The 57671-nt window shown below is 67.9% G+C and carries 52 protein-coding genes (2 of these 52 cut by a window edge); 30 read left to right on the top strand and 22 right to left on the bottom strand.

Features of this window, described 5'->3' with window-relative positions; genetic code table 11:
• The 8 genes from rpiA to F804_RS0103815 all read left to right on the top strand — a co-directional run.
• Positions 1 to 22, top strand: the final stretch of a protein-coding gene (gene rpiA / locus F804_RS0103850; protein WP_022706430.1) for a ribose-5-phosphate isomerase RpiA. 734 nt of this gene lie to the left of the window's left edge; only the last 22 of its 756 coding nucleotides appear in the window; its start codon lies off the left edge, out of view; the stop codon is at positions 20 to 22.
• A 1-nt stretch (position 23) separates the two neighbouring features.
• Entirely contained in the window at positions 24 to 1403 is a 1380-nt protein-coding gene (gene gorA, locus F804_RS0103845; protein ID WP_022706429.1) for a glutathione-disulfide reductase, read from the top strand.
• Between the two features lie 94 nt (positions 1404 to 1497).
• Positions 1498 to 2703: an FtsH protease activity modulator HflK gene (hflK, locus tag F804_RS0103840; protein ID WP_022706428.1), complete on the top strand. Its 1206-nt coding sequence runs from the start codon at positions 1498 to 1500 to the stop codon at positions 2701 to 2703.
• Positions 2703 to 3914, top strand: coding sequence for a protease modulator HflC (hflC, locus tag F804_RS15555; protein WP_022706427.1), 1212 nt, complete (start codon positions 2703 to 2705; stop codon positions 3912 to 3914). Before hflK ends, hflC begins: the two co-directional genes overlap by 1 nt.
• Before the next feature lie 382 nt (positions 3915 to 4296).
• The gene (locus F804_RS15550) at positions 4297 to 5655 is read left to right on the top strand and encodes a DegQ family serine endoprotease (protein ID WP_245540313.1); all 1359 of its coding nucleotides are present in this window, start codon (positions 4297 to 4299) and stop codon (positions 5653 to 5655) included.
• 87 nt (positions 5656 to 5742) lie between these two features.
• On the top strand, positions 5743 to 6066 hold the full coding sequence (locus F804_RS0103825; RefSeq protein WP_022706425.1) for a 2Fe-2S iron-sulfur cluster-binding protein: 324 nt from the start codon (positions 5743 to 5745) through the stop codon (positions 6064 to 6066).
• 210 nt (positions 6067 to 6276) lie between these two features.
• Complete coding sequence (gene katG, locus F804_RS0103820) at positions 6277 to 8451, top strand: catalase/peroxidase HPI (RefSeq protein ID WP_022706424.1); 2175 nt, start codon at positions 6277 to 6279, stop codon at positions 8449 to 8451.
• A 141-nt stretch (positions 8452 to 8592) separates the two neighbouring features.
• Positions 8593 to 9000 (top strand): DUF2141 domain-containing protein, encoded by a 408-nt coding sequence (locus F804_RS0103815; protein ID WP_022706423.1) that lies wholly within the window; start codon positions 8593 to 8595, stop codon positions 8998 to 9000.
• Here the strand turns inward: F804_RS0103815 and F804_RS0103810 are convergent.
• The 6 genes from F804_RS0103810 to F804_RS0103785 all read right to left on the bottom strand — a co-directional run bounded on the left by F804_RS0103810 (position 8997) and on the right by F804_RS0103785 (position 15311).
• On the bottom strand, positions 8997 to 9692 hold the full coding sequence (locus F804_RS0103810; protein ID WP_022706422.1) for an anti-sigma factor: 696 nt from the start codon (positions 9690 to 9692) through the stop codon (positions 8997 to 8999). The two genes, F804_RS0103815 and F804_RS0103810, sit on opposite strands and share 4 nt — an antisense overlap.
• On the bottom strand, positions 9689 to 10201 hold the full coding sequence (locus F804_RS0103805) for a sigma-70 family RNA polymerase sigma factor (protein ID WP_028725584.1): 513 nt from the start codon (positions 10199 to 10201) through the stop codon (positions 9689 to 9691). The genes F804_RS0103810 and F804_RS0103805 overlap by 4 nt, the downstream gene beginning before the upstream one ends.
• A gap of 143 nt (positions 10202 to 10344) precedes the next feature.
• The gene (locus tag F804_RS0103800) at positions 10345 to 11145 is read right to left on the bottom strand and encodes a DUF4394 domain-containing protein (protein ID WP_022706420.1); all 801 of its coding nucleotides are present in this window, start codon (positions 11143 to 11145) and stop codon (positions 10345 to 10347) included.
• 107 nt (positions 11146 to 11252) lie between these two features.
• Positions 11253 to 12425 carry a nickel pincer cofactor biosynthesis protein LarC gene (gene larC, locus F804_RS15545; protein WP_022706419.1) on the bottom strand — a complete coding sequence of 391 codons (1173 nt, stop codon included), beginning with the start codon at positions 12423 to 12425 and terminating at the stop codon, positions 11253 to 11255.
• Complete coding sequence (locus tag F804_RS0103790; RefSeq protein WP_022706418.1) at positions 12422 to 13759, bottom strand: nickel pincer cofactor-dependent isomerase, group 22; 1338 nt, start codon at positions 13757 to 13759, stop codon at positions 12422 to 12424. Before F804_RS0103790 ends, larC begins: the two co-directional genes overlap by 4 nt.
• 4 nt (positions 13760 to 13763) lie before the next feature.
• A complete protein-coding gene (locus F804_RS0103785; RefSeq protein WP_022706417.1) occupies positions 13764 to 15311 on the bottom strand; it encodes a UxaA family hydrolase in 1548 nt (515 codons plus the stop codon).
• 108 nt (positions 15312 to 15419) lie between these two features.
• Here F804_RS0103785 and F804_RS0103780 point away from each other — a divergent pair, with 108 nt between their 5' ends.
• On the top strand, positions 15420 to 16199 hold the full coding sequence (locus F804_RS0103780; protein ID WP_022706416.1) for a GntR family transcriptional regulator: 780 nt from the start codon (positions 15420 to 15422) through the stop codon (positions 16197 to 16199).
• Here F804_RS0103780 and F804_RS0103775 read toward each other — a convergent pair whose 3' ends face one another.
• The 3 genes from F804_RS0103775 to larE are packed head-to-tail and all read right to left on the bottom strand — an operon-like array spanning position 16200 to position 18452.
• Complete coding sequence (locus F804_RS0103775; protein ID WP_022706415.1) at positions 16200 to 16970, bottom strand: FadR/GntR family transcriptional regulator; 771 nt, start codon at positions 16968 to 16970, stop codon at positions 16200 to 16202. It abuts the gene before it with no gap.
• Positions 16967 to 17659: a nickel pincer cofactor biosynthesis protein LarB gene (gene larB, locus F804_RS0103770; RefSeq protein ID WP_022706414.1), complete on the bottom strand. Its 693-nt coding sequence runs from the start codon at positions 17657 to 17659 to the stop codon at positions 16967 to 16969. Before larB ends, F804_RS0103775 begins: the two co-directional genes overlap by 4 nt.
• Entirely contained in the window at positions 17652 to 18452 is an 801-nt protein-coding gene (gene larE, locus F804_RS0103765; protein WP_028725577.1) for an ATP-dependent sacrificial sulfur transferase LarE, read from the bottom strand. Before larE ends, larB begins: the two co-directional genes overlap by 8 nt.
• A 275-nt stretch (positions 18453 to 18727) precedes the next feature.
• Between larE and F804_RS0103760 the strand changes: the two genes are divergently transcribed.
• The 11 genes from F804_RS0103760 (at position 18728) to F804_RS15540 (ending at position 32207) form a co-directional block, all read left to right on the top strand.
• Positions 18728 to 19687, top strand: a complete 960-nt coding sequence (locus tag F804_RS0103760) for a TAXI family TRAP transporter solute-binding subunit (protein WP_022706412.1) — start codon at positions 18728 to 18730, stop codon at positions 19685 to 19687.
• Between the two features lie 85 nt (positions 19688 to 19772).
• A complete protein-coding gene (locus F804_RS0103755) occupies positions 19773 to 21641 on the top strand; it encodes a TRAP transporter permease (protein ID WP_022706411.1) in 1869 nt (622 codons plus the stop codon).
• An 18-nt stretch (positions 21642 to 21659) separates the two neighbouring features.
• Positions 21660 to 23354, top strand: coding sequence for a thiamine pyrophosphate-binding protein (locus tag F804_RS0103750; RefSeq protein WP_022706410.1), 1695 nt, complete (start codon positions 21660 to 21662; stop codon positions 23352 to 23354).
• Positions 23355 to 23358: 4 nt separating this feature from the next.
• Positions 23359 to 24771 carry an FAD-binding oxidoreductase gene (locus tag F804_RS0103745; protein ID WP_022706409.1) on the top strand — a complete coding sequence of 471 codons (1413 nt, stop codon included), beginning with the start codon at positions 23359 to 23361 and terminating at the stop codon, positions 24769 to 24771.
• A gap of 47 nt (positions 24772 to 24818) precedes the next feature.
• A complete protein-coding gene (araD, locus tag F804_RS0103740; RefSeq protein WP_245540308.1) occupies positions 24819 to 26546 on the top strand; it encodes an L-arabinonate dehydratase in 1728 nt (575 codons plus the stop codon).
• A gap of 12 nt (positions 26547 to 26558) precedes the next feature.
• A complete protein-coding gene (locus tag F804_RS0103735; RefSeq protein ID WP_022706407.1) occupies positions 26559 to 27476 on the top strand; it encodes a dihydrodipicolinate synthase family protein in 918 nt (305 codons plus the stop codon).
• A complete protein-coding gene (locus tag F804_RS0103730) occupies positions 27473 to 28210 on the top strand; it encodes an SDR family oxidoreductase (protein WP_022706406.1) in 738 nt (245 codons plus the stop codon). The genes F804_RS0103735 and F804_RS0103730 overlap by 4 nt, the downstream gene beginning before the upstream one ends.
• Before the next feature lie 21 nt (positions 28211 to 28231).
• Positions 28232 to 29755: an aldehyde dehydrogenase (NADP(+)) gene (locus F804_RS0103725; RefSeq protein WP_022706405.1), complete on the top strand. Its 1524-nt coding sequence runs from the start codon at positions 28232 to 28234 to the stop codon at positions 29753 to 29755.
• Positions 29756 to 29765: 10 nt separating this feature from the next.
• Positions 29766 to 30476, top strand: a complete 711-nt coding sequence (locus F804_RS0103720; RefSeq protein ID WP_022706404.1) for a ribonuclease activity regulator RraA — start codon at positions 29766 to 29768, stop codon at positions 30474 to 30476.
• 10 nt (positions 30477 to 30486) lie between these two features.
• The gene (locus tag F804_RS0103715) at positions 30487 to 31458 is read left to right on the top strand and encodes a 2-hydroxyacid dehydrogenase (RefSeq protein WP_245540307.1); all 972 of its coding nucleotides are present in this window, start codon (positions 30487 to 30489) and stop codon (positions 31456 to 31458) included.
• Positions 31455 to 32207 (top strand): HpcH/HpaI aldolase family protein, encoded by a 753-nt coding sequence (locus F804_RS15540; RefSeq protein ID WP_022706402.1) that lies wholly within the window; start codon positions 31455 to 31457, stop codon positions 32205 to 32207. Before F804_RS0103715 ends, F804_RS15540 begins: the two co-directional genes overlap by 4 nt.
• 12 nt (positions 32208 to 32219) lie before the next feature.
• Here the strand turns inward: F804_RS15540 and F804_RS0103705 are convergent, their stop codons facing one another.
• The 3 genes from F804_RS0103705 to F804_RS0103695 all read right to left on the bottom strand — a co-directional run bounded on the left by F804_RS0103705 (position 32220) and on the right by F804_RS0103695 (position 35504).
• The gene (locus F804_RS0103705) at positions 32220 to 33122 is read right to left on the bottom strand and encodes a 5-dehydro-4-deoxyglucarate dehydratase (protein ID WP_211214606.1); all 903 of its coding nucleotides are present in this window, start codon (positions 33120 to 33122) and stop codon (positions 32220 to 32222) included.
• A gap of 99 nt (positions 33123 to 33221) precedes the next feature.
• Positions 33222 to 34721: an FAD-dependent tricarballylate dehydrogenase TcuA gene (gene tcuA / locus F804_RS0103700; protein WP_022706400.1), complete on the bottom strand. Its 1500-nt coding sequence runs from the start codon at positions 34719 to 34721 to the stop codon at positions 33222 to 33224.
• Positions 34722 to 34826: 105 nt separating this feature from the next.
• Positions 34827 to 35504 (bottom strand): GntR family transcriptional regulator, encoded by a 678-nt coding sequence (locus F804_RS0103695; protein ID WP_022706399.1) that lies wholly within the window; start codon positions 35502 to 35504, stop codon positions 34827 to 34829.
• A gap of 78 nt (positions 35505 to 35582) precedes the next feature.
• Between F804_RS0103695 and F804_RS0103690 the strand changes: the two genes are divergently transcribed.
• Positions 35583 to 36644: an AbrB family transcriptional regulator gene (locus F804_RS0103690; RefSeq protein ID WP_022706398.1), complete on the top strand. Its 1062-nt coding sequence runs from the start codon at positions 35583 to 35585 to the stop codon at positions 36642 to 36644.
• Here F804_RS0103690 and F804_RS0103685 read toward each other — a convergent pair.
• The 5 genes from F804_RS0103685 to F804_RS0103665 form a co-directional block, all read right to left on the bottom strand.
• Complete coding sequence (locus tag F804_RS0103685) at positions 36616 to 37632, bottom strand: D-2-hydroxyacid dehydrogenase family protein (RefSeq protein WP_022706397.1); 1017 nt, start codon at positions 37630 to 37632, stop codon at positions 36616 to 36618. The genes F804_RS0103690 and F804_RS0103685 overlap by 29 nt on opposite strands.
• A gap of 12 nt (positions 37633 to 37644) precedes the next feature.
• Positions 37645 to 38451 (bottom strand): universal stress protein, encoded by an 807-nt coding sequence (locus F804_RS0103680; RefSeq protein ID WP_245540306.1) that lies wholly within the window; start codon positions 38449 to 38451, stop codon positions 37645 to 37647.
• 10 nt (positions 38452 to 38461) lie between these two features.
• Positions 38462 to 39550 carry a 4-oxalomesaconate tautomerase gene (locus F804_RS0103675; RefSeq protein ID WP_022706395.1) on the bottom strand — a complete coding sequence of 363 codons (1089 nt, stop codon included), beginning with the start codon at positions 39548 to 39550 and terminating at the stop codon, positions 38462 to 38464.
• Between the two features lie 13 nt (positions 39551 to 39563).
• Positions 39564 to 41594, bottom strand: a complete 2031-nt coding sequence (locus F804_RS0103670; protein WP_022706394.1) for a tripartite tricarboxylate transporter permease — start codon at positions 41592 to 41594, stop codon at positions 39564 to 39566.
• Between the two features lie 81 nt (positions 41595 to 41675).
• Complete coding sequence (locus F804_RS0103665) at positions 41676 to 42755, bottom strand: type 2 periplasmic-binding domain-containing protein (protein WP_022706393.1); 1080 nt, start codon at positions 42753 to 42755, stop codon at positions 41676 to 41678.
• A gap of 148 nt (positions 42756 to 42903) precedes the next feature.
• Between F804_RS0103665 and F804_RS0103660 the strand changes: the two genes are divergently transcribed.
• Positions 42904 to 43575 carry a response regulator transcription factor gene (locus tag F804_RS0103660; RefSeq protein ID WP_022706392.1) on the top strand — a complete coding sequence of 224 codons (672 nt, stop codon included), beginning with the start codon at positions 42904 to 42906 and terminating at the stop codon, positions 43573 to 43575.
• Positions 43572 to 44972, top strand: a complete 1401-nt coding sequence (locus F804_RS15535; protein ID WP_022706391.1) for a sensor histidine kinase — start codon at positions 43572 to 43574, stop codon at positions 44970 to 44972. The genes F804_RS0103660 and F804_RS15535 overlap by 4 nt, the downstream gene beginning before the upstream one ends.
• Here F804_RS15535 and F804_RS0103650 read toward each other — a convergent pair.
• The 5 genes from F804_RS0103650 to F804_RS0103630 form a co-directional block, all read right to left on the bottom strand.
• A complete protein-coding gene (locus F804_RS0103650) occupies positions 44905 to 45822 on the bottom strand; it encodes a LysR family transcriptional regulator (protein ID WP_022706390.1) in 918 nt (305 codons plus the stop codon). The two genes, F804_RS15535 and F804_RS0103650, sit on opposite strands and share 68 nt — an antisense overlap.
• A gap of 72 nt (positions 45823 to 45894) precedes the next feature.
• Complete coding sequence (locus F804_RS0103645) at positions 45895 to 47706, bottom strand: assimilatory sulfite reductase (NADPH) flavoprotein subunit (RefSeq protein ID WP_022706389.1); 1812 nt, start codon at positions 47704 to 47706, stop codon at positions 45895 to 45897.
• 46 nt (positions 47707 to 47752) lie between these two features.
• Positions 47753 to 48475 (bottom strand): phosphoadenylyl-sulfate reductase, encoded by a 723-nt coding sequence (locus F804_RS0103640; RefSeq protein ID WP_245540305.1) that lies wholly within the window; start codon positions 48473 to 48475, stop codon positions 47753 to 47755.
• 31 nt (positions 48476 to 48506) lie between these two features.
• A complete protein-coding gene (gene cysI, locus F804_RS0103635) occupies positions 48507 to 50222 on the bottom strand; it encodes an assimilatory sulfite reductase (NADPH) hemoprotein subunit (protein WP_022706387.1) in 1716 nt (571 codons plus the stop codon).
• A 73-nt stretch (positions 50223 to 50295) separates the two neighbouring features.
• Entirely contained in the window at positions 50296 to 50949 is a 654-nt protein-coding gene (locus F804_RS0103630) for a peroxiredoxin (RefSeq protein ID WP_022706386.1), read from the bottom strand.
• A 353-nt stretch (positions 50950 to 51302) separates the two neighbouring features.
• Here F804_RS0103630 and F804_RS0103625 point away from each other — a divergent pair, with 353 nt between their 5' ends.
• From F804_RS0103625 to F804_RS0103595, 7 genes are all read left to right on the top strand, one after another.
• A complete protein-coding gene (locus F804_RS0103625; RefSeq protein ID WP_040595693.1) occupies positions 51303 to 51947 on the top strand; it encodes an aspartate/glutamate racemase family protein in 645 nt (214 codons plus the stop codon).
• Positions 51948 to 52112: 165 nt separating this feature from the next.
• Positions 52113 to 53717 (top strand): ABC transporter substrate-binding protein, encoded by a 1605-nt coding sequence (locus F804_RS0103620; protein WP_022706384.1) that lies wholly within the window; start codon positions 52113 to 52115, stop codon positions 53715 to 53717.
• A 53-nt stretch (positions 53718 to 53770) separates the two neighbouring features.
• Positions 53771 to 54724, top strand: a complete 954-nt coding sequence (locus F804_RS0103615) for an ABC transporter permease (RefSeq protein ID WP_022706383.1) — start codon at positions 53771 to 53773, stop codon at positions 54722 to 54724.
• Positions 54725 to 54727: 3 nt separating this feature from the next.
• Positions 54728 to 55618, top strand: coding sequence for an ABC transporter permease (locus tag F804_RS0103610; RefSeq protein ID WP_022706382.1), 891 nt, complete (start codon positions 54728 to 54730; stop codon positions 55616 to 55618).
• Complete coding sequence (locus tag F804_RS0103605) at positions 55605 to 56633, top strand: ABC transporter ATP-binding protein (protein ID WP_022706381.1); 1029 nt, start codon at positions 55605 to 55607, stop codon at positions 56631 to 56633. The genes F804_RS0103610 and F804_RS0103605 overlap by 14 nt, the downstream gene beginning before the upstream one ends.
• The gene (locus F804_RS0103600; protein WP_022706380.1) at positions 56630 to 57610 is read left to right on the top strand and encodes an ABC transporter ATP-binding protein; all 981 of its coding nucleotides are present in this window, start codon (positions 56630 to 56632) and stop codon (positions 57608 to 57610) included. Before F804_RS0103605 ends, F804_RS0103600 begins: the two co-directional genes overlap by 4 nt.
• A gap of 4 nt (positions 57611 to 57614) precedes the next feature.
• Positions 57615 to 57671, top strand: the 5' end (the start) of a protein-coding gene (locus F804_RS0103595) for an amidase (RefSeq protein WP_022706379.1). 1128 nt of this gene lie beyond the right edge of the window; only the first 57 of its 1185 coding nucleotides appear in the window; the start codon lies at positions 57615 to 57617; the stop codon falls past the right edge of the window.

The raw sequence follows: 57671 nt of genomic DNA, 5'->3' as shown, positions 1-57671 counted from the left end.
GCTGGCCCATGAAGGAGAATGAGATGAGCTTCGACTACGACCTCTTCGTGATCGGTGGCGGTTCGGGCGGGGTCCGCGCCGCGCGGATCGCGGCCGGCGAACATGGCGCGAAGGTCGGTCTGGCCGAGGAAAGCCGCATGGGCGGCACCTGCGTGATCCGGGGCTGCGTGCCCAAGAAGCTGATGATCTTCGCGGCGGGCGCGGGCATGGCCATCGACGAGATGCGCGGCTATGGCTGGACCGGCGCGGATGCGGGCAGCTTCGATTGGGCCGTCTTCCGCGAAAAGCTGGACGCCGAGCTGACGCGGCTGGAGCTGATCTATCGCGCCGGGCTGGAGCGTGCGGGCGTCGAGGTTCACGACCAACGCGCGACCCTTGTCGATCACCACACCGTCGCGCTGGCCGACGGGACGCGCAAGACCGCGCGCCACATCCTGATCGCCGCCGGCGGTCGTCCCGCGCCCATCGGCATCCCGGGCGAGGAGCTGGCCATGGTCAGCGACGACCTGTTCCTGATGGACGAGCTGCCCAAGCGCGTCCTGCTGGTGGGCGGCGGCTTCATCGCCTGCGAATTCGCGACCATCCTGGCGGGGCTGGGCGTCGAGACGGTGCAGGCCTATCGCGGCGACGCGGTGCTGCGGGGCTTCGACCGCGAGGGGCGCGACCTGGCGACGCTGCAGCTGTCGCAGGTGGGCGTCGACCTGCGGCTGGGCATCACGCCGACCGAATTGCGCAAGACCGATGACGGCATCGAGGTCGCCTTCGACGACGGCAGCACCGACCGCTTCGACCGCGTGCTGATGGCGACGGGCCGCAACCCCTATACCGCCGGGCTGGGGCTGGAGAACACCGAGGTCGTGCTGAAGCCCAATGGCGCGATCGAGGTGGACGAATGGTCCCAGACCAGCGTGCCCTCGATCTTCGCGGTGGGCGACGTGACCGACCGCGTGAACCTGACCCCGGTGGCGATCCGCGAGGGGCACAGCTTCGCGGACACGGTGTTCGGGGCGAACCCGCGCAAGGTCGATCATTCCATCGTCGCCAGCGCCGTCTATCTTCGGCCGCATGAATTCGCGACGGTCGGCCTGACCGAGGAAGAGGCCAAGGCCCGCGGGCCGGTCGATGTCTTTGCCACGACCTTCCGGCCCATGCGGTCGATGTTCGCGGGCAGCGATGCGAAGATGATGATGAAGCTGCTGGTCGATCCGCGCGACGACCGGGTGCTGGGCTGCCACATCTTCGGCCCCGAAGCCGGAGAGATGATCCAGTTGGCCGCCATCCCCATCGGGATGGGCGCGACCAAGGCGCAGTTCGACGCGACCATCGCGGTCCACCCGACCGCTGCCGAGGAGCTGGTGACGATGCGCAGCGTGACGCGCCGACACGAAGGGGCAGGTGTCTGACCGCGCCCGATGGCCGCAGGGCTGCGCCTTGACTTTTCGACGCGCAGCCCCAGTTTTCAACTAACGGAAATTCCAAGGAAAGAAGGTTCGACGGATGGCAAATCAGGGCCCCTGGGGCGGAGGCAATGGCGGCCGGAAGGACGGGGATGGCGACAAGCGCCCCGCCGGTCGCCCTTGGGGAGAAGAGCCGCAGGGCGGGCGTCGTCCCGGTCAGGGTAACGACCCGCAGCGCCCCGAGATCGAGGATCTGATGAAGAAGGGCCAGGAACGCCTGCGCGTCCTGATGGGCGGTCGCGGAAATGGCGGGAACGGCGGCAATGGCGGTCCGGGCGGGCGCAAGCCCTCGGGTCCGAATTTCGGGCTGAACCGCTCGACCGTGTCGCTGGTCGCCATCGCGGCGGTGGCGCTCTGGGCCTTTTCCAGCTTCTACCGGGTGCAGACCAACGAGAAATCGGTCGAGTTCCTCTTCGGTCGCGCGGTCGCCGTGGGCTCCGAGGGTCTGAACTTCGCGCCCTGGCCCTTCGTCACCGCCGAGGTGGTGTCCGTCACGAACGAACGCGTGACCGAGATCGGCACCGGTCGCGGCGGCCAGATGGACAGCGGCCTGATGCTGACCCGCGACCAGAACATCGTGGACATGGAATACCAGGTCGTCTGGAACATCCGCGATCCGCAGATGTACTTGTTCAACCTTGCCGATCCCTCGGACACGATCCGCGCCGTCGCGGAATCCGCGATGCGCGACATCATCGCCCGCAGCGAGCTTGCGCCCATTCTGAACCGCGATCGCGGCGCCATCGCGCAGGACCTGCAAGAGGCCGTGCAGCAGACGCTGGACGCCTATCAGTCCGGGATCAACGTCGTCCGCGTCAACCTCGACCGTGCCGACCCGCCCGAAGAGGTGATCGACAGCTTCCGCGCCGTGCAGGCCGCGCAGCAGGAACGCGACCGGTTGGAGAAGGAGGCCGACGCCTATGCCAACCGCGTTCTGGCGCAGGCCCGCGGTGACGCGGCGCAGTCGCTGGAACAGGCCGAGGGGTACCGCGCCGAGGCCGTGAACACCGCATCGGGTGAGGCCGCGCGCTTCAACTCGATCTACGAGGAATACGTGAACGCGCCCGAGGTCACGCGGCGCCGGATGTATCTGGAAACGATGGAGCAGGTCCTGGGCGACGTGAACAAGATCATCCTGGGCGAAGGTCTGAACGAGGGATCGGGCGTGGTGCCCTATCTGCCGCTGGACCAGCTGCGCGGGAACCGCACCACCGGATCTGACCAAGGCAACGGAGGGTCGAACTGATGGCACGCCGTACGCAGACCCTTGCAGCCCTTGCGCTGCCCGCACTGATCGTCGCCGGCGTCCTTGCCGGCAGCGCCCTGTTCATCGTCGACGAGCGCGAGAAGGCACTGGTCCTGCGCCTTGGCCGCGTGGTCGATGTGCAGGAGGCGCCGGGCCTCAACTTCAAGGTGCCCTTCCTCGACAACGTGGTCAAATATGACGGTCGCATCCTGGGGCTGCCCACCAGCCCGCTGGAGGTGACGCCCGCCGACGACCGCCGCCTTGTCGTCGACGCCTTCGCGCGCTGGCGCATCACCGATCCGGTCCGCTTCCGCCAGGCCGTGGGCTCGGGCGGTGTCGATACCGCGCAGCAGCGGCTGGAACCGATTGTCCGGAACGCCATCCGCGAAGTGCTGGGCACCGTGCCCTCGACCACCGTCCTGTCGGACGAGCGCACGGCGCTGATGAACCAGATCCGCGACGAGGCGCGCAACAACTCGGAAGGGCTGGGGGTCGAGTTCATCGATGTGCGCCTGACCCGGACCGACCTGCCCGAGCAGAACCTGACGGCGACCTATGCCCGGATGCGGGCCGAGCGTGAACGCGAGGCCGCGGACGAGATCGCCCGCGGTCAGGAAGCCGCGCAGCGGGTCCGCGCCGCCGCCGACCGGACCGTGGTCGAGCTGACCTCGGAAGCCAGCCGCCGCGCCGAGATCGTCCGAGGCGAGGCCGATGCGCAGCGCAACGCGATCTATGCCGACGCCTATGGCCGCGACCCCGAGTTCTTCGCCTTCACCCGCTCGCTGACGTCCTATGAACGCGCGCTGAAGGGCAGCAACAGCTCGATGGTGATGCAGCCTGACAGCGAGTTCTTCACCTATCTGTCGGGTGACGGGGCCGAGAACGCGCAGCCCGCGTCCACGCCCGTGCCTGCCGGAAACTCGGCCGAGCGTCTGAACGCGCCGAAGCCGGTCGAGCCTGCCGAGGAGGAGGAACTGGTCACCCCCGAGGTCACCGACCGCGAGGGCAACCGCCTGGGCGAGAATGCCGGCGTCAAGCTGACCCCGGTCCCCGAGAGCCTGTCGCCCCCGCCGCAGCAGGCCCCCGAGATCGTGGCCCCCGACGCCGAGCTGGAAAGCCAGCCCGCCCAGGATGCGCCCGCCGAAGGGACCGACGAACCGGCCCCCGAGGAAGAGGCCCTCGATGAAGAGGCCGGGACCCCGGCGAACTGATCCGAACCCGAAGGGGGCGGGGCCTTGCGGTCCCGCCCTTTTTCATTGCCCAATCACGATCAGTTCACATCCCGAGAGCGTGGTTTATTTGCAACGCGCCGAGGGATAGGTTTTCGATGGATCCGGCAGGTCCGGGGGTGCGTCCCCCGGAAAATGTCTCGAAAAACAGAGGACATACAGCATGAAACAGCTTCTTCCTCGGCATCTTCTGACCGCATCGGCGACGGCGCTTCTGCTGGGCCTCGGCCATGCCGGTGCCCAGCAGGTGGTCGAGCCCGCCAACGAGGACACGGCCCCCCAGATCAGCCAGGAGGCGCAGGAGGCGGCAGACGCCAACAAGCCCCTGGGCGTCGACGGTGCCGAAGCCGCGCCCCAGCACGTGATGCCCGGCAGCTTTGCCGACCTTGCCGAGCAGGTCTCGCCCGCGGTCGTGAACATCACCACCACCGCCGTCGTCTCGCAGCCCACGCAGGGCGGCCCGGTCTTCCCCGAGGGCAGCCCGTTTTCCGACCTGTTCCGCGAGTTCGGCTTTCCGGGGATGCCCGGACCCGATGGCAGCCCGCAGCGCCAGATGCCGCAGCGCTCGAACGCGCTGGGGTCGGGCTTCGTCATCTCGGCCGACGGGTTCATCGTCACGAACAACCACGTCATCGACGGCGCCGACGAGATCGAGGTCGAGTTCTATTCGGGCGAGCGGCTGGCAGCCGAGGTCGTGGGGACCGACCCCTCGACCGATATCGCGCTGCTGAAGGTCGAGAGCGAGGACGCGATCCCCTTCGTGGGCTTCGGCGACAGCGACGCCGCCCGCGTGGGCGACTGGGTGCTGGCCCTGGGCAACCCGCTGGGGCAGGGCTTCTCGGCCTCGACCGGGATCGTGTCGGCGCGGAACCGCGAATTGTCGGGCACCTATGACGACTATCTCCAGACCGACGCGGCCATCAACCGCGGCAATTCCGGCGGCCCGCTGTTCAACCTCAAGGGCGAGGTGATCGGCGTGAACACCGCGATCCTGTCGCCCAATGGCGGCTCGATCGGGATCGGCTTCTCGATGGCGTCGAACGTCGTGTCCGAGGTGGTCGACCAGCTGCGCGACTTTGGCGAGACGCGTCGCGGCTGGCTGGGCGTCATGATCCAGGACGTCACCGAGGAGATGGCCGAGGCCCTTGGCCTGGACGAGCCGGGCGGCGCGATGATCACCGACGTCCCCGAGGGGCCCGCGCAGGATGCGGGGCTGAAGGCGGGCGATGTCATCACCCGTTTCGGCGGTGAACCCGTCGAGGATACGCGCGACCTGGTGCGCCGCGTCGCGGATGCCCCGGTGGGTGAACCCGTCGAGGTCACCATCCAGCGCGACGGCGACGAGGAGGTGCTGGACGTCACCATCGGCCGCCGCGAGACCGCGCAGGGCGAGGCGCAGTCGGACGAGCCCGAGGGCGAGACCGAGCTGCTGGGCCTGACCGTGACGCCCCTGACCCCCGAGATGGCGCAGGAGCTGGGCGCGCCCCGCGACGCGTCGGGTCTTGTCATCACCGGAATCGATGCAAGCTCGGCCGCGGCCGAGAAGGGGCTGGCCGCGGGCGATGTCATCACCGAGGTGAACCAGCAGCCCGTCGGCAGCATCGCCGACCTCGAGGCCCGCGTGCAGGACGCCCGCGATGCCGGTCGCCGTTCGGTCCTGATGCTGATTCGCCGCGAAGGCGCGCCGCTGTTCGTGGCCCTGCCCATCGCCGAGGAAGAGTGACCCGCAGGGGGCGGCCCGGTTCCGGGCTGCCCCTTTTCAAACGGGTCGGCGTTGCTTAACTGGGCCGGACAACAAGGGAACCAGCTGATGGCCAAGATTACCTACGTCGAACATACCGGCACCCGCCACGAGGTCGAGGTCCGTCCCGGCATGACCGTGATGGAAGGCGCGCGCGACAACGGCGTGCCCGGCATCGACGCCGATTGCGGCGGGGCCTGCGCCTGTTCGACCTGCCACGTCTATGTCGCGCCGGAATGGCTGGACCGTCTGCCGCCGCGCGACCCGATGGAAGAGGACATGCTGGACTTCGCCTACGAGCCCGACCCGACGCGGTCGCGGCTGACCTGCCAGATCAAGGTCACCGAGGAGCTGGACGGCCTGGTCGTCCAGATGCCCGAACGCCAGATCTGAGAACGGGGCCGCATTTCGCGGCCCTTTTTCATGCCCGCCGGACTGCGTCGTCATAAGGTGAACTTTGCATGACGATCAGGCGATCCAAATTCACCTGATGGGCAGGATACGCTAGAAATGGCGCATGACGATTCGCCGGACCCTTCGTGTTCCGGCGCGGCAAGGGCGGCACGCGTGCCGTCGCACCTGACCAGAGAGACGGAGACCGACATGGACGGCAACCCGATGAACACCGGCAAATGCCCGGTGATGCATGGCAGCCATACCTCGACCGCCAGCCAGAACACCGACTGGTGGCCGAGCGCGCTGAACTTCGACATCCTTCACCAGCATGACGCGAAGACCACGCCCTATGGCGCGGATTTCGATTACCGCGCCGAACTGAAGAAGCTGGATGTCGAGGCGCTGAAGGCCGATGTCCGCAAGCTGATGGTCGAGAGCCAGGAGTGGTGGCCGGCCGACTGGGGCAGCTATGTCGGGATGTTCGCCCGCGTCGCGTGGCACGCGGCGGGTTCCTATCGCCTGGCCGACGGTCGCGGTGGCGGCGGGACCGGCAACCAGCGCTTTGCGCCGCTGAACAGCTGGCCCGACAACGTCAACACCGACAAGGGCCGCCGCCTGCTGTGGCCGATCAAGAAAAAATACGGCAACAAGATCAGCTGGGCCGACCTGATGATCCTGTCCGGCACCATCGCCTATGAGGTCGCCGGCCTGAAGACCTTCGGCTTCGCCTTCGGCCGTGAGGACATCTGGCACCCCGAGAAGGACACCTACTGGGGTGCCGAGCGCGAGTGGCTGGCCGAATCCGACAACCGCTACGAGGATGTCGCCAAGCCCGAGACGATGGACAACCCGCTGGCAGCCGTCCAGATGGGCCTGATCTACGTCAACCCCGAAGGCGTGAACGGCAAGCCCGATCCGATGGCGACGGCGGCCCAGGTCCGCGAGACCTTTGCCCGCATGGCCATGAACGACGAGGAGACCGCTGCCCTGGCCGCCGGCGGTCACACGATCGGCAAGTGCCACGGCAACGGCAAGGCCGAGGATCTGTCCCCCGAGCCCGAGGCCGCCGATCCCGAATTCCAGGGCGTCGGCTGGATGAAGACCAATGGCCGCGGCATCGGTCGCGACACCATGGTCAGCGGCATCGAGGGTGCATGGACCACGAACCCGACCAAGTGGGACATGGGCTATTTCGACATGCTGTTCGGCCATGAATGGGAACTGCGCAAGTCGCCCGCAGGTGCATGGCAGTGGGAGCCCGTCGACATCAAGGAAGAGGACATGCCCGCCGATGTCGAGGATCCCTCGATCCGGCGCATGCCGATCATGACCGATGCGGACATGGCGATGAAGGTCGATCCGGCCTATCGCGCCATCTGCGAGAAGTTCATGGCCGATCCCGCCTATTTCGACGACTGCTTCGCCCGCGCCTGGTTCAAGCTGACCCACCGCGACATGGGTCCGAAGGCACGCTATTTCGGTCCGGACGTCCCGTCCGAGGATCTGATCTGGCAGGATCCGGTTCCCGCAGGCAACACCGGCTATGACGTCGAGGCCGTGAAGGCGAAGATCGCCGCCACCGACCTGACCCTGGCCGAGCTGGTCACCACCGCATGGGACAGCGCCCGCACCTTCCGCGGGTCGGACATGCGCGGCGGTGCCAACGGTGCCCGCATCCGCCTGGCCCCGCAGAAGGACTGGGAAGGCAACGAGCCCGCCCGCCTGCAGAAGGTCCTGTCGGTGCTGGAACCCATCGCCGCCGAGACCGGTGCCTCGCTGGCCGATGTCATCGTGCTGGCCGGCAATGTCGGGATCGAGCGTGGCCTGCAGGCCGCCGGGATGGAACTGACCGTGCCCTTCGCGCCGGGCCGCGGCGACGCGACCGACGAGATGACGGACGCGCCGTCCTTCGACGCGCTCGAGCCGATCCATGACGGCTTCCGCAACTGGCTGAAGCGCGACTACTCGGTCAACCCCGAAGAGCTGCTTCTGGACCGCGCCCAGCTGATGGGCCTGACCGCGCCGGAAATGGTCGTCCTGCTGGGCGGTCTGCGCGTGCTGGGCGCCAATCACGGCGGCAGCAAGCTGGGCGTGCTGACCGATCGCGAAGGCGCGCTGACGCAGGACTTCTTCGTCAACGTCACCGACATGTCCTATCGCTGGACCAAGACGGACGATGGCACCTACGAGATCCGCGACCGCAAGACGGACGCGGTCCGCTGGACGGCCTCGCGGCTGGACGTGGTGTTCGGTTCGAACTCGATCCTGCGCAGCTATGTCGAGCTGTATGCTCAGGACGACAACGCCGAGAAGTTCGCCCGCGATTTCGTCGCGGCCTGGACCAAGGTGATGAACGCAGACCGCTTCGACCTGGCCGCCTGATCGGGCGATCCCGAAGACCTGTTGGGGGCGTGCCTTGCGGCGCGCCCCTTCTTCATGAGCGCCCCTCGCGGGAACGTGGACTTGCGGGCGGGGGCGGTCGGTGCTTCCCTGCGCGGGTGTTGTCGCGAAACGGGGAAGACGATGCTGCGCAGCCTGTGCCTGATCGCCCTGATCCTGCCTGCGCCCCTGATGGCGGGCCGGATCGAGATTGCCCTGACGGACCTGCCATCGACCGAGGGCAGCGTCTTCTGCGCGCTGCACGACCGCGCCGAGGGGTTTCCCGGCAGCAACGAGGTTTCGGGCCAGCGCGTGCCCGCCGGGCAGGGGCGCTGCGTCTTCGAGGGGATCGCGCCGGGCCGCTATGCCGTCGCGGTGCTGCATGACGGCAATGACAACGGGCGGCTGGACACCAATGCCATCGGCCTGCCGCAAGAGGCGTGGGGCGTGTCGCGAAACGCCCGCCCGATGATGCGCGCCCCGCGCTTCGACGAGGCGGCCTTCGATCTGGACGACCGCCCGCGCAGCCTGTCGATCAGTGTCAGGCGCTAGATCACCGGCTTCTTGGCCAGCCCCTTGCCCAGGATCGGGCCGGTCGGCAGGTCGGTCGGCGACCCGCCCTCGGGTTCCGCGGTGATCTCGTAGAGCTGGCTTGCATCGGGTTCGGGCAATCCCGGCACCGTCAGCGTGTCCGAGCGCCCCGCCACCAGCAGCCCGAGCGATACGGGCAGGCCGTCCGCATCCGGCTTGGTCCAGACCTGCATCACGCGGCCTGCGGGCAGATCGGGTCGTTCCAGCAGGGTGACGCGGGTGGTGTTGTCGGGCTGCCCCTCGATCAGGGCGACCGCCTCTCCTTCGGCGTCCAGCAGGACCGCGACCACCGAGGGGTCGGGGCTTTGCAGCAGCGACCAGCCCAGCATCGCGGCCAGCGTCGCGGCTGCGGCCATCCCGCCCATCGCGGTCATGCGCCAGCGACGCAGCCGCCGATCGGCAAGGTTCACGACATTCGCGGCGCGGGCAGGCGCCTGGTCCAGCTGCGCGCGCAGGCGGTCCCAGAACCCGTCCGGCAGGGGCATTTCGGGCGCGGTATCGTCCAGCGGCAGGAAGCGCAGCCGCGCCCGTTCCAGGCGGGCGGCGATCGAAGGATCGGCAAGGGCCAGTTCCTCGACGCGGCGGATGTCCTCGTCGGGCGCAAGCCCGAGCGCGACTTCGTCCAACAGGGTGTCAGGCACCTGGGTCGTCATGTCAGGCACTCCCTCAGTTTCACGAGGCCCCGTCGCAGCCAGGATTTCACCGACCCGAGCGGCGCATCCATGCGGCCCGCGATCTCTCCGTGGCTGTGGCCCAGCACATAGGACGACAGGATCGCGCGGCGTGTCTCGGGCTCCAGCCCGTCCAGGCAGGCGCGCAGGTCCAGCGATTGCGGAAGCCGGTCGAAGGCATCGTCCACGGCACGTTCGTCGGCGGGGTCTGTCGTCTCGCCCCGATCCTCGTGGCGCAGCATGGTCAGGCAGCGGTTGCGCAGGATGGTGAAGATCCAGCCCCGCGCATGGCCCCGTTCGGGATCGTATTGATGCGCGCGGCGCCAGATCAGGACCAGCGCGTCCTGCACGGCGTCCTCGGCCAGGTCGGACCGGCGCAGCATCCGCCGCGCGACGCCCAGCATCCGCCCGCCTTCAAGATCGACCAGCCTGCGAAGCGCGTCCTTGTCGCCGCCCGCGCAGGCCCTCAGCAATGCCGCATGATCAGACAATTCGACTTCCGCCCCCCTCGGCGCGGTTGTCCGCGCCCTTCGTCCAAGGGCTATGACGCCGTCGCACCGTTTGTCAAATGCGCAGGCTTTTTTCGGGTGCCGGCGCGGGACCGCCCCCGCGCCGGCTGTTCACTCTTTCAACGTTACTTCGCGGTCATGAAAGTGATGTCGCGGAGGATTGCGCCATCGGCACCCTGGATGTCCCAGCTGTCGGTGACGCTGCCATCTTCCAGCGAAACGGTGTGAAGCTGGCTGCCTGCGGCCAGCCAAGCGGTGTTCGTGCCTTCGGCATCGGTCGCGATGTCGAACGCATAGGTGTCGGTGCCGTCGATGCCCAGCTTGCCCACGGCGGCCAGCGTGCCGTCATTGGGCGAGGTCTGCTGGATCAGCGCGACGATGGTGCTGTCGATGTCGTACATCGCCGTGCCCTCGGGCTTGCCGAAGCTGTTGATATAGGCGGCGGCGACGATGGCCGGGGCCTCGCCCGCATGCATGTCCTGTTCCTCGAAGGCCAGGCTGCCATCGACGGTCACGGCACCGGATTCGATGTCGACGCGGTGGTTCGTGGTGCCCGACATGAAGCGCAGCTTGTCGGCCATCGGGTTGAAGTCCACGATCACGGCGGCATCGCCCTCGATCGGCAGTTCGGTATCCATGGTCGAGATGACGGTCGCGGCGCCGGTCTCGGGGTCGATCTCGACGATCTCGAAGCCGTCGGTGACGCCGATCAGCTGACCGGTGGCGGGACGCAGGTCGATGCCCAGCAGCTTGTCCACGCCCTCGACCTCCATCGAGGCGGTGACGCTGGCCGAAGACGCGTCGATCATGTGCAGCATCTTGTCGCCCGACAGGCCGATGGCCATCTTCGCGCCGTGGTCGTCGGCCATGGCTGCGGTGGTGGTCATCAGGGTGGCGACGGTCAGGCCGGCAAACTTGTTCAGCATCGGTCTTCTCCTAGGTGGGATCGACCACGGTTCATCCGCAGCCTCCATACCCACAAGGACTCGGGGGTGGGGGCGTTTGGATGCAGGGCGGATGATTTTTTTTCGGATCAGACGATATTTTTCGCGGCAGCGCGTCTCGAGGCCAGCGTTTCATGGGCGCGCAGCGCCTCGTCCTCGATCTTGGTGGTGGTGCTGCCGGGGCGGCCGACGGTCTTGGCGGGCATCCCGGCGACGGTCGTCGAGCATCGGGGCAGCACGAGGCGCGCGACCTCGGTGCGCCTGATCCCGATGGTCGAGGTCAGGTCGAACATCCGCGCGGCGACAGCCTCTGCCCGCGCCGGATCGCAGAGCAGTTCCATGCGCGTCACGGGGCGCGACTTCTTGCCCTGCGCATTCAGCAGGGTCAGGTCCAAGACCCCCGGCATGTCGCGCAGGCGGTCGGTCGCGGCGCCGATCTCCTCTCCGGTCATGTCGTCCAGATCGCAGGCAAGCTGGACGACCCGGTCGCGGTCGGCCCCCTGCGCGATGTCGAAGGCGGTGACGCGCAGCACGTTCGGGCGGTCGGACAGGTCGCGCGTGCCCGCGCCCATGCCGGTCGCCCCCATGCGCCCGCCCGGAGGGGTGGGGGCGGGGCGTCCGCCGGTCACATGCGCCAGGATGGCCGCGCCCGTGGGCGTCACGCGTTCGCCGCCGATCCCGTCATCGATCCAGTCGTATCCCTGCAGGATCCGCGCGGTGGCCGGGGCGGGCACCGGCAGGATGCCATGCGCCGTGCGGATCGTGCCCCTGCCAAGCGGCAGGGGCGCGCAGGACCATGTGGCATCGCCCAGTGCCGCGACGATGCTGCCCGCCGCCACGACATCCATCAGCGAATCCCAGTCGGCCAGTTCGTGGAAATGCACCTTCTCCAGCGGCAGGTCATGGGCCGCAGCCTCGGCCAGGGCGATCAGGTGCAGGATGGCACAGGCGTGGTGCGCGCTGCCCTCGGACAGCGGCGCGGCACCGATGCGGTCGCGCAGCGCGGCATAGGTCGTCGCGTGGTCATGGTGATGGTGGTGATGATGGTCATGCGCGTGCCCGCCATGCAGGCCGAAGCGCAGGACAGACATGCCCCGCGACATGCCGCGTTCCAGCCGCGCGGTGCCCGCGTCGCGGGGCAGCACGGCGGCCACATCGGCCAGCACGCGATCCGTCAGGTCTGGAAAGGCGTCCAGCATCGCCGCGACGAACATGTCGCCCGCGATCCCGCCAAGCGGGTCCAGATGCAGATGCAGCCTCATGGATGCGCCTCGGGCCAGGGATTCGCCAGCCGCACGGCGTCGAAGCGCATCGGTTCAGGCGGGCCGATCACCTCGATCCCCGGCCTGTCCTGCAATTCGGGCAGCATGGCCTCGGACGCATAGAGATATTCCAGCTGCAGCGTGTTGGGGATGCGCAGCAGGCGGGCCTTGGCGATATCCTGGGCGCCGCAGGTCTTGATCGCGGCCTGGATGGCGCTGCGATCGTCGGGCATGACCATCGGCATCTTGGCCTGCAGCAGCACGGTCGAGGTCAGCGCATTGGCATAGACGGCCTCTCGGTCGAAGGCCTGTTCCAGCCGTGCGGTCACCACGTCCGCGCGGGCCGCGCCATTGCCGTTGCCGTTGCTGCGCGGCGACAGTTCCAGCGCGGCAAGGCGCGAGATGTGCAGCGTGGCATGCGCCATCATCCTGGCCGACGAGAAGCGATGCGTGATGTTCGGATCCATACCGGTCCCCGAAAACTCCTTGCCGATCTGATCGACGACCAGCACGTCCAGATTGCCCGCAGCCGAGGGCGCATCGGCGGGACCGACCGGCAGCCGCGGCATGTTCGCCATCGCCTTTTGCAGCCAGGGCTGTTCGGCCTCCAGCAGGCCCTCGCTGTCCAGGACCGCGATGTCGGACAGCTGGTCATGGGCGTTCTCGATCGTGCCGATGCCGAACAGCACCTTGCAGCGTTCCAGCTTCATCCGCGCCATCAGATCGACATAGATCGGCACCTGGTCGATGCCACGCGAATGGCATGCCTCGGCCCCCGATTGCTTGCCCAGACCGATGGACAGCATCTTCGCCAGCCCGCTTTCGTTCGGCGCGCGGAACGAGGTGTGGGGCTTGATGCGGTTGAACAGGACGATGCCGTCGGCATCCTGCGCGTGGCGGTCCATGCGGACGGACATGCCGTTATCCAGCCGCCCGATCTCGACCGTGTCCATGCTGGACCGGATGGGGCAGCCGATGACCTCCTCGGTGACGCCCAGCTTGGCCAGGACGGCGGTCTGACCCTCGGCGGTGGCGCCACCGTGGCTGCCCATCGCGGGCACGACGAAGGGGTCGGCCCCCCGCGCACGGATTTCCGCGACGATGGCCGCGACCAGTTCGGGAAAGGCCGCGATGCCGCGGCTGCCCGCGGTGATGGCGATGGACATGCCGGGGCGGATCTTCGACGCGCAATCGGCGGCGGCCAGCGCGTCGTGGACGGCGCGGGCCGGATCGTCGATCCGCGTGCCCTGGAACCGCTGGCGGCACAGCGCGATGCGGGGCAGGGGCGTATCCTCGACCAGCCGGACATAGTTCGGTTTCGCAAGCTGGGTCATGGTCTTATCCCGTCACGCCGATGGGCCAGGGGGCGAATTCATCCTCGCCCACGCCAAGCGCCTCGGATTTGCTTTGCCGGCCCGATGCGATGTCCAGGATGGTGCGGAAGATCTCCTCTCCCATCTCCTCGATGGTGCTGGTGCCGTCGGCGATGCGGCCGCAATTGACGTCCATGTCCTCCTCCATTCGTGCGAACATCGCGCTGTTCGAGGCCAGCTTGATCGTGGGCGAGGGGTAGCTGCCGAAGCACGACCCCCGACCGGTGGTAAAGCAGATCAGGTTCGCGCCCCCCGCGATCTGACCCGTGGCCGAGACCGGATCGAAGCCCGGCGTATCCATGAAGACAAGGCCCTTCTCGTCCACGGGCTTGGCATAGCGATAGACCTGCATCAGCCCGGTCGTGCCGCCCTTCTTCGCCCCGCCAAGCGACTTTTCCAGCACGTTGGCCAGCCCGCCCGCATTGTTGCCGGGGCTGACATTGCCGTTGATCTGCGTGTCCCGGCCACGGGTGTGATCCAGCCACCAGTCCATCCGGTCGACCAGCTTGCGGCCCACCTCCTCGGATCGGGCGCGGCGGGTCAGAAGCTGTTCGACGCCGAAGATCTCGGGGGTTTCCGACAGGATCGCGGTGCCGCCATTGCGGATCAGGATGTCGGCGGCGGCCCCAAGTGCCGGATTGGCCGTCAGCCCCGACAACCCGTCCGAGCCGCCGCATTGCATGCCGATGGTGATATGTTCCGCCGAGCAGGGCTCGCGCCGGACCTCGTTCGCCCGGTCCAGCATCTGGCGCACGGCCTTTTTGCCCTCGGCGATGGCGCGGGCGGTGCCGCCGACATGCTGCATGGTGATGCTGCGCAGCATCTTGCCCTCGGCCAGGCTGTGGTCGCGGAAGAACTGCATCAGGTCGTTGCGCTCGCAACCAAGCGAGACGACCACCGCGCCCGCCATGTTCGGATGGCGGACATAGCCCGCCAGCGTGCGGCGCAGCAGGTCCATCGGCTCTCCCGTCATCTCCATCCCGCAGCCGGATTCGTGGATGAAGGGAATGACGCCATCGACATGGGGCCAGTCCTGCAGGCGTTCCTCGTCGAAGTGATTGGCGATCTTGCGGGCCACCGTGGCCGAACAGTTCACCGTCACGAACAGCCCGATATAGTTGCGCGTCCCCACGCGCCCGTTCGCGCGGCGGATGCCCTGGAACACGGCCCGCCGGTCCGGCGGCAGGATGCGGGTCGGGCGATAGTCGCGGGCGAAGGCATAGTCCTTCTCGACCGCGTCGAAGCGGATGTTGTGGCTGTGCAGCCAGTCGCCGGCTTGCAGATCGGTTCCGGCATAGCCGATCACCACGTCGAATTTCAGGATGGGCGAACCTTCGGGAATGGCGCACAGCGCGATCTTGTGGCCCTGCGGGATCTCCTGCCGCGCGGTGATGTCCAGTTCGGGCAGGGCGTATCCCGCGGGGATCGGTTGCAGGGCGACCGCGACGTTGTCACCCGCGTTCAGGCGCAGGATGCGCGGCCGCGCCATCGTGGCGGCGGTTCGATCTTCCATGATGTCTCCTCCCCAAGCTGGGCGGAATGCGGTATCCCGGGTCGAGGGGATCGACAGATTCCGCCCATCTGATATATTAGAATATACGAAGCTCGAGGAACAGTCGCAATGGCCGAACAGCATGGCACCCCGTCCGACATCCCGTCGCCATCCGGCCTTGGACTTGCCGCGGGGTTCGGCCTGCAGGGCATATCGCAGGGCCTGTTCGAAGGCGGGCAGGCGGGGCGCGGCGTCTATGACGCGCTGCGCAGCCGCATCGTCCGGTTGGAGCTGGTCCCCGGAACGCCCCTGCCGCGGGCCGAGCTTGCGCGCCAGTTCGGCGTCAGCATCACGCCCCTGCGCGATGCCCTGCAGCAACTGGCCGAGGAAGGGCTGGTCCTGATCTTTCCACAGTCGCGCACGCTGGTCGCGCCCATCGACGTGACCGCCATCCGCGAGGCCCAGTTCCTGCGCATGGCGCTCGAGACCGAGGTCGTGCGCGAACTGTCCACCGCGATCGCCCCCGAGGACCTGGAGCGGCTGCGCGGCATCCACAAGCTGCAATCCAGCCTGGTGGGCGACGCCGACAGCATCGCCACCTTCCAGGAACTGGACGAGGTGTTCCACATGGCGCTGTTCGCCGCTGCCGGTCACATGCAGACCGCGCGGTTGATGCGCAGCCGGTCGGGGCATCTGGACCGGTTGCGCCGCATCTTCCTGCCCGATGCGCCTGCCGCCGCCGACAGCCATGCGAACATGAGCGCGGTGATCGACGGGCATGGCGCGGTCATCGAGGCGATCACCGCAGGGCGACCCGAGGATGCCGCCGAGGCCATGCGCCGCCACCTGCGCCGCACCGTCGACCGCCTGTCCGAGAAACGCGCGGCCTTCCCCGAATATTTCGGCTGATCAGTCGTCCTGCGCGTAATCGGTGATCCGGCGCCGCGCCTGCATCAGGTGATAGGCCATCGACAGGCCGGCGGCCTCGCTGTCGCGGGCCAGGATGGCCTGGAAGATCTGGCGATGCTCGAACGAGACGCGATCGACGCGGGCCTGCGTGCCGCCGACCGTGATGCTCTGGGCGACGGTGATGGCGCGTTCGGTCTGTTCGCGGATGGCGTTCAGCATGGCGACGAAGACCTCGTTGCCGCTGGCCTCGGCCACGGCCAGGTGAAAGCCGAAATCGGCATCGCGCCCGACTTCGCGTCGTTTCATCGCGCCTTCCAGAACGCGCAGCGCGGATTCGATGGCCGCGATGTCGCGCGGGGTGGCGCGCAGCGCGGCAAGGCGGGCGGTCTGCCCCTCGACCGCCATCCGCGCCTCCATGCAGCGCAGCAGGCCCGCCACGCTGTCCGAGGTGGTGAACTGCACCAGCCCCTGCGGCGGACGCTTGCGCACGAAGGATCCGACGCCGCGCCGCGCCTCGATCAGGCCGTCCTCCTGCAGGCGGCGCAGGGCTTCGCGCACGACGGGGCGGGACACCTCGAACGCGGCGCAGATCTGGTTCTCGGACGGCAGCTTGGCGTCCTGCTGCAGCACGCCCGACACGATCTGTTCCAGGATCTGACCGTAAAGCTGGTCGGCCAGCGTCTTGCGCTTGCGGATGGTCAGCTTCGCTCCCTCGTCCGGGGTTGGCGCGGGGGTGGGATCCGACAGGTTGACCGAGGGCAGCATCCTCATGGCCACCCCCCCCTTGCGGTGACATTCGCCATGCGCAGCGCCGCGCAGGCCGCGCCATAGCCGTTGTCGATATTGGTCACGAGCACCCCGGATGCGCAGCTTGCCAGCGCGGAATCCAGCGCCACGCGCCCGCCCGTCGCGACCCCGTATCCGACCGAGGTCGGCACCGCGATGACCAGCCCCGGCACCATCCCGCCCACGACGCTTGGCAGCGCCGCGTCCATTCCGGCAAAGACGATGACGACATCCATCCCGCGCAGCGTTTCCTGGTGGCGGGTCAGCCGCCACAGGGCCGCGACCCCGCAATCCGCGAAGACATGCGCGCCCTGGCCGGCATGGGCCAGCACGCGCTGCGCCTCGATCAGCGGTCCGGCATCCGAGGTTCCGGCGCTGACCAGCGCGATCCGCAGCCGCCCGTCCGGTTCGGGGCAGCCCCCCAGGATCGCCGTGCGCGAGGTGGCGCAATAATCCAGCGCCGCGCGTGCGTCCGCGCCAAGGGCCGCGTGCTGGTCGGGCGTCAGGCGCGTCAGCAGAAGGCGGCGCCCCTCGGCCATGGCATCCCCGATGATGGCCGACAACTGGTCGATCGTCTTCGGCTCGGCCAGGACCGCCTCGGGCAGGCCGATCCGGTCCTGCCTGTCGCGGTCGAAGGTCACCAGCGGGTGGCTGTCGGTTCCCTGGTCACGCATGGATGAACGCGCTCCCCTGCCTGTAGGGGGCAAGGCGGATCGCCAGCCCCGCATATCCGTGTTCGTCGACCGCGATGCGGGCCAGTCGCGCGATGTCCTGCCGGTCGGGGTCGGACAGGGCGGCAAGGCGGGTCTCGTCGATCTCAATCGCGATGCCCTGCGGCTGGCGGCGGCAGCGCAGCGTGACGGGGCCCAGAACCTCGCGCAGGCGCGTCTCGACCGTGTCGATCATGCGCAGTTCCCCGGGCTCGACGCGCAGGCCGGTCTGGATGCGGCTGGCAAGGCAGGGCGATGCGGGCAGCGCGGCGATCTGGGGCAGGCCCAGCCCGTCCGCCAGCCGCCGCACGTCGTCCTTGGTCATGCGGGCATCCGCGAAGGGGTGGATCACGCCGTGTTCCCCGGCCGCGCGCAGGCCGGGGCGGTAATCGCCCAGATCGTCCAGGTTCGTCCCCGACGCGACCACATGGCCGGGATTGGCCGCGACCAGCGTGCGATAGAGGTTCGTCTTGCAATAGTAGCACCTGTCGACCGGGTTCGCGCGATAACGCTCGTCCGCGAATTCGCGGGCATCGACCACGTCCAGCGGCAGCCCCAGATCGGCCGCCATGCGGCGCACGCGGTCTGTCGCCTGGGCCGGAACCGCCGCCGAGGATGCGTGCACCATGCGCAGGTCGCCGTCGCGCACACGCGCCGCAGCCGCCGTCAGGCACAGGCTGTCCATGCCGCCGCTGACAGCGATGACCAGCCCTTGTGGCGCGCGCAACGCCGCTGCAAGCCCTTGCGATATGGTCATCCCCACGCCTCCTGCCGCCAGTTCCATCAAGCGTCCATCTTGTCATGCCTGATGTCAACAGATCTGCAGCCATAATCTGATATGACTAATATATCACAACGATAACAGTGTGATAAAATGAATCCGGCCCTTTTCTGATGTATTAATAATTGACAGGAGGCGCCCCTTTGCCGCAACCTTGCCACAGGTGATCCGGGACCCCGCCGCAGGAGGAGCGGCCATCGCGGGACCCATTGATCCGACAGCAGAAGACATATTCCAGGGAGGGGGAATCGATGTTCCGCAGAAGCACAGCCGCGCGTCTTGCCGCGTGTACCGCACTGGGTCTGATGGCGGCGGGAACCGCGCATGCGCAGGCCATCACCATGGCGACCGGTCAGCAGGGGGGATCGTGGTTCCCCGTCGGCGGCCAGATCAAGGCCATCGTCGAGCGAGAGAACCCCGATATCGACTTCACCGTGACGCCCGGCGCGGGTGCGGCCAACGTGGTCGGAGTGGATGCGGGGCGCTTCCAGATCGCCTTCGCGAACTCGATCTCGACGGTGGACAGCCTGGAGGGCAAGGAGCCCTTCCGCAAGCCCACGACCAATGTCTGCAATATCGGGATCCTGTACCCGCAATATTTCCAGATCGTCAGCATCGCGGATGCGAACGTGAACGGCATCGCGGACATGGCGGGCAAGCGGCTGACAACCCAGCAGGTCGGCAATACCGGCGAGTTCCTGACGCGAGAGCTGCTGGCCCTGCAGGACATGTCCTACGAGGATCTGGGTTCGGTCGCGCACACGTCCTATTCCGACAGCGCGACGCAGATGAAGGACGGCCATGCCGACATCTTCACCCTGGGTTCGTCGCTGCCGACGGGGTCGGTCATGGACCTGGCATCGTCGCGCGACATCGCGCTGATGAACGTGGACGACGCCACCTTCGAACATTTCAAGGCCAAGAACGCGGCCTTCCAGCTTCGTGACGTGCCCGCGGGCGCCTATCCGGGCTTCGATCAGGCGATCAAGACGCTCAGCTACGACACGCATATGGTCGCGCCCTGCGACACGGACGGCACGATCGTCAAGGCGGTGCTGGCGGCGGTCGCGGACAACGTGGACAGCTTCGCCTCGGTGAACAAGTCGATGGAGGGGCTGACCGTCGAGGAGATGGCCACCGATATCGGCGTGCCCATGCATTCGGCCGCCACGGAGTTCTATGCCGAACGCGGCATCGCCGGGATGGAGTGATCCCCAGGGTATCGCCTGACCGGGCGGATGTCGCCCGGTCGCACCGAATGACGGCCCGGTCCGCCGGGCAGCGACGGAGAGCCCCGTGAACCTGTCCATTTTCGACCGCAACATCCCGCTGATCGGGCGCATCGCGCGTGTCATCCTGATCGGAATGGCGCTGTGGCATCTTTATGTCGCGTTCGCGGGGCCGCCGAACCCCTATGTCATGCGCGGGACTCATGTGGCGCTGGCGCTGCTGTTGATCTTCCTGACGGTGAACCGGCAGGGGATGCTGACCGAACGCCCGCGTTGGCTGGATGTGGGGCTGGGGATCGTGGCGTGCCTTGCCGCGCTCTATCCCTCGTTGAACCTCGAATACGTGTACCAGCGGTTCCTCTATGTCGATCCGCTGCTGCCGATGGATATCGTGGTGGGGATCGTGCTGGTCGTCCTGCTGCTGGAGGGCGCGCGGCGGATGCTGGGCCCGGTCCTGCCAATCACGGCCATGCTGTTCATGGCCTATGGGCTGACCTTCACCTCGACCCTGCCGAGCGTGATCCTGGAACAGCTGTTCATGACGACCGAGGGGATCTTCGGCATCCCGATCTCGGTCTCGGCGACCTACATGGTGCTGTTCATCCTGTTCGGTTCGCTGGTCGAGCGGATGGGCGTGGGCCAGCTGTTCATGGATTTCGCGGTCGCCCTGACGGGGCGGCAGGTCGGCGGCCCGGCCAAGGTCGCCTGCGTGACCTCGGGGATGTTCGGCTCGGTCTCGGGTTCGGCGGTGGCGAATGTCATGACGACGGGAACCTTCTCGATCCCGCTGATGAAGCGCATGGGCTTCAAGCCCGCCTTCGCCGGCGCGGTCGAGGCCGTGGCATCGACCGGCGGGCAGATCATGCCGCCGGTGATGGGGGCCGCGGCCTTCGTCATGGCCGAATACCTGGGCGTCGGATACCTGCAGGTCGCGGCCTATGCGATCGTTCCGGCGATCCTGTTCTATGTCGCGCTGTTCGCCGCCGTGCATTTCGAGGCCCGCCGCATGGGTGTCGGCAGCGTCCCGGCCGAGGATCAGGTCCCGATGATGCAGGTGCTGCGCGAGCGCGGCCACCTGTTCATCCCGCTGGCGATCATCATCGGCGTGCTGCTGCAGGGCTACTCCGCGCCCTATGCCGCGCTGTGCGGGGTGGTGTCGGTCATCCCGACCGCCGCTCTGCGCAAGACGACGCGCCATTACGTGACGCTCGACAACATCCTGGGCGCGCTGGAGAACGGCGCACGGAACGTGCTGTCCATCGCTGCGGCCTGCGCCTGTGCGGGCATCGTGGTCGGCGTGATCGACATCACCGGGCTGGGGCTGACCTTCTCGAACTTCGTGATCTCGGCGGCGCAGGACACGTTGCTGATCGCGCTGCTGCTGTCGATGGTGGCGGGCATCATCCTGGGCATGGGGATGCCCACGACCCCGGCCTATATCGTGCAGGTCGCGCTGTTGGTGCCCGCGCTGGTCAAGCTGGGCGTGCAGGTCGAGGCGGCGCATCTGTTCGTCTTCTACTTCGCGATCCTGTCCGCGATCACGCCCCCCGTGGCGATGGCCGTCTATGCCGCCAACACGCTGAGCCAAGCCAAGATCGTCGAGGCCAGCTGGGCGGCGGTCAAGCTGGGCGCGACCGGTTTCATCGTGCCCTTCATGTTCGTCTATGAGCCCGCGATCCTGCTGCAGGGCGACTGGTTCCACATCTTCATGGTGATCGCGCAGGCGACGCTTGGGGTCGTGCTGCTGGCGGCGGCGCTGCAACGCTACTTCTTCGGCCGGTTGCGGCCCCTGCAGGCGATGGTCCTGTTCGCCGGGTCGCTGTGCTTCATCTATCCCGACTGGCGGGTGACCCTGGCCGGTCTGACCTGCGCGGGCGTGATCTGGTTCACCCAGACCCTGCGCCAGTCGAAACCCCTGACCCAGCCGGGCGAGTGACCGGAGCCGGAGAGAGACATGCTGAAGACCACAGATACCGCGACCCGCACCGGTGGCCAGATCCTTGTCGACCAGTTGCTGATCCACGGCGCAGACACCGCCTATTGCGTGCCCGGCGAAAGCTATCTCGAGGTGCTGGATGCGCTGCATGACGTCCAGGACCGCTTTACCCTGATCAATGCCCGCCATGAGGCAGGCGCCGCCAACATGGCCGAGGCCTATGGCAAGCTGACCGGGCGTCCCGGCATCTGCATGGTGACGCGCGGTCCGGGGGCCTGCCACGCGGCCATCGGCGTCCATATCGCGCAGCAGGACAGCACGCCGATGATCCTGCTGGTCGGCCAGATCGCCCGCGACACGACCGACCGCGAGGCGTTCCAGGAACTGGACTATCGCGCCATGTTCGGCCCCGTCGCGAAATGGGCGACCCAGATCGACGATGCGCGGCGGATTCCGGAATACATGGCGCGGGCCTTCCGCGTGGCGACCTCGGGACGGCCCGGTCCGGTGGTGATCGCCTTGCCCGAGGACATGCTGACCGATGCCGTGGCCGTCGCCGATGCGCGGCCCTTCTGCCCGACCGGGGCAGGGATCGCCCCGGATCGGCTGGACGCCCTTGCGGACGAGCTGTCGCGTGCCGAACGCCCGCTGCTGCTGCTGGGCGGATCGGGGTGGTCGGATGCCTCGGCGGCCGCGATCCAGCGCTTTGCCGAAGGCAATCACCTGCCGGTGGCCTGCTCGTTCCGGCGGCAGGACATCGTGGACAACCTCTCGCCCGTCTATGCGGGCGATTTCGGCACCTCGACCGCGCCCAGCCTGTATCGGCGCCTGCAAGAGGCCGACCTGCTGGTCGTGATCGGTGCCCGCCTGGGCGAGATGACGACCAGGACCTATACCACGCTGACCCCGCCCAACCCCGCGATCCGGCTGGTCCATATCCATCCGGACCCCGACGAGATCGGGCGCGTCTATTCCCCCGACCTTGGCATCGCCGCGACGCCTGACTCGGTCGCCGATGCGCTGGACGGGCGCGATCTGGGGCAGGGGGCGCGCTGGTCGGACTGGTGCGCGGGGCTGCATGGCGAATATCTGGCCGACAGCGAACCGCCCGCGCCTGAGGGGGACTGGCCGCTGGACATGGGTGCGGCACTGGCGCAGATCCGTGACGGGCTGCCCGCCGACATGGTGGTGACGCTGGATGCGGGCAACCATACCGGCTGGGCGCAGCGTTTCCTGCGTTTTGGTCGTCCGGGCCGCGTGGTCGGATCGACCTGCGGGGCGATGGGCTATTCCGTGCCTGCCGCGGTCGCCGCATCGCTGGCCGATCCCGACCGTCTTGCCCTGTCCTTCGTCGGCGATGGCGGCTTCATGATGAGCGGGAACGAACTGGCCACCGCCGCACAATATGGCGGACGGCCCGTGGTGCTGCTGTTCAACAACGGCACCTATGGCACGATCCGCATGCACCAGGAACGCGAACATCCGGGGCGCGTGTCGGGCACCACGCTGATGAACCAGGACTTCGTCCGCATGGCCGAGGGGCTGGGCTGTCACGCCGAACGCGTCACCCGGACCGAGGATTTCGCCCCCGCCTTCGCCCGCGCCCGCGCCAGTGGCAGACCCGCCGTCATCGAACTGGTGACCGATCCCGAACAGATCTCGACCCGGACCACTATCAGCAGGCTGCGCGACGCGGCGCAGGGCCGTGGGTGATCCGATGCTGACCGCCCGACCCGATCTGCTGACCGCGCGCCTGGAACAGGCGATCGGCGCGCAACATGTCACCACCGACCCCGCCCAGATGGGCGGGCGCCTGGCCGAGGATCGCGGCCTGTATCGGGGCGAGGCGCTGGCCCTGATCCGTCCCGGCAGCACCGCCGAGATCGCCGAATGCATCCGCATCTGCCGCGCGGCAGGTGTTGCCATCACCCCGCAGGGCGGCAATACCGGGCTGGTCGGTGGTGGCGTTCCGCAGGGCGGCGTGATCCTTGCGACGGACCGGCTGAACCGCATCCGATCCGTCGATGCGCTGAACAGCACCATGACGGTCGAGGCGGGCTGCATCCTGCAGGTGGTGCAGGACACGGCGGCGCAGGCGGACCGGCTGTTCCCGATGTCGCTGGCCTCCGAGGGGTCGTGCCAGATCGGCGGCAACCTTGCCACGAATGCGGGCGGCACGGCGGTCCTGCGCTATGGCAACATGCGCGAGATGGTCCTGGGGCTGGAGGTGGTGCTGCCCGACGGGCAAGTGCTGTCGGACCTGAACGGGCTGCGCAAGAACAACACCGGCTATGACCTGAAGCACCTGTTCGTGGGGTCCGAAGGCACGCTGGGGATCATCACCGCCGCCGTGCTGAAGCTGTTCCCGCGCCCCGTCACCCGCGCGACCGCGATGGTCGGGGTGAAGGGGCCGGAACAGGCGCTGGCGCTGTATGACCGGCTGCGCGGGCAATGCGCGGATGCGCTGTCGACCTTCGAATATGTCGACCGCCTCGCCCTGCAGATGGCGCTGGATCACGGGCCGGGCTGCACCGATCCGATGGCCGAACCCCATCCGGCCTATGCCCTGATCGAGCTGACCTCGGCCGATGCGCAGTCCGATCCGGACCAGCGGCTGGAGGGCCTGCTGGCCGCCGCCTTCGAGGCCGAGGAGATCCGCGACGCCGTCATCGGCGCCTCGGAGGCGCAGCGCGACGGGCTGTGGCGCCTGCGCGAATCCCTGTCCGAGGCGCAGAAGCCCGAAGGGGCCTCGATCAAGCATGACGTGTCGGTCCCGGTGTCGCGCGTGGCCGATTTCCTGACCCGTGCCACGGCGGCCTGCCACGCGCATATGCCCGATCTGCGCGTCTGCCCATTCGGGCATTTCGGCGACGGGAACCTGCATTTCAACCTGTCGCGGCCAAAGGCGATGAAGGATGCGGATTTCCTTGCCGAGTACCCCGCCTTCAACCGCATCGTGCATGACATCGTGGCGGATATGGGCGGCAGCATCTCGGCGGAACACGGCATCGGGCTGGTCAAGCGGGCCGAGCTGCGCCGCTACAAGGACCCCGTCGCGCTGGCCGTGATGGAACGCATCAAATCCGCGCTGGACCCCGACGGGCTGATGAATCCCGGCAAGGTGCTGTGATCCGGCGCGCGACCACGACAGGAAGGAAAGACGTTTTGACCGAACCCGTGAAGACCCCCTCCCAGCTGCGCTCGGCCCGCTGGTTCGCGCCGGACGACCTGCGCAGCTTCGGCCACCGGTCGCGCCTGATGCAGCTGGGCTATGGCGAGGAGGATTTCCGCGACAAGCCCGTCATCGGCATCCTGAACACCTGGTCCGAGCTGAACAGCTGTCACGCCCATTTCCGCGAACGCGCGCAGGACGTGCGGCGCGGCGTGCTGCAGGCGGGCGGCTTTCCTGTGGAACTTCCCGCGTTGTCCGTGGACGAAAGCTTCACCAAGCCGACCTCGATGCTGTATCGCAACATGCTGGCGATGGAGACCGAAGAGATGATCCGCAGCCACCCGCTGGACGGCGTGGTGCTGATGGGGGGCTGCGACAAGACCACGCCGGGGCTGGTCATGGGCGCGATCAGCGCGGGCGTTCCGATGATCTATCTGCCTGCGGGGCCGATGCTGCGGGGGCATTTCGCAGGGCGGACCCTGGGGTCGGGGTCGGATGCGTGGAAATACTGGGACGAGCGCCGCGCGGGCAACATCACCGACGACGAATGGCTGGGCGTGCAGGGCGGCATCGCGCGGTCGGCGGGCACCTGCATGACGATGGGCACCGCCAGCACGATGACCGCGATCACTGATGCGATGGGTCTGACCCTGCCGGGCGCGTCCTCGATCCCGGCGGTGGATTCGGGGCATCAGCGCATGGGCGCGGAATGCGGCCGCCGCATCGTCGGCATGGTCTGGGAGGATCTGACCCCGGACCGCATCATCACCCCCGCCTCGGTCCGCAACGCGGCGATCGTGGCGATGGCGACGGGCTGTTCGACGAACGCGGTCGTCCACCTGATCGCGATGGCGCGTCGCGCGGGCGTCGCCCTGTCGCTGGACGATCTGGACGCGCTTGGCCGCGACACGCCGCTGATCGCGAATGTCCGCCCCTTGGGCAAGGACTATCTGATGGAGGATTTCTTCCAGGCGGGCGGCCTGCGCGCGCTGATGAAGCAGATCGAGGATCGGCTGGACGGCAGCGCCCTGACCGTCACGGGCCGCAGCCTTGCGCAGAACCTGCAAGGGGCCGAGGTCTTCGACGACGACGTGATCCGCCCGCTGTCGAACCCGGTCTATCGCGAGGGATCTCTGGCGGTGCTGCGCGGCAACCTGTGCCCCGACGGCGCGATCATCAAGCCCGCCGCCTGTGACCCGAAATACCACCTGCACGAAGGTCCGGCGCTGGTCTTCGACAGCTATCCCGAAATGAAGAAGGCCGTCGACGACGAGGATCTGCAGATCACGCCCGACACGGTGATGGTGCTGCGCAACGCGGGGCCGCAGGGGGGGCCGGGCTTTCCCGAATGGGGGATGCTGCCCATCCCCAAGGCGCTGATCCGGCAGGGGTATCGCGACATGCTGCGCATCTCGGACGCGCGGATGTCGGGGACCTCCTACGGGGCCTGCGTGCTGCATGTCGCGCCCGAAAGCTTTGTCGGCGGGCCGCTGGCGCTGCTGCGCACGGGCGACATCATCCGCATGGACCTGAACGCGCGGCGTCTGGACATGCTGGTCCCCGAAGAGGAACTGGCCGCCCGCAAGGCCGCCTGGACCCCGCCGCAGCCGCGGTTCGAGCGTGGCTGGGGCTGGATGTTCGAACGTCACGTGACGCAGGCCGACCAGGGCTGCGACTTCGATTTCCTGCAAACCGATTTCGGCCGCGTCGCGGGCGAACCCGACATCTTCTGAATGGATAGACACATGGACCAGTCCGCCAAGGGACGACACGATCTGGACGCCGCGCTGACCGGCATCTCGGGCATTCTCGTCACGCCCTATGACGACGCGGGCGAAATCGCGCCCGACCGCCTGCAGCCCATCATCGACCGCGCGCTGGGGGCGGGGATGCATATCCCGGTCGTGAACGGCAATACCGGCGAATTCTATGCCCTGACCACGGACGAGGCCTGCACGATGGCGCGCGAGGTCGCGGCCATGGTCGGCCCCCGCGCGCCGCTGCTGGCGGGCGTCGGGCGGGGCCTGCGCGATGCCTGCCGCCTTGCGCGGGCATCCGCGGATGCCGGGGCGGCGGCGCTGATGATCCACCAGCCGCCCGATCCCTTCGTCAGCCCGCGCGGCACGGTCGATTACATCCGCGCCATCAGCGATGCCAGCGGCGGGCTGCCGATGATGCTGTATCTGCGCAACGACGCCATCGGAACGGCGGCCATCGCGGATCTGTGCGCGCTGCCGGGCGTGCGCGGCGTCAAATGGGCGACCCCCAACCCGCTGAAGCTGGCCGAGGCCAAGACCGCCTGCGACCCCGCCATCGTCTGGGTCGGCGGCCTGGCCGAGGTCTGGGCGCCCGCGCTTTATGCCGTGGGGGCGCGGGGCTTCACCTCGGGGCTGATCAACATCTGGCCGGAGCGCTCGATGGCGATCCATGCCGCGCTCGAGGCGGGCGACTATCCCCGCGCCAACGCCCTGATCGCCGAGATGCGCGCCTTCGAGGATATCCGCGCCGAGGAACTGAACGGCACCAACGTGACCGGCGTCAAGGCGGCGCTGCAGGCGACGGGCATGGATTGCGGCCCGACGCGCCCGCCCTCGGCCTGGCCGCTGACCGACGATCAGTCGGCGCGGATGATGGCCTTCCTGCGCAAGGCGGGCCTGGCATGAGCGGGACGATCATCGTCACCGGCGCATCCGCCGGCATCGGGCGCGCGACCGCGCGGGCGTTCCTGGATGACGGCTGGCGCGTGGGCCTGATCGGTCGGCGCGAGGATGCGCTGACCGAAGCCGCCGCAGGCCATGCGGGCGCGCTGATCCTGCCCTGCGATGTCACGGACGAGGGGCAGGTCGATGCCGCCTTCGACCGCGCCGCCCGCGAATGGGGCCGGATCGACGGGCTGTTCAACAATGCGGGCGTGGGGCTGAAATCCGTCAGCATCGACGAAATCGCGCTGCAGGACTGGCGCCGCGTCATCGACACGAACGTCACCGGGATGTTCCTGTGCGCGCGCGCCGCGTTCCGCCGGATGCGGGCGCAGGACCCGCAGGGCGGACGGATCGTCAACAACGGCTCGCTCTCGGCGCATGTGCCGCGACCGGGCTCGATCGCCTATACCGCGTCCAAGCACGCCGTCACGGGCATGACCCGCAGTCTGTCGCTGGACGGGCGCGCCTTCGGCATCGCCTGCGGCCAGATCGACATCGGCAATGCCCTGACCGAGATGTCGCAGCACCAGACCGAGGGCGTCCCCCAGGCCGACGGCGCGATCCGCCCCGAGCCGATGATGGACGTGGCGCAGGTCGCCTCCTCGGTCTTGCACATGATGCGCCTGCCCCCGCAGGCCAATGTCCAGTTCATGACCGTCATGGCCACGACCATGCCCTTCATCGGGCGCGGCTGAGCCGACGAAAGGATCACAGCGATGAAAGACCAGACCTTCACCCCCCATGGCAAGCACCTGATCGCGGGCGAACGGATCGGCGGCGACCGTCAGTTCCAGTCCTCGCCCGCGCATGGGCCGGCGCATTCCTTCGCGGTCGGCACGCCCGATCTGGTGGATCGCGCCTGCCGCGCCGCCGAGGATGCCTTCGACGCGTTCGCCGCGACCTCTCGTCAGGATCGGGCGCGGCTGCTGAACGCCATCGCCGACCGGATCGAGGCGCGGGCCGATGCGATCACGCTGATCGGCACGCAGGAAACCGGCCTGCCCGAGGCGCGGCTGCAGGGCGAACGCGGTCGCACCACGGGGCAGCTGCGACTGTTCGCGGATCACATCCTGAAGGGCGATTACCTGGACCGCCGCCATGACGCGGCGCTGCCCGACCGTCAGCCCCTGCCGCGCCCCGACCTGCGGATGATCCAGCGTCCCATCGGGCCGGTCGCGGTCTTCGGGGCCTCGAACTTTCCGCTGGCCTTCTCGACCGCGGGCGGGGACACGGCGGCGGCGCTGGCCGCGGGCTGTCCGGTCGTGGTCAAGGGCCACGGCGCCCATCCCGGCACCGCCGAGATCGTGGCCGATGCCGTCGCCGAGGCCATCCGCGACACCGGCATGCCCGCGGGCATCTTCAGCCTTGTCCAGGGGGGCAAGCGCGACGTGGGGCAGGCGCTGGTCCAGCATCCGCTGATCAAGGCGGTGGGCTTTACCGGATCGCTGGCCGGGGGGCGCGCGCTGTTCGACCTGTGCGCGCAGCGCCCCGAGCCGATCCCGTTCTTCGGCGAGCTGGGCAGCGTGAACCCGATGTTCCTGCTGCCCACAGCGCTGGCCGCACGCGGGGCCGATCTGGGCGCGGGCTGGGCCGCCAGCCTGACGATGGGCGCGGGGCAGTTCTGCACCAATCCCGGCATCGCCGTGGTGATCGAGGGTGCGGATGCCGATGCCTTCGCGCAGTCAGCCGCGCAGGCGTTGTCGCAATCGGGCGCGCAGGTGATGCTGACCGACGGCATCGCGGACGCCTATCGCGATGGTGCGGCGCGGGTTGCGGGGCAGGCGGGTATCCGCGATCTTGTCACCTCGACCTGCAAGGGGCGGCAGGCGCGCCCCAACCTGTTCCGCGTCACCGCCGAGGATTGGATGGGCAACCACGCCCTGTCCGAAGAGGTGTTCGGCCCGCTTGGCGTGATCGTGACGGTCCGCGATGCCGACCAGATGCTGCAGGTCGCCCGCAACTTCGACGGGCAGTTAACGGCGTCGCTGCACTTGGACGACGGCGATGCCGATCTTGGCCGCCGCCTGCTGCCGGTCCTGGAACGCAAGGCCGGGCGCGTGCTGGCCAACGGCTTTCCGACCGGGGTCGAGGTGTCGGACACGATGGTCCATGGCGGGCCTTACCCCGCCAGCACGAATTTCGGCGCGACCAGCGTCGGCACCCTGTCGATCCGCCGCTTCCTGCGGCCGGTCTGTTTCCAGAATATCCCGGCGGCGATCCTGCCTGCCGACCTGAGCTGAGGGACTGCCCATGGATGAAACGATCCGCCAGAAGCTGATGGATGTCTCGGTCGCGACGCTGGCCACCGCGCTGTATAAGCGCGGCCTGCGCCAGCAGGTGATCCAGGGGGTCCACCCCATCGGCCACAAGGGCCGCAACATGGTCGGCCCGGCCTTCACCCTGCGCTACATGCCCGCCCGAGAGGACCGCAACCAGCTGGCCGAGTTCCGCAACCCCGAACATCCGCAGCGCGTCGCGATCGAGACCTGCCCCCCGGGGCACGTGCTGGTCATGGACAGCCGCAAGGACGCGCGCGCCGCGACGGCGGGCGACATCCTGTTGACGCGGCTGATGATGCGCGGCGCGGCGGGCGCGGTCACCGATGGCGGGTTCCGCGATGCGGCGACCATCGCGGGGATCGACATGCCCGTCTATCACCAGCGGCCCTCCAGCCCGACGAACCTGACCCTGCACGAGGCGATCGAGATCGACGTGCCCATCGGCTGCGGCGACGCGCCGGTCTTTCCGGGCGACATCATCGTGGGCGACGGCGATTGCGTGATCGTCATCCCCGCCGATCTGGCCGCCGAGATCGCGGACGAGGCCGTCGAGATGACCGCCTACGAGGATTTCGTCATCGACCGGGTCAAGGACGGCGAGGCGATCATCGGGCTGTATCCTTGCACGCAGGACCGCCACCAGGCAGCCTTTGCCGAATGGCGCAAGGCCAATGGCAGGTAAGGGGGCAGAGGTGACCGGCAAACCCAGGGTGATGGTGATGACGACCCTGCGCCCCGCCGCGATGGAGCGGCTGGCGCGCGATCACGACCTGCAGCGATGGGACCTGGCCAAAGATCGTGACGCGTTCCTGCGCGATCACGGGCCGGGCTGCCGGGTCCTTGTGACGAACGGGCATGTACCGCTGACGCGCGCCATGCTGCAGGCGATGCCGGATCTTGAACTGGTGACCTGCTCGTCCGCCGGATACGACGCGTTCGACACGCAGGCGCTGGCGGAACGCGGGATCGCGCTGACAAACACCTCGCAGGCGCTGCGCGACGACGTGGCCGATACGGCAATGATGCTGATCCTTGCCGCGCGTCGCGGGCTGGTTCCCGCCGAGGCGCATGTCCGCAGCGGCGCATGGGGCCGCGACGGGGCCTTTCCGCTGCAGCGCAAGGTGTCGGGCACGCGGCTGGGCATCGTCGGCATGGGCACGATCGGCCACGCCATCGCGGAACGGGCCGAGGCCTTCGGCATGTCCATCGCCTTCTGGAACCGCAGCCGCAAGGACCTGCGCTGGCCACAGCAGGACGACCTGGTGCAACTGGCCAGCGACAGCGACCACCTTGTCGCCATCGTCGCGGGGGGCGAGGGGACGCGCGGCCTGATTTCCGAACAGGTGCTTCAGGCGCTTGGGCCGCAGGGGCTGTTCGTCAATGTCGCGCGCGGCACCGTCGTCGATCAGGACGCGCTGATCGCCACGCTTGGCGACGGGCGGCTGGGGGCCGCCGCGCTGGATGTCTACGAGGACGAACCGAACCCCGATCCGCGCCTGACCGGGATGCCGAATGTCACCAACTATCCGCACCACGCCTCGGGGACGGTCGAGACGCGCGACGCGATGGCGCATCTGGCGGTCGACAACCTGCTGGCGTTCCTTGACGGGAAGCCGCTGATCTCGCCCGTGGATCTGGGCGGGGCGCGCAAGGGGGCCGCATGACCAATTCGTTCAAGCAGGCGCTGGCCGCGCGCCGCCGCCTGCCGGGCTTCTGGCTGTCGCTGTGTTCGCCCACCGTGGTCGAGATCGCGGCCCATTCCGGCGCGGACTGGCTGCTGGTCGACATGGAACACGCCCCCGCCGACCTGTCGCAGATCGCCGATCAGCTGCGCGCCGCGCGGGGTGGCCTGGCCGAGGTGGTCGTGCGTCCGCCCCAGTCCGAGCCTGTGATCACCAAGCGCCTGCTGGATATCGGGGCGCGGAACCTGATGTTCCCGATGATCCGGAATGCGCAGGATGCCGCGGATGCGGTCGCCTGGACCCGCTATCCCCCCCACGGCGTGCGCGGGATCTCGGCCACGGTCAGGGCGAACGGTTACGGGCGACAGGGCGATTACCTGCAACGCTATGCCGACGATCTGACGGTGATCGTGCAGGTCGAAACGCCCGAGGCTGTCGCGAATATCGCCCAGATCGCCGCCGTGCCGGGGGTCGATGCGATCTTCATCGGGCCGGGCGATCTTGCGGCCTCGATGGGGTTCGCGGGGCAGGGCAACGCGCCCGAGGTCCGCGCCAAGATCGCCGAGGCCGTCGCCGCGATCCATGCGGCGGGCCTGCCTGCGGGCATCCTGGGATACGGGCACGACCTTGCGCAGGGCTATTTCGATCAGGGCGTCGAATTCGTCGCTGTCGCGGGCGATGCCTGGCTGCTGGCGCGGCAGATGGACGGGATGATCGCCGCGCTGCGCTAGCGCGGCGATCGCTCAGGCGCGGCCCGCGATCAGGTCGCGCATCATCGCGGTCTCGGCCTCGTCCAGATCGGTCAGGGGCGCTCGGACATGACCCGCATCGAAGCCGCGCAGCCGCACGCCCGCCTTGATCGCGGAGACGGCATAGCCCGTCTGCCGATCCCGGATCGCCGCGAAGGGATAGTAGAAATCCTTCAGCAGCCGTTCGCATTCGGCATCGTCGCCCGCAAGGAACGCCTTGTGGAAGGCCAGCGCGGTTTCCGGCACGAAATTGAACACCGCCGAGGAATAGGTCGGCATCCCCGCCCCGCGATAGGCCTGCGCGAACAGCTCGTGCGTGGGCATGCCCCCGATATAGGACAGCCGGTCCCCCATCGTCGCCGTCACCCGGCGCACCGTGTCGATATCGCCGGTGCCGTCCTTGAAGCCGATCAGGTTCGGACATTCCTCGCACAGTTGCGCCAGCGTCTGGGCCGAGATCCGCGACTGCCCGCGATTGTAGAAGATCACCGCCATCTTCGTCGCGCGGCAGACAGCGCGGACACGGTCGGCGACCCCCTCCTGCGGGGCCTCGGTCAGGTAATGGGGCAGCAGCAGGATGCCGTCGCCGCCCGCGGCCTCGATTTCCCGCGCCAGGTCGCAGGCCATGCGCACGCCATAGCCGCAGCCCGCCAGCACCGGCTGATCGCCCGCCACCTCGCGCGTGGCGCGCACGACCTCGACGATTTCCGACGGGGCAAGCGAGAACATCTCGCCCGTGCCGCCCGCGACGATCAGGCCCGCGACCGGATATTGCGACAGCCATTCCAGATGCGCCTGGAACGGCGCCTTGGCAAAGCGGTCGTCGGCATCGAAGGGGGTGACGGGAAAGGACAGCAGCCCGTGGCGGATCCTTTCCCTCAGTTCCAGCGGGTCCATCATATCCTCCCGTGATTGATGGAACACTAATATTTCAGTATGCGCCGCCGGTCAACGAATGCATGGCGCGCCCGCATCGGGGCGCGTCGCGGATGCCGCTCAGGTCGCGGGCGACAGGCTGGCCGCCGCGCCATACCCGGCCTGCCGTCCGAAGACCGCACCCGAGGTCAGCCCCGACCCGCCCGGATAGCCGTTGAAGAACACGCCGCCCACGATCTCGCCGCAGGCGAACAGGCCGGGGATCGGGCTGTCATCCGGCCGCAGGACCGCACCCGCGTCGTCCACCTTCAGCCCGCCATAGGTGAAGGTGATCCCCCCCGTCACCGGATAGGCGCGGAAGGGCGGGGTATCCAGCCGCTGCGCCCAGTTGCTGCGCGGCGGGGTCAGGCCGCGCGCCTGACGGCCATCCTTGATCGTCGGGTCGAAGGGCGTGTCGTCGTCGACCGCCGCGTTGAAGGCGCGCACGGTGTCCAGCGCGGCCGAGGCGTCGACGCCTTCCAGCTTGGCGCACAGATCCTCGATCGTGTCGGCCTGAACGTAATGCGCGTCGTGGAAACGGTATTCGGCATAGAGCAGGTCTTCGGTCTTGGCGTCGAACAGCTGCCAGGCGAACTGGCCCGGCTGGTCCAGCACCGCCTTGCCATATTGGGCATAGGTGTAGTTGCGGAAATCCTTGCCCTCGTCGACGAAGCGCTTGCCTTCGGCATTCACCATCACGCCCAGGAAGTAGCAGATCTTGCGATAGTTCTTGCGGTCCCCGTGCGGGATGTCGAGATTGCCGTATTCCTTCATGTGCCGGTCCATCGGCGTGGCATGCGCACCGGAATACAGCCCGTGCCGCGCGGCACCCAGCTCCAGCGCCATGAGCAGCCCGTCACCGGTATTGTGCGGCGTGCCGCGGACGCGGGCGGCCTCCCATTCCTCGCCCATGAAGTCGTGGCGCAGCTCGCGGCTGGATTCGAAGCCGCCGCAGCCCAGGATGACGCCCTGCGCGCGCAGATCGACCGTGCTGCCATCCTCGCGCCGGGCCGTGACGCCTCGGACCCGACCGTCCTCGACCAGCAGCGACTGCGCGGCCAGCCCGTATTCGATCCGCCCGCCGGCACGCAGCAGAGCCGCGCGCTCGGCCTCGAACAGGCCGACGCCCTCGTCCTCGGCGGCAAGGGTCAGGCCGCCCCAGAAGACCAGCCGCCCGTCCTTTTCGAAGGACTGGCGGGCATAGATCGGTTCGAACTTCACATCGTGCCCGGCCAGCCACTTCATCGTCTCGAGCGAGCGTCCGACCAGCTTGTCCTGTTCCGGGCTGAGCGGGCGGCCATCGTTGAAATAGAGCAGGTCGTCGCGGAACTTCTGCGCGGTATAGGCGCCGAAATCGGTGCGGGGCAGGCGCTCGTCCTTTGGGTCGAGCAACAGGTCCTGCAGATCCTCGCCGCCGTCATAGGCAAAGCGCATCGCGCCGGCGGTATACTTGGTATTGCCGCCCGCCATGTCCTCGGGGGCCTTTTCGATCACCAGCACGCGGGCGCCCTTCTCGGATGCGGCGATGGCTGCGCAAAGGGCGGCGTTCCCGCTGCCGACGACGATCAGATCCTGTTCCATCGGGACCTCCTCTCCTTGGATTCGCGGAATGTATACGCGTGGATGCAATTGTGAACAAGGTAGATGGTCAGAAAAAAGGCCCCGTCTCCGGGGCCCTTCGCGTTCTCAGCCGTCCTCGGCCATGTCACGGCTGTCGCGCAGTGCGCCTATCCGCAACCGTTGAGAGGCCCTGATATGGGCGCGCATCGCCTGCTCGGCCGCTTCGCCGTCGCGCTGCTGCATCGCCTCCAGGACGGCCGCATGTTCGGCGGCGGCCTCGGCGGCGCGGTTCTGGTCGGCCAGCGTGGTCGGGCCCAGGATCAGCAGACCCTTCTGCAGCGTCGCGATGGACCGGGCGAGGAACCGGTTCTTGGCCGCGTCCAGCAGCGTGGCGTGGAACAGGCGGTTCAGCTCGGCGGCCTCGGGGCCGCTTTCGACGGCGGCCATGCGGTCGTTCAGGGCGATCAGCTCGTCCAGCTCGACCTCGGCGGCGGCGCGGGCGGCAAGGCGGGCGGCGGTGCCCTCGAGCACGCCGCGCATCTCGTACAGCTCCATCACCTCGGCATAGTCCAGCGTCCGCACGGTCGCGCCGTGGCGGGGGACATGCGTGACCAGGCCGTCTGTCTCCAGCTGGCGGATCGCCTCGCGCACGGGGGTGCGGCTGACGCCCAGCCGCTCGGCCAGTTCGGTTTCGCGAAGGCGCGCGCCGGGCGGCAGGCTGCCATCGCGGATTTCGCCCAGAAGCCGCTGATAGGCGCTGCTGCCCTGCGGCCCGGAATATTGCTGATCGGCGCGATCGTCCAACGACCCCTCCTTGCGTAACTGTATCCGAATGTATACGAATGGGTGCATCGAAAGTCAATCAAGGGGGGAATCGCCCCGATGACGCCCATCGCGCATCTCTCGTCCGGTACACGCCATCGCCTGATCACGCTTGGGCTTGCAAGCCTTGGCGCGGCGGTCTTCCTGGCCCTCGGGCTGCCGTTGCCCTTCCTGTTCGGACCGATGCTGGCCTGCCTGATCGGCGCGCTGGCGCGGGCACCGCTGCGGGGCTTCGGGCAGGTGTCGGTGGGGGCGCGCACGATCCTGGGGGTCGCCGTGGGCGCGTCAATCACGCCCGCGCTGTTCGCCGAACTGCCGCGGATGCTGACCTCGATCGCGCTGGTGCCGCTGTTCATTCTGACGATCGGTCTGGTCGGCGTGCCGTTCTTCCGCCGCATCTGGGGCTTCGATCCGGCGACGGCCTTCTATGCCGCGATGCCGGGCGGGCTGCAGGACATGGTGATCTTCGGGACCGAGGCGGGGGGCAATCCCCGCGCGCTGTCGCTGATCCACGGGACGCGCGTGCTGATCATCGTGACGCTGGCGCCGATCTTCCTGTCATGGGGATATGGCGCGCAGCTGGCGAACCCCATCGGCGCCCCCGCCGCCGACATCCCCGCGATCGAGCTGCTGCTGATGGTCGCCGCCGCCCTGATCGGCTGGAAGCTGGCCGAGAGGGTGGGCCTGTTCGGGGCCTCGATCCTGGGGCCGATGATCGTCGCGATGGTCCTGTCGCTGACCGGCCTGCTGCATATCCGCCCCCCGCGAGAGGCGATCCTTGCGGCGCAGTTCCTGATCGGCTGCGGCATAGGGGTGCAGTTCGTGGGCGTCACCTGGGCCGAGCTGCGCCGCGTGGTGATGGCGGGCGTCGCCTATGTCTTCGTCATCGCGATCCTTGCGGCGATCTTCACCTGGATCGTGACCTCGATGGGGGTGGGGCACCCGGTCGACGCCTTCCTGGCCTTCGCCCCCGGCGGTCAGGCCGAGATGACGGTCCTTGCCATCGTCACCGGGGCCGACCTGGGCTTTGTCGTGGCGCACCACCTGACGCGGATCGTGCTGGTGATCCTGGGCGCGCCCGTGGTCGCGGGCCTCATGCGGCGGGCAGCGCGTCGGGGTTGATGACGTTCAGCGGCGTGCCTGCGGCCCAGGCGCGGACCTGCTCGAAGATGTCGGTGAACTGCATGTCGAATTCGTCCTCGGTGACGAAGCCGATATGCGGGGTGCAGATCAGGCGCGGATGCGCCAGCAGCGGGTCCGAGGGATCGCGCATCGGTTCCTGGTCGAAGACGTCGATGGCGGCCATGCCTGGCCGCCCTGCATCCAGCGCCGCCAGCAGCGCCCCCGGCGCGATCAACCCCGCCCGAGATGTGTTCACGAAGACCGCCCCGGGCCGCATCGCAGCAAGGTCTTCGGGCGTGATCATGCCGCGCGTCTCGGGCTTCAAGCGCACATGGATCGAGACGACATCGCTGGTCGAGAAGAAGCTGGCGCGGTCGCGCGCCACGTCGCACCCGTCCGCCGCTGCGCGCGCGCGGCCTTCGTCGGACGCCCACCACTGGACCTTCATCCCGAACGCCTCGGCATAGCCTGCGACGGTGCGGGCGATCCGGCCATAGCCGATCAGCCCCAGGGTCCGCCCGCGCAAGGTGCGCCCGACGCCGATCTGCCAGTTGCCGGCCTTGGTCGACGCCATCTGCTGCGGGATCTGGCGCATGGCCGACAGGATCAGCCCGAAGGTCAGCTCCGCCGCGGCATAGGATGGCATGTCCGAGCCCATGTTCGAGCACAGCACCACGCCGTGATCGCTGCATGCCTGCACGTCCACATGCGGATAGACGCTGCGCTGAGAGATCATGCGAAGCCGCGGCAGGCGGGCGATCAGGCTGCGCGTGATCCGGGTGCGTTCGCGGAACAGGACCAGCACCTCGGCATCGGCAAGGCGGCGGACCAGCTCGTCCTCGTCATCGGTGTGATCGGTCCAGACCGTGACCTCGTGCCCGTCCAGCAGGCCGAAGCAGGGCAGGCCCCGCAGCGTGTCGAACCAGTCGTCCAGGATGTGGACCCGAAGCGGTGCCATGCCCGCATCCTTGTCGTTGGTGGGGGGCATGGCGGTCCTTTCTCAGTGGGACAGAAGCACGGGGATGCGGATGTCGCGCAGGATGGAATGCGTGACGCCGCCGATGAAATCCTCGCGGAACTTGGAATGTTCATAGGCGCCCATCACAAGAAGCCCCGGATCATGCCTTTGGCAATAGGCGATGATCGTGTCCGCGACGGGATGCGTCTCGGGAAAGTTCTCGTGGATGGCCTCGACGCCGTGGCGCGACAGGTGGGTCAGCAGGTCGTCGATGGGCTGGGGCGCGCGCGGGCCGACGGTCAGCACGCTGACGCGGCCGTCCTCTTCCAGCAGGCGGAGGCTGTCGGACAGCGCGCGCGCCGCGGCGCGGCTGCCGTCCCATGCAAGCGCCGCGTGGTTGTGCGCCGCGCCCGCGTCGTAACCTTCGGGAACCACGATGACGGGCCGCCCCGAGATCAGCGCGATCCGGTCGGGGTTCAGCGACACGTGCTCGTCGTCGTCGCGGTCGCGCTTGCCGACGATCAGCGCGTCGAAGCAGCGCGCGGCCTCGGACAGGCTGGCATCGACGCGACCCGGCTGCTGGCGAAGGCTCAGCGCGTCGCCCAGGCCCAGTTCGTCGCGCAGGGTCTCGAAGCGGTGCTCGATCTCTCGAAGGATGCCGGCATTCGCCTCGGCCAGCAGGCCGCGCGCGGCGGCGGGGATCCAGCGGGACGAGCTGTCGATGACCTCGTGCTTGGAATGGGCCAGAATCGCGGTCACATGCGCGCCGCGTTCCCGCGCCAGCGACGCGGCATAGCGCAGCGCCGCCACCGACGCATCCGAGCCGTTGAAGGCGACGAGCAGGTTCATGATGGCCATGTCACTTCCCCTTCCAGACATGCGCGGGGACATAGAGATTGCCGTCCGCAAGCTTGCGCGCCGTGCGCAGAAGCCCGGCCGAGTTCAGCGTGAACCCGTCCGTGCCGTCGAAATCGACCAGCACCCCGATGGTGCCCGATGCATGTTCCAGCACCACGTCCGCCGGTCCCTCGGTCGGGCGTTCCAGCATCCCGTCGGCAACCGTCCCCGGCGTCAGCGCGCAGGAGGCCAGGCATTGCGACCCCGTCACCGCCATGCTGGGATGCGTGTTCCACGGCATGAAATAGCGGGTCGCGATGGTGCCGCCCTGCATGGCAGGGGCCAGAAGCCCGAATTTCGGCGTGACCGATGCGCTGACATCGCCCATGCCCATCCGGCGGCCCGCCTCGATGCGGATCGCCTCGATCCGGGCGAAGAAATCGGTGTCGGCATCCAGTTCCTCGGCCGTTTCCCGGCAGGTCTTGCCGAAATCCGCAGCGCGGGCGATGACCATGGGCATGGCGACATCCATGCAGGTCACCTCGATCCCGTCGATGGTGTCGCGCAGGTTCCCCGTGGGCAGGAACGCCCCTGTCGATGATCCGACCACGCCCATGAAGTTCAGCGCGATGGGGGCGGCGGTGCCGGGGACGCCCGCGATCGCGGTCGTGCCGTCATAGGTCAGCCGCCCGCCCGGCGTGCGGACCTTGGCCACCACCTGGGCGCCGGTATTGACCGCGCGGATGCGCACCTCGGTCACGTCGCCCGACGGCTGGATCAGGCCCATCTCGATCGCGGCGGGGCCGACGCCCGACAGGATGTTCCCGCAGGTCGGCTTGAAGTCGACCAGCCGATCCTCGACCGAGACCTGGGCGAAGAAATAGTCGATATCGGCCCAGTCGTCGTCCGAGCGCGACAGCATCGCGACCTTGGTGGTCACGGCGGCCCCGCCGCCGATCCCGTCGATGTTCAGCGGATGCCCCGATCCGACCGCCGCGATCAGCACCTCGGCCAGGGTGTCCAGGTCCTCGGGCAGGTCCGCGCGGTCGAAATACGGCCCGCGAGAGGTGCCGCCCCGCATGAAGACGAAGGGGATTGCGGTCTGTGTCATCGGAACCTCCGGATCAGTTCAGCGGCCAGGGCAGGTCGACCGCATCCTGCAGCAGACCCGGCGGAAAGTCGCGGTTCAGCGCGCCGGCCATCAGGCACATGAACGCAAGGCCCGCGGCGGTCAGGATCAGCGTCTTGGCCCAGCCCGCACCGGCGCGGACGCGCAGGAAGGACAGCATGAAGCCGACCAGCGCGATGATGAACCCGAAGAGGAACGTCCCCGCGATCAGCGACGCGAACCAAGCCAGCGTGGACCACAGCCCGTAGGGGGCGTCGGCATCCTCGCCCGCGATCTCCTTGTCGGCGAAGACCACGTCGGTTTCGGGCCGCAGCATCATCTGCCCCAGGATGATCAGGCAGCACAGCAACGAGATGCCCCCCACGACCAGCGGCACGATCTTGTCGGTCAGGTTGTAGTCGGGGATCATCTGCGCGTTGATCAGCGCCGTCACGAGATAGGCCGCGATGACCAGCAGGAAGACGATCGGCGCGCGCTTGCTGCCAGACTTCACGTCGCCTTCGGCCATGATGGTCTTGGCCTGCCGGATGCCCAGCACGACCGACACGACGGTGATCACGATCAGGATGATCACGATGGGCGAGAAGATGTAGTCCATCCCCTCGGCGAAACTGCTGCGGAAGCGGAAGGACGCGATCTGGAACGCCTGGTTCGAGAATTTCTCGACGGGGTTCGACAGCACGAAGCCGATCAGGAAGGCGGGGCGCGACCAGTCGAAGCGGCGCAGGAAGATGCCGATCAGGCCGATGGCGAACAGCGCCAGCAGGTCCTCGAAGTTCTGGCCCGACTGGAATGCCGCGAAGCTGATCAGCATGAACAGGAACGGCGCGAGATAGGTGAAGCGGATCGTGGTCAGGCGCGCGATCCCGCCCGATGCCGCGATGCACAGCAGCGTGCCGACGACATTGGCCAGCGCCAGCAGCCAGACGATCGAATAGGTGATGTCCAGGTTGTCGCGCAGCATGTTCGGGCCGACCTCGATATCGCCCGAACCCAGCAGGGCGATGGCCCCGATGAAGATCGCCATCGATCCCGAACCGGGGATGCCGAACAGCAGCGTCGGCACCAGCCCGCCGCCTTCCTTGGCGTTGTTCGAGCTTTCAGGCCCGATCACGCCGCGGATCTCGCCCTTGCCGAAATTCGACTTGTCCTTGGTGGTCTGCACCGCGTGGCCATAGGCGATCCAGTCGACGACGGACCCGCCCAGGCCGGGGATCACGCCCACCAGCACGCCGATCAGCGAACAGCGGATCGAAAGCCACTTGTTCGCGGCCCAGTCGCGCACGCCGTCCATCCAGCCCGAACCCAGCTTGGCGTCCTTGGCGATCGAGCGGTCCTGGCGCAGCAGCGACACGATCTCGGGGATGGCGAAGATGCCCAGGCCCACGATGACCAGCTGCAGCCCGTCGGTCAGATAGGGGATGTCGTAGGTGGCCATGCGCAGGCTGCCGCCGGCATCTGCCTCGCCGATGGTGCCGATCATCAGGCCCAGCCCCGCGGCCGCCAACCCCTTGAGCGCGACGCGGCCCGCAAGGACCGACACCATCGACAGCCCGAGAATGGTGATCATCAGCATCTCGGGCAGGCCGAAGGCCAGCACGATCGGCCGCGCCACCAGGATGAACAGCGTCAGGAACAGCGCCCCCACGAGCCCGCCGAACAGCGACGAGGTGAAGGCCGCCGACAGCGCCCGCGCGGCCTGTCCGCGCTTGGCCATCGGAAACCCGTCCAGCACCGTCGCCTGAGAGGCCGAGGACCCCGGAATGCCCATCAGCACCGAGGCGAACGTGTCCGATGTCGGCACGACCGCGACCATGCCGATCATCAGGGCAAGGCCCAGGACGGGCTCCATCCCGAACATGAAGGGAAGCAGCAGCGACAGGCCGGCAATCCCGCCAAGCCCCGGGAACACGCCCACGGCAAGCCCCATGACCACGCCAAGGACAAGATAGCCCAGAACCACTGGTTGAAGGATCAGCGCCCATGCCTCGCCGAGGGCGGGCAGGGCGGTTGCAAGCGCATCCATCGCACCGGCCTTTTCTTTGTTTCAGATGATGTCAGAAGGGGCGGCCCCGCGCATGGCCGGGCCGCCCCGATATCCGGGCGATCAGTTCAGCGAGACGCCGTAGGCTTCCTGCAGCCAGTTCTGGACATAGGTCTTGGCCTCGTCCGAGACGGTGGTGCCTTCCTTGGCCGCGTTGGCCGCGCCCTCGCCCACGAAGACGGGGTATTCGCCGACCTGCTGCATCGCGCGCTCGGCGAAGTCGGGGCGGCTGCGGACCGCGTCGAACGCGTCCGAATAGGTCTGCGCCACGTCATCCGGGGTGCCTGCGGGCAGGAACGCGATCTTCTGGACGGGGAAGCCCGCGATGAAGAACGCCTTCCAGGCATCCCATGCGTCGCCCTGGGTCTCGCAGCCCTCGGTCGCCTCGCAGACCTCCTTGAAGGTCGGCATGTCGGGGAAGGTCGGGTCGCGGACGATGTTGCCGTCCTCGTCCAGGGCGCCCCAGGTCATCATGGGGACGGCCTTGCCCTGCGCGACCAGGTCGGCCGATGCGCCCAGATAGCCCGAAGAGGTCTGGTAGTCGATCGTGGCCTCGCCGCGTTCGAACATCAGGCGGCCGTCGCCGCGGCCCTTGATGCCGAAGACGGGCTCGACGTTCATGCCCAGCATCTGCCATGCCAGCAGCGGCACCAGGTCGAGACGCGTCGCGCCCTGGCTGCCATAGATGAAGGCCGTGTCCTTCAGCGCATCGGCCGAGCCGTCGAACTTTTCGCCGTCGGTCGGGTTCAGATAGGCCACGCCGCCGGTGCCCGATGCCATGACCGGCACCCAGTCCGAATATTCGTAGCGGACGCGCGGGTCATCCAGCAGATAGGGGAACTGCGTCGACCCCGAGGTGCCGAACAGCAGCGTGCCGTCCTCGTGCTCCTGTTCCTGGAACCAGTTCGCGCCCTTGGTCGATCCCGCGCCGGGCATGAACTTGACCACGACGGTCGGGTTGCCGGGCAGTTCCTCGGCCAGCAGCGGGGCGAAGAAGTTGGCCCACTTGGCCGAGCCGCCGGTCTCCGAGAAGGGGATGACCCATTCGATCGTCTTGCCCGAGAAATCGACCTCGGCCTGTGCCTGGCCTGCGATCGCAAGGGCCGAGACGGCTGCGGTGAGTGCGAGTTTGCGTGCGTTCATTTGTTCCTCCCTGGTTCGTGCCTTGGGTCCGGGCGCTGCGGCCCGGCCATGAATTCTCGATGTAGGGAAACGATTCCCTCCTCCAGTTTCACGACACTGACGTTTGAACCTTGCGCAAAGCTTGCGCAGTGTGACAATTCCTGTGGTCATGCGGATTGCAATCATCGAAGACAACGCGGCATTGGCGGCGGGCATCGCAAGCCGCCTGCGGGAACGCGGGCATTCGGTCGACCTTCTGGCCGACGGCGCCGAGGCGGATGCCTTCCTGGCCCACGAGGGCGCGGACATGGTCGTCCTGGACATCAACCTGCCGTCCATGGACGGGCTGGCGATCCTGCGCGCGATGCGCAGGCGCGGCGACAACGCGCCCGTCATCCTTCTGACCGCCCGCAGCGAGACGGGCGAGCGTGTGGCCGGCCTGGACGCGGGGGCGGACGATTACCTGACCAAGCCCTTCGACATGGACGAGCTGGAGGCCCGGCTGCGGGCGCTGTCGCGCAGGCGCGACCTGGTCTTCTCGGCGCAGGATGCGCTTGGGGGGCTGGTCTTCGACCGCACCAGCCGACAGCTTCTGGACCAGGGAAGCGCGCTGGACGTTCCCCGCAAGGAGATTGCGACGCTGGAATGCCTGCTGGACCGGCGGGGGCGCATCGTGTCACGCTCGGTCCTGATGTCGCATGTGTTCGGCACGGGCGCCGACGTGGACGACAGCGCGATCGAGCCGCATGTCTCGCGGTTGCGCAAGCGGATCGAGGGATATGGCGTGCGCATCCGCACCGCGCGGGGACTGGGCTACATGCTGGAGACGGACGATACATGAGGTTTGCCAACCTGTCGCTGCGCCTTCGGCTGTTCCTGCTGATCCTGTCGCCGCTGCTGGTTGCTTCCGTCCTGCTGGGCATCTGGCGATACCAGGTCGCGCGCGACACCTCCGACCTGCTGTTCGACCGCGGGCTGCTGGCGGCGGCGCTGGCGATTTCGCGCGACGTCGCCATATCCGAGGGCGACGCCCTGTCCCCCGCCACCAGAAGCGTCATCTCGGATGCGGGCGGGGGCGAGGTCTTCTATCACGTCACGGGGCCGGGTGGGATCTATGTCACCGGCTATGCCTATCCTCCGTCCTGGCGCGTCCCCGATGCCGTGGACGGTCGTCCGCAATACGCCGTCGCGACCTATCGCGGTGAACCCGTGCGCATCCTGCGCATGTCCGAGACGACGACGATCGACAACCTGACCGGCCAGACCGTCGTCACCGTCTGGCAGCGCATGAGCGACCGCTATGCCTTTGCGCGGCAGCTGTCCTATCGCGCGGCGGTCCTGATCGGCGCGCTGATGGCGACGCTGGCGGTCGTTGTCTGGTTCGGCGTCCAGCGCGGTCTCAGTCCGCTTCGGGGTCTGCGCGATGCGATCGAGAGGCGGTCGCCGGACGATCTGACGCCCATCCGGCGACCCGTCCCCTCCGAGGTGCGCGGCGTCGTCGCGACGCTGAACCGGCTGTTCGGGCAGGTGCAGGACAGCATCCAGGCGCATCAGGCCTTCATCTCGGATGCGGCGCACCAGCTGCGCAACCCCGCCGCCGCGCTGTTGTCCCTGGCCGAGACGCTGCCCCATGCGCGCGACCCCGAGGAACGCCACCGCCGCCAGCAGGAACTGATCGCCGCCGCCCGCAGATCCGCGACGCTGGCCGAAAAGTTGCTGTCGATGGAAAGGCTGCGCTATGGCGGCATGTCGGGGCGGCAGGCGATCGATCTGAACGCCGTGGCCGAGGAGGCCGCATCCGATCTTGCGCCGCTGATCCTGTCGCGCGATCTGGCGCTGTCCTTCGACGCTGCCGGGCCGCTGCCGGTCATGGCCGATCCCGTCCTTGTGGGCGAGGCGATCCGCAACCTGATCGACAATGCGATCCAGCATGGTGGTCCGACCATGACCGCAATCGCCGTGACGCTGTCGCGCACGGGCGATGCGGCCCGCGTCACCGTCAGCGATGACGGGCGGGGCCTGTCGCCCGAGGACCTGGAACTGGCATTCCGCCGCTTCGGTCAGGTCCGGTCGGGGCAGGGCAGCGGGCTGGGCCTGTCCATCGTGCGCCAGGTCGCCGAGGCGCATGGCGGGCAGGTCGATGCCCGCGCGTCCGAAGGGGGCGGGTGCTTCAGCCTGACGCTGCCGCTGGCGGGTCGGTCCAGCCCGTATCCAGATGGGCGATCAGGAAATCCATGAACAGCCGCGTCTTGGGCGTCAGCACGTTGCTGCGCGGATAGACCAGCCACAGCACGGAGCGGTCGTTCAGCCGCCACTCGGGCAGGACCTGCACAAGGCTGCCGTCGCGCAGCTCGCGCGCCACGCTCCAGACCGAGTTGATCGAGATGCCCGCCCCCGCGACGGTGGCGATCCGCATCGAGGCTCCGTCGTCGAAGATCGCACGGCAGCTCATGGCCTTCGGGTCCAGCCGCCAGGTCGTCTGCCCGTTCGTCATGTCCCGCGCAGACAGGTCGCCCCAGGACAGGAAGCGGTGCCGCGCCAGATCGTCCGGTCCCGACGGGGTGCCGTGACGCGCAAGATAATCGGGCGAGGCGCAGAGGATGCGCGGATCCTCGGCCAGCTTGCGGCCCTTGAGGCTGCTGTCGGTCAGGGGCGCGCTGCGCAGGGCCAGGTCGAAGCTGCCCTCGATCAGGTCGAAGCGGGTGTCCGACAGGCGCAGGTCCAGCGTGATGCCCGGGTGCATGTCGTGGAACCGCGGCAGCAGCGGCACGATATGGCGCTGCGCGAAGCTGCTGGGCGCGGCAAAGCGCAGGGTGCCGACGGGTTCGGTCGCGTCATGGCCCAGAACCGCGCATCCGGCCTCGAGCTGGGCCAGGATCTCGGTGGCATAGGGCAGGAATGCCTCGCCCTCGTGCGACAGGGACACCTTGCGGGTGGTGCGGTGCAGCAGCTCGACCCCCAGCTGCTGTTCCAGCTTGGCCAGCCTTGCGCTGGCGACGGCGGGGCCCATGCCAAGGCTGCGCCCCGCGGCGGTGATGTTCAGCAGATCGGCCGCAAGGACGAAAAGGCGCAGGCCGTCGATATCCATTCCCGCGTTTCCCCCCGAACTGCATCGGCGCGCGCGATCCCCGACGACGGGCCGCGTGCCCCTGCGCGGTCGTCAGTAGACGTCGCGCTGATAGCGGCGGTTGTCGCGCATCTCGACCAGGAAGGCCTCGGCGCTTTCGACGCTGTGCTTGCCATGTTCGACCAGCACCTGGATCAGGGCGTCGTGGACGTCCTTGGCCATCCGGTCGGCATCCCCGCAGATATATAGATGCGCGCCCTCGTCCAGCCATTTCCACAGCTCGGCACCCTGTTCGACGATGCGGTGCTGGACATAGACCTTCTCGGCCTGGTCGCGGCTGAAGGCGACGTCCAGCTTGGTCAGCAGGCCCGATTTCAGATAGCCCTGCAGTTCAACCTGATAGAGGAAGTCCTGCGTGAAATGCGGGTTGCCGAAGAACAGCCAGTTCCGGCCCGACGCGCCATCCGCATCGCGATCCTGAAGGAAGGCGCGGAAGGGGGCGATGCCAGTGCCGGGGCCGATCATGATGACGGGCGCGTCCGGATCGGCGGGCAGGCGGAAATTGTTGTTCTCCTCGACGAAGACGCGCAGTTCGCCCGTATCGGCAAGGCGGCGGCCCAGATGGCCCGAAGCCCCGCCCAGGTGGTTGCGGCCATGGGCGTTGTATTCGACCACGCCGACGGTCACGTGCACCTCGTCCTCGGCCTCTTTCTGGCTGGAGGCGATGGAGTAGAGCCGTGGCTGCATCTTGCGCAGGCTGTCCACCAGCGATTGCGGCGTGGCGCCGTCCTTGTGCTCGCGCAGGATGTCGAAGATCTGGCGATCGGCGATGTATTCGCGCAGCGCGGCCTTGTCGGAGGCCAGCTTGCGCAGGGCGTCGTTGTCGGTCGCCTCGGCGAATTTCTCGACGAAGGTGGGATAGGACTGGGTCAGCTCCAGATCCTGGGTCAGCGCCTCGCGCAGCGTCTTCTGCTGCCCGCCGACCGTGACCTCGGCTGCACCATCAAGGTTCAGCAGCGCCAGCGTCTCGTCGACCTCGACCGGGTCGTTGTGGAAATAGACCCCGAGCGAGTCGCCCGCCTGATAGGTGATCCCCGAACCTTCCAGCGACACCTCGAGGTGACGCACGTCCTTGGTGCTGTCGCGGCCCGTGATCTTCTGGACGGCGTTCACCTCGGCGGTGAAGGGGTTCTTCTTGGTCCATTGCGACGCCGCGGGCGCGGGGGCGGCCATGCCCGGGGTCAGCGGCACCACGTTGCTGGGCTGCGCATCGGCCTTCAGGTCGGGCTCGAACGCATCGACGGTGCCGTCGATCCAGGCGGCGGCGTGATCGTCGTAATCCACGTCCAGCAGCGCGCGTTCGACCAGCACGGTCGCGCCGAGGGCCGTCAGGCGTTCCTCGAAATCGACGGCGGTCTTGCAGAAGAACTCGTAGCTGGTATCGCCCAGGCCCAGCACGGCGATCTTGGTGCCGTCCAGCTTCGGCGCCTTCTTCGAGCCTATGAAATCGAACAGCTTCAGCGCGGGTTCGGGCGGCTCGCCCTCGCCATAGGTCGAGACGACGACCACCATGTAGCGTTCGTTCTTCAGCTGGTTCGGCTTGTAATCGGCCATGTCCACCAGCTTGACGTCCAGCCCGCGCGCCTTCGCCTTGGCGGCCACGTCCTGCGCGACATGCTTGGCGTTACCCGTCTGCGACCCGTACAGCACCGTCAGCACGGCCTTTTCGGCCTGCTGGGCGGGGGCCTGCACGGCGGTCGCACCCGCCGCACCTGCGGTCGCGGCCAGGAAGCCGCTGATCCATGCCTGCTGGATCGGGGTCAGGGTCGTCAGAAGCGTCTGCATCTGGGTCGACTGCTCGGGGGTCAGCGGGTTCAGGCCGGGGGGGAGGGTGTTGGTAAGCACGGGAATTGTCTGCCTTGGTCTGTCTGGGTGCCGGAAGGATGCGGGATCAGAGATGGAGGCCGCATTCGCGGGTGGTGCCGAAGAAGCGCGTTTCCTCTTCGGTCATGCCGTCTTCCAGCCGCCTGGTGGTGTGGATGTCGCCCACGCTGACATAACCCTCGTCCCACAGGGGGTGATAGGGCAGATCATGCTGGCGCAGATAGCGGTGAACGTCGCGGTTGGTCCAGTCGATGATGGGATTGACCTTGATGCGCCCGTCCTGCAGCTCGACCACGGGACGGTTCGCGCGGCTTTGCGACTGGCTGCGGCGCAGGCCGGTGAACCAGGTGTTCACGCCCAGCTCCTCCAGCGCGCGCTGCATCGGTTCGACCTTGTTGATCGTGTTGTACTTGCGGATGCCTTCCTCGCCCTGTTCCCACAGGGCGCCGAAGCGGGTCTCCTGCCAGGCGGGGCTCATCTCGGCGCGGTAGATGTGCAGGTTCAGCTGCAGCCGGTTCGTCAGCTCGTCAATGAAGCGGTAGGTTTCCGGGAACAGGTAACCGGTATCCATCAGCAGCACCGGGATGTCGGGCCGGAAGCTGGTCATGAGGTGAAGCATGACCGCCGACTGAACGCCGAAGCTGGACGAGACGACATGGGTGCCCGGCAGATGCCGCAGCGCCCATTCGACCCGTTCCTGCGGCGAGCGTTCGGCAAGCGCCGCGTTCGCCTCGTCCACCAGCGCCTCGGGGCGCATGGTGCCGGCATCAGGAATGTTGCGTTCAGCCATCATCGTCTTTGCCTCCGGTTACGGCCGTGGATCAGGCGTGGAAGTCGGTCACGGACACCTTGACCTCGGGGACGACACCCTTGCGGATGACGAAATCGCCGAAGCCCTCGTCCTCGTTGCGCTCGGCCGCCCATTGGCCGATCAGCGTGTCCAGCTCGGCCAGGATCACCTCGGCCGAGACGTTTTCCAGGTGCAGCTTGGGGATGCGGGTGCCCACGCGGTTGCCGCCCAGGTACAGGTTGTACTTGCCCGGGCCCTTGCCCACGAGACCGGCCTCGGCCAGCATCGCGCGACCACAGCCGTTCGGGCAGCCGACGACGCGCAGGATCAGGTGGTCCTGACCGATGCCGTGCTTCTGCAGCAGACCCTCGACGTTCTCGACCAGCTCGGGCAGGAAACGCTCGGCCTCGGCCATGGCAAGGGGGCAGGTCGGCAGCGCGACGCAGGCCATCGAGTTCTTCAGCTGCGGCGTCATCAGGTCGTCGATCAGGCCGTGCTCGCGGGCGATGCGCTCGATCTCGGCCTTCTGATCCGCGGGGACGCCCGCGACGACCAGGTTCTGGTTCGCCGTCATGCGGAAGTCACCCTGGTGGATCTCGGCGATCTTGCGCAGGCCGGTCTTCAGCGGACGGCCCGGGTAATCGAGGATGCGGCCCGACAGGATGTACAGCGTCAGGTGATGCTTGCCGTCGACGCCCTCGACCCAGCCGAAGCGGTCGCCGCGGGAGGTGAATTCATAGGGACGCGAGGGGCCGAACTTGACGCCCGCGCGCTTCTCGACCTCGGCCTTGAAGGTGTCAGTGCCGACGCGGTCCAGCGTGTATTTCGTCTTGGCGTTCTTGCGGTTGACGCGGTTGCCCCAGTCGCGCTGCACGGTCACGACATGCTCGGCCACGGCCAGCGTGTGCTCCAGCGGGATGAAGCCGAAATCGTCGGCCTTGCGCGGATAGGTGGCCGTGTCGCCATGGGTCATCGCCAGGCCGCCGCCGACCAGCACGTTCCAGCCGATCAGCTTGCCGTTCTCGGCGATGGCAACGAAGTTCAGATCGTTGGCGTGGACGTCCACTTCGTTGTTGGGCGGGATGCTGACGGTCGTCTTGAACTTGCGCGGCAGGTAGGTGTTGCCGAGGATCGGCTCCTCGGTGGTCTTCACCTTCTCGCCGTCCAGCCAGATCTCGGCATAGGCGCGGGTCTTGGGCAGCAGGTGCTCCGAGATGCGCTTGGACCATTCATAGGCTTCCTGGTGCAGCTCGCTCTCGACCGGGTTGGTGGTGCACAGCACGTTGCGGTTCACGTCGCCCGCGGTCGCGATGCTGTCGATGCCGGCGCTGGCCAGCGTCTGGTGCATGTTCTTGATGTTCGGCTTCAGCACGCCGTGGAACTGGAAGGTCTGGCGCGTGGTCAGACGGACCGAGCCATAGATCGTGTGATCGGCCGCGAACTTCTCCACGATCAGCCACTGCTCGGGGGTGATGATCCCGCCGGGCATGCGCGCGCGCAGCATGACGTTGTGCAGCGGCTCCAGCTTCTGCTGGGCGCGTTCGGGGCGGATGTCGCGGTCGTCCTGCTGATACATGCCGTGGAAGCGGATCAGCTGGAAATTGTCGGCAGTGAAGCCGCCGGTGATGCGGTCCTGCAGGTCCTCGGTGATCGTGCCGCGCAGGAAGTCGCTCTCGCGCTTCAGGCGCTCGTTGTCGGCAAGCTTGCCTTCGACGATCAGGTTCGGGTTCGCGGTGTTGTCCAGCATGGCTATCGGCTTCTCTGCACGGGCTTTGGAGGGGCGGACCGGGCGGCGGATCGTGCCGCCCGGAACATCAGGGTCACGCAGGCAGCTTGGCCTTGCGCAGATAGGGAAGGACCTTGTCGAAGCTGCCGAACTTGGCGGTCGCGTCCTCGTCGCTGACCGATGCCGGGATGATGACATCCTGGCCCAGCTGCCAGTCGGCGGGGGTGGCCACGCCCTTGGCGGTCGAGGTCTGCAGACCGTCCAGCGCGCGGACGATTTCGGCGAAGTTGCGGCCGACCGTCATCGGATAGGTCATGGACAGCTTCAGCTTCTTGTCCGGGCCGATGATGAAGACCGAACGCACGGTCGCGCTGTCGGCGGGGGTGCGGCCATCGGGCAGATAGGCTTCGGCGGGCAGCATGTCGAAGGCCTTGGACACTTCCAGCCCGTCATCGGCGATGATGGGGAAGCCCGCGGCGGCACCGCCATAGCTCTCGATGTCGCCCTTCCACTTCTTGTGGTCCTCGACGCCGTCGACCGAGACGCCGATCACCTTGGTGCCGCGCTTGTCCCATTCGTCGGCCAGGCGCGCGACGGCGCTGAACTCGGTGGTGCAGACGGGGGTGAAGTCCTTGGGGTGGCTGAACAGGATGGCCCAGCTGTCGCCGATCCAGTCATGCAGGGCAAAGGTCCCCTGGTCGGTGGTGACCGTCAGGTTCGGGATGGTGTCGTTCAGACGCAGTGCCATAATTGCGGTTCCTTCTTGACCTGTCTGCTTCGTGGTCGTCCGGCCGGATGGCCCGGCGGATCACTCCTTGCTGCGCTATAGATCGGATCGTGCCGCGCCTGCGCAACGGGGGCGCCGGAAGAAAAGGAAAGGCTTGGCGCTGTCGTTCCACGGACAGAACGGACGTTCCTCGGATCGGGCGGAAGGCGGAAGGTTGTTTTTCGCATTCTGCCCATGCGGCGGGCAGCCGGAAGAACCTTCCCCCGAAACGCGGATTCGGTGGTCATGCCGCAGTGCCGAAAGGGCGCAGGCGCTTGTCAGCGCTCGCGGCACGGGATCAGGCTGGGCGCAATCTTGGTCCCGGCGGGTGGATGATGACGACGATAGCGCTGATCAACCCGAATTCGAACACCGCGACCACGGCGCGGATGGTGGCGCTGGCGCAGGCCGCGGTGCCGGGGGCCAGCATCACGGGGCATACCGCGACCCGCGCGCCCGGGATGATCCTGACCGAGGGCGAGCTGATCGCCGCCGCCCCCGAGGTCGAGCGGATCGGCCGTGCGCTGCGGGGGGTGGACGGGGTGATCGTCTCGGCCTTCGGGGATCCGGGCGCGGATGCGCTGGCCGCGGCGCTGCCGGTGCCGGTGACGGGGCTGGCGCAGGCCAGCTTTGCCGCCGCCGCGCGTCACGGGCGGTTCGGCGTGGCCACGACGACGCCCGCGCTGGTCGCGGCGATCGACGCGCGGGCCGCGCAGCTCGGGCATGGGGACCGCTTCGTGGGCACCTTCACCGCAGGCGATGTCGATCCGCGTCTGCTGATGGACGACCCGGACCGCCTGATCGATACGCTGGTGCGCGCCGTGCGGATGGCCGTTGCGCGCGGGGCCGATGCCGTCTGCATCGGCGGCGGCCCCCTGTCGGGGCTGGCCGACCGGATCGCGCTGAAGGTGCCGCTGATCGACGCGGTGACCGCTGCGGCCCTTGATATGAAGCGACAAATCCAGTCCCGCGCGACCTGACCCTGCGTCAAAACGGGGCAATCTGTATACATCATGCGTGCACATCGCGCAGTTCGGAAAATCCGCCCATTTTCGCGCCAATTGGCCGTGCAAGCGCGCGGCGCGTCCGGAAACATGCGGGGGAAGCCATGACGGGCCGGTCGGTCCGAAACAAGGAGATCCACGTTGCTGAACTTCCGTAAGACGCTTTCCGCACTGGCGCTGTCGGTGGCCTTCATGGGGGCGCATGGTGCGCTGGCCGAAGGCACGCTGCGCATCGGCATGACCGCCGCCGACATCCCGCTGACGACCGGCCAGACCGACCAGGGCGGCGAGGGGATGCGCTTCATGGGCTATACGGTCTATGACGCGCTGATCAACTGGGACCTGTCCAGCGCGGACAAGCCCTCGGAGCTGGTGCCCGGCCTTGCGACCGAATGGACCACCGACCCCGAGGATCGCACCAAGTGGACGCTGAAGCTGCGCGAGGGCGTCAAGTTCCACGACGGCAGCGACTTCACCGCCGAGGACGTGGTCTGGAACCTCGACAAGCTGCTGGTCGAGGATTCCGAGCAATACGACCCGCGCCAGTCCGCGCAGGGCAAGTCGCGCATCCCGGCCATCGCCAGCTATCGCGCCGTGGACGATCACACGCTGGAGATCGTGACCAAGGAACCCGATGCCACGCTGCCCTATCAGCTGGCCTGGATCATGGTGTCGTCCCGCGCCAACTGGGAGGCGCTGGACAAGGACTGGGAAAAGGTCGCGGCCAGCCCCTCGGGAACGGGTCCGTGGAAGCTGGAGGCCTTCGTGCCGCGCGAGCGCGCCGAACTGGTCCCCAACCCCGATTACTGGGACGCCGAGCGCGTGCCCGAACTGGACAAGATCGTCCTGATCCCGCTGCCCGAGCCGAACGCCCGTTCCGCGGCGCTGCTGTCGGGGCAGGTGGACTGGATCGAGGCGCCCGCGCCCGACACCATCCCCGCGATGGAGGGGAACGGCTTCGTCATCTCGTCGAACGCCTATCCGCATAACTGGACCTGGCACCTGTCGCGGCTTGAGGATTCCCCCTGGAACGACATCCGCGTCCGCAAGGCCGCGAACCTGGCCATCGACCGCGAAGGCATGGGTGCGCTGCTGGGCGGGCTGATGATCCCGGCCGAGGGCTTCCTGCCGCCCGGTTCGGCATGGTTCGGCGAACCCGAGTTCAAGCCGACCTACGACCTGGAGGCCGCGCAGGCCCTGATGACCGAAGCCGGCTACGGTCCCGACAATCGTTTGTCGGTCAAGGCGCTGATCTCTCCTTCGGGGTCGGGTCAGATGCTGCCGCTGCCGATGAACGAATATATCCAGCAGTCGCTGGCCGAGGCCTGGATCGATGTCGAGTTCATGGTCGTGGAATGGAACCAGATGATCAACCTGTGGCGCGCAGGTGCCGAGGACCCGTCGGTCGAGGGGTCGCAGTCGATCAACTTCACCTATTTCATCCAGGATCCCTTCACCGGCCTGATCCGTCACCTGGATTGCAACCTGATCGCGCCCAACGGCACCAATTGGGGCCATTACTGCGACGACGAGATGCAGTCCCTGTTCGAGGAGATCAAGACCACCTTCGATCCCGAGGAGCAGGTGAAGGTGCTGCAGCGCACCCACGAGAAATACGTGGACGACGCGCTGTTCCTGATGGTCACGCACGATGTCGCACCGCGCGCCATGGCGCCCAAGGTGAAGGGCTTCGTGCAGGCCCAGAACTGGTACCAGGACTTCTCGTCGATCACGATCGAGGAGTGAGCTGAAACCGGCGGCGCCCTTCGCGGGGTGCCGCCATCAGCCAGGAACGTCACGTGCTCAGCTATTTCCTACGACGCCTCATCCTTGTGCTGCCGGTCGCCTTCGGGGTCTCGGTGGTGTGCTTCATGCTGGTCCAGATCGCGCCGGGCGATCCGTTGACCGCGATCATGCCGGTGGATGCCACCGCGGAACAGCAGGCCGCGATGCGCGCGGCCTACGGTTTGGACAAGCCCGTCCCCGTGCAATACCTCATCTGGATCGCGAACCTGCTGCAGGGCGACATGGGCCGCTCCATCGCCACCGGACGCCCCGTCGCGGCCGAGGTCTTCGGCGCGGTCGGCAATTCGCTGCTGCTGGCCTTCTCGGCGGCGATCATCGCCTTTCCCATCGGCACCTTCCTGGGCTTCCTGGCCGGGTATTTCCGCGACACGGTCCTGGACCGCGCGGTCACGGCCATCTCGATCGCGGGGGTGTCCGTGCCGAACTACTGGTTGGGGATCGTCCTGGTCATCATCTTCTCGGTCAACCTGGGCTGGCTGCCCTCGATGGGCGCGGGACCGGGCGGCTCGCAGGACTGGCACTGGGACTGGACCCATATCCGCCACCTGATCCTGCCCGCCGTGACGCTGGCCGTGGTGCCCATCGGCATCGTCGCCCGGACCGTGCGTGCGCTGGCGGGTGACATCCTGTCGATGGATTTCGTCCAGGCGCTCTATGCCAAGGGGATGAGCAGGGGCGACGTGCTGCGCCATGTCGCGCGCAACGCCGCCGCGACCGCGCTGTCGGTCATGGGCCTTCAGCTTGGCTACCTTCTGGGCGGGTCGATCCTGATCGAGACCGTCTTCAACTGGCCCGGATCGGGCTTCCTTCTGTCGAACGCGATCTTCCAGCGCGACCTTCCGCTGCTGCAGGGCACGATCCTCATCCTTGCGATGTTCTTCGTGGCCATGAACCTGATCGTCGACGTGGCGCAGGCCGCCATCGACCCCCGCATCAAGAGGAGCTGAGCCATGGCGCAGGTCGAAGCGGAACTGCAACCGCAAGCCGAAGCCGCGCCAAAGCCGCAGGGCTACTGGTCTGGCGTTCTGGGCAGGCTGGCAGGCGACAAGGTGGCGATGGCCTGCCTGATCGTGATCGCGCTGCTGATCCTGTCGGCGGTCTTCGCCCCCTGGCTGGGGCTGGCCGATCCCTATCGCGGGTCGATGATCGCCCGCCTGAAGCCCATCGGCACCGAGGGGCACATCCTGGGCGCCGACGAACAGGGCCGCGACATGCTGGCCCGCCTGATCTATGGCGGCAGGCTGACCCTGTTCATCGGGCTGATGCCGGTGGTCTTCGCCTTCTTCATCGGCAGCGCGCTGGGCATTGCCGCGGGCTATGTCGGCGGGCTGACGAACACCATCATCATGCGCGTGGTGGACGTGTTCTTCGCCTTCCCCTCGGTCCTGCTGGCCATCGCCATTTCCGGCGCGCTGGGGGCGGGGATCACGAACAGCCTCGTGTCGCTGACGATCGTCTTCATCCCGCCCGTGACCCGCGTGGCCGAGGCCGTGACCTCGGGGGTGCGCAGCCTCGACTATATCGACGCGGCGCGGGCGTCGGGGGCAGGGGCGCTGACGGTGATCCGCGTCCATGTCATCGGCAACGTGCTGTCGCCGATCTTCGTCTATGCGACCTCGCTGACCTCGGTCTGCATGATCCTTGCGGCGGGCCTGTCCTTCCTGGGCATCGGCGTGCGCCCGCCCGAACCCGAATGGGGCCTGATGCTGAACACGCTGCGGGCCGCAATCTATGTCGATCCGTGGCTGGCAGCCCTGCCCGGTGTGATGATCTTCGCCACCTCGCTCTGCCTCAACCTGCTGAGCGATGGCCTGAGGAGTGCAATGAATGTCCGCGACTGATACCGCCCGAAGCACCGCCCCGCTGCTGAGCGTGCGCGAACTGAAGAAGCACTTTCCCATCCATGGCGGCATCCTGGGACGACAGCAGGCGGTGGTGCAGGCCGTGGACGGCGTCAGCTTCGAGGTCGCCGCGGGCGAGACCCTGGGCATCGTCGGCGAATCCGGCTGCGGCAAGTCCACGACCGCCAAGCTGCTGATCGGCCTGACCCAGATGGACGAGGGCGACATCGTCCTGGACGGCAGGCGCCTTGGCCCGGACATGTCGCTCAAGGCGCTGCGGCGCGACATCCAGATGGTGTTCCAGGACAGCTATGCCTCGCTTAACCCGCGCATGACCATCGGCGACAGCGTGGCCTTCGGCGCACGGGTGCAGGGCCTGGACGATCCGCAGGGCCGTGCGCGGCGGCTGATGGCGCGGGTGGGGCTGGACCCCGACCGCTTTGCCGGACGCTATCCGCACGAATTGTCGGGCGGGCAGCGTCAGCGCGTCAACATCGCGCGCGCGCTTGCCATGTCGCCCAAGGTCGTCGTCCTGGACGAGGCCGTCAGCGCGCTGGACAAGTCGGTCGAGGCGCAGGTCCTGAACCTGCTGGCCGACCTGCGCGAGGAATTCGGGCTGACCTACATCTTCATCAGCCACGACCTGAACGTCGTGCGCTACATCTCGGACCGCATCCTGGTGATGTATCTGGGCGAGGTGGTCGAGGTCGCGCCCGTGGACGACATCTGGAACGCGCCGGCGCATCCCTATACGCGGTCGCTGTTCTCGGCCATGCCGTCGATGGACCCCGACAACCGCACGACCAAGCCGCCGCTGTCGGGCGATCCGCCGAACCCGATCGACCCGCCGTCGGGGTGCCGCTTCCACACGCGCTGCCCGATGGCCTCCGAGGTGTGCAAGCGCAAGCATCCGGTGCTGGGGCGCATGGGGCAGGGGTCCCCGCATTGGGTGGCCTGCCACCTGCACGATCCGGCCTCGGGGCATCCCAAGGCAGCCGAGGGGGCAAGCGTATGACCGATCCCATCCTGCAGATCGACAACCTCAACGTCCGCTTCAACGGCAAGCGCACCGTCCACGCGATCAACGACCTGTCGCTGAAGCTGATGCCGGGCGAGACCCTGGCCCTTCTGGGCGAGAGCGGTTCCGGCAAGAGCGTCACGCTGAAGACGCTGCTGCGCCTGCTGCCCGAAAGGCGGACGGGGCTGGACGGCAGCATCGCCTTCGACGGCACCGACATCATGACCCTGTCGGGCAAGCGTCTGCGGTCCTATCGCGGGGGCGACGTGTCGATGGTGTTCCAGGAACCCGCGCTGGCGCTGGACCCTGTCTATACCGTGGGCGACCAGATCGCCGAGGCCGTGATGCGCCACAAGGGCGTGGACAAGTCCGAGGCGATGGCCACGGCGCTGGACATGCTGACCCGCGTGCGGATCCCGTCGCCCGAGCGGCGGCTGAAGAACTATCCCCACGAATTGTCGGGGGGGATGCGGCAGCGCGTGATGATCGCGCTGGCGCTGGCCTGCCGCCCCCGGCTGCTGCTGGCGGACGAGCCCACGACCGCGCTGGATGCGACCGTGCAGATCCAGATCCTGCTGCTGCTGCGCGAATTGCAGCGCGAATTCGGGATGGCCGTGATCTTCGTGACCCACGATATCGGCGTCGCGGTCGAGATCTCGGAACGGATCGCCGTGATGTATGCCGGCCAGATCGTCGAGGAGGGCACCACCCGCGAGGTCATCGCCGACCCCCAGCACCCCTATACCCAAGGGTTGCTGGCCGCGAACCTGCACGACGTGGCGAAGGGCACGCGGCTGGACGCGATCCCCGGTGCGCCTCCGTCATTGGAGACGCGGCCGGATGCCTGTTCCTTCGCCCCGCGCTGCCCGCTGGCGCTGCCCGCCTGCCGTGCGGAACTGCCGCCCGTGAAGACGCCCGGACCCCGTCGGCGCGTCGCCTGCCTGCGTGCGGGCCAACCCATCGCGGCGGAATAAGGGGATGCTGCTTTCGGAAGACCCCTATCGCGCCTTCATGCCCTATCCCCCCGTCGCGGTG

Source organism: Paracoccus zeaxanthinifaciens ATCC 21588, from assembly GCF_000420145.1.
In the GTDB taxonomy this organism is placed as follows: Bacteria; Pseudomonadota; Alphaproteobacteria; order Rhodobacterales; family Rhodobacteraceae; genus Paracoccus; species Paracoccus zeaxanthinifaciens.
Note: the sequence above shows the minus strand (reverse complement) of the source record. Positions and strands in the feature narration are given on the sequence as shown.

Bases quoted from the DNA above. Each gene is read 5' to 3' on its own strand.
- F804_RS0103680 (WP_245540306.1), bottom strand. From the start codon at position 38,451: ATGAACCTGCTCGTCGCCTTCAACGGCTCGGATGCGTCGGTGGCGGCG.
- F804_RS0103815 (WP_022706423.1), top strand. From the start codon at position 8,593: ATGCTGCGCAGCCTGTGCCTGATCGCCCTGATCCTGCCTGCGCCCCTG.
- F804_RS0103670 (WP_022706394.1), bottom strand. From the start codon at position 41,594: ATGGATGCGCTTGCAACCGCCCTGCCCGCCCTCGGCGAGGCATGGGCG.
- F804_RS0103685 (WP_022706397.1), bottom strand. From the start codon at position 37,632: ATGCCCCCCACCAACGACAAGGATGCGGGCATGGCACCGCTTCGGGTC.
- F804_RS0103660 (WP_022706392.1), top strand. From the start codon at position 42,904: ATGCGGATTGCAATCATCGAAGACAACGCGGCATTGGCGGCGGGCATC.
- gorA (WP_022706429.1), top strand. From the start codon at position 24: ATGAGCTTCGACTACGACCTCTTCGTGATCGGTGGCGGTTCGGGCGGG.
- F804_RS0103785 (WP_022706417.1), bottom strand. From the start codon at position 15,311: ATGGAAGATCGAACCGCCGCCACGATGGCGCGGCCGCGCATCCTGCGC.
- F804_RS0103725 (WP_022706405.1), top strand. From the start codon at position 28,232: ATGAAAGACCAGACCTTCACCCCCCATGGCAAGCACCTGATCGCGGGC.
- F804_RS0103780 (WP_022706416.1), top strand. From the start codon at position 15,420: ATGGCCGAACAGCATGGCACCCCGTCCGACATCCCGTCGCCATCCGGC.
- F804_RS15550 (WP_245540313.1), top strand. From the start codon at position 4,297: ATGCCCGGCAGCTTTGCCGACCTTGCCGAGCAGGTCTCGCCCGCGGTC.
- F804_RS0103810 (WP_022706422.1), bottom strand. From the start codon at position 9,692: ATGACGACCCAGGTGCCTGACACCCTGTTGGACGAAGTCGCGCTCGGG.
- F804_RS0103735 (WP_022706407.1), top strand. From the start codon at position 26,559: ATGGACCAGTCCGCCAAGGGACGACACGATCTGGACGCCGCGCTGACC.
- F804_RS0103825 (WP_022706425.1), top strand. From the start codon at position 5,743: ATGGCCAAGATTACCTACGTCGAACATACCGGCACCCGCCACGAGGTC.
- F804_RS0103610 (WP_022706382.1), top strand. From the start codon at position 54,728: ATGGCGCAGGTCGAAGCGGAACTGCAACCGCAAGCCGAAGCCGCGCCA.
- F804_RS0103605 (WP_022706381.1), top strand. From the start codon at position 55,605: ATGTCCGCGACTGATACCGCCCGAAGCACCGCCCCGCTGCTGAGCGTG.
- larB (WP_022706414.1), bottom strand. From the start codon at position 17,659: ATGCGTGACCAGGGAACCGACAGCCACCCGCTGGTGACCTTCGACCGC.
- F804_RS0103650 (WP_022706390.1), bottom strand. From the start codon at position 45,822: ATGGATATCGACGGCCTGCGCCTTTTCGTCCTTGCGGCCGATCTGCTG.
- F804_RS0103625 (WP_040595693.1), top strand. From the start codon at position 51,303: ATGACGACGATAGCGCTGATCAACCCGAATTCGAACACCGCGACCACG.
- F804_RS0103760 (WP_022706412.1), top strand. From the start codon at position 18,728: ATGTTCCGCAGAAGCACAGCCGCGCGTCTTGCCGCGTGTACCGCACTG.
- F804_RS15535 (WP_022706391.1), top strand. From the start codon at position 43,572: ATGAGGTTTGCCAACCTGTCGCTGCGCCTTCGGCTGTTCCTGCTGATC.
- F804_RS0103800 (WP_022706420.1), bottom strand. From the start codon at position 11,145: ATGCTGAACAAGTTTGCCGGCCTGACCGTCGCCACCCTGATGACCACC.
- F804_RS0103690 (WP_022706398.1), top strand. From the start codon at position 35,583: ATGACGCCCATCGCGCATCTCTCGTCCGGTACACGCCATCGCCTGATC.
- cysI (WP_022706387.1), bottom strand. From the start codon at position 50,222: ATGCTGGACAACACCGCGAACCCGAACCTGATCGTCGAAGGCAAGCTT.
- F804_RS0103745 (WP_022706409.1), top strand. From the start codon at position 23,359: ATGCTGACCGCCCGACCCGATCTGCTGACCGCGCGCCTGGAACAGGCG.
- F804_RS0103640 (WP_245540305.1), bottom strand. From the start codon at position 48,475: ATGGCTGAACGCAACATTCCTGATGCCGGCACCATGCGCCCCGAGGCG.
- F804_RS0103720 (WP_022706404.1), top strand. From the start codon at position 29,766: ATGGATGAAACGATCCGCCAGAAGCTGATGGATGTCTCGGTCGCGACG.
- F804_RS0103750 (WP_022706410.1), top strand. From the start codon at position 21,660: ATGCTGAAGACCACAGATACCGCGACCCGCACCGGTGGCCAGATCCTT.
- hflC (WP_022706427.1), top strand. From the start codon at position 2,703: ATGGCACGCCGTACGCAGACCCTTGCAGCCCTTGCGCTGCCCGCACTG.
- hflK (WP_022706428.1), top strand. From the start codon at position 1,498: ATGGCAAATCAGGGCCCCTGGGGCGGAGGCAATGGCGGCCGGAAGGAC.
- F804_RS0103630 (WP_022706386.1), bottom strand. From the start codon at position 50,949: ATGGCACTGCGTCTGAACGACACCATCCCGAACCTGACGGTCACCACC.
- larC (WP_022706419.1), bottom strand. From the start codon at position 12,425: ATGAGGCTGCATCTGCATCTGGACCCGCTTGGCGGGATCGCGGGCGAC.
- larE (WP_028725577.1), bottom strand. From the start codon at position 18,452: ATGACCATATCGCAAGGGCTTGCAGCGGCGTTGCGCGCGCCACAAGGG.
- tcuA (WP_022706400.1), bottom strand. From the start codon at position 34,721: ATGGAACAGGATCTGATCGTCGTCGGCAGCGGGAACGCCGCCCTTTGC.
- F804_RS0103675 (WP_022706395.1), bottom strand. From the start codon at position 39,550: ATGACACAGACCGCAATCCCCTTCGTCTTCATGCGGGGCGGCACCTCT.
- F804_RS15540 (WP_022706402.1), top strand. From the start codon at position 31,455: ATGACCAATTCGTTCAAGCAGGCGCTGGCCGCGCGCCGCCGCCTGCCG.
- katG (WP_022706424.1), top strand. From the start codon at position 6,277: ATGGACGGCAACCCGATGAACACCGGCAAATGCCCGGTGATGCATGGC.
- F804_RS0103705 (WP_211214606.1), bottom strand. From the start codon at position 33,122: ATGGACCCGCTGGAACTGAGGGAAAGGATCCGCCACGGGCTGCTGTCC.
- F804_RS0103730 (WP_022706406.1), top strand. From the start codon at position 27,473: ATGAGCGGGACGATCATCGTCACCGGCGCATCCGCCGGCATCGGGCGC.
- F804_RS0103790 (WP_022706418.1), bottom strand. From the start codon at position 13,759: ATGACCCAGCTTGCGAAACCGAACTATGTCCGGCTGGTCGAGGATACG.
- F804_RS0103665 (WP_022706393.1), bottom strand. From the start codon at position 42,755: ATGAACGCACGCAAACTCGCACTCACCGCAGCCGTCTCGGCCCTTGCG.
- F804_RS0103600 (WP_022706380.1), top strand. From the start codon at position 56,630: ATGACCGATCCCATCCTGCAGATCGACAACCTCAACGTCCGCTTCAAC.
- F804_RS0103775 (WP_022706415.1), bottom strand. From the start codon at position 16,970: ATGAGGATGCTGCCCTCGGTCAACCTGTCGGATCCCACCCCCGCGCCA.